The 55595-nt window shown below is 73.0% G+C and carries 58 protein-coding genes, 1 tRNA gene and 1 other RNA gene (2 of these 60 running past the window's edge); 23 read left to right on the forward strand and 37 right to left on the reverse strand.

Annotated elements, in window-relative coordinates; genetic code table 11:
• Together NMK34_RS22645 and NMK34_RS22650 are read right to left on the reverse strand one after the other, a co-directional pair.
• Positions 1-394, reverse strand: the 5' portion of a protein-coding gene (locus tag NMK34_RS22645; RefSeq protein ID WP_318335109.1) for a histone. It extends 305 nt beyond the left edge of the window; 394 of the gene's 699 nt are visible here — the first part of the coding sequence; the start codon lies at positions 392-394; its stop codon lies off the left edge, out of view.
• 77 nt (positions 395-471) lie between these two features.
• Positions 472-675 carry a hypothetical protein gene (locus NMK34_RS22650; protein WP_030273123.1) on the reverse strand — a complete coding sequence of 68 codons (204 nt, stop codon included), beginning with the start codon at positions 673-675 and terminating at the stop codon, positions 472-474.
• 182 nt (positions 676-857) lie between these two features.
• On the opposite strand from NMK34_RS22650, the gene NMK34_RS22655 reads away from it, so the two are divergent.
• On the forward strand, positions 858-2132 hold the full coding sequence (locus NMK34_RS22655; RefSeq protein ID WP_318335110.1) for a M48 family metallopeptidase: 1275 nt from the start codon (positions 858-860) through the stop codon (positions 2130-2132).
• Between the two features lie 233 nt (positions 2133-2365).
• Here the strand turns inward: NMK34_RS22655 and NMK34_RS22660 are convergent, their stop codons facing one another.
• The gene (locus NMK34_RS22660) at positions 2366-2692 is read right to left on the reverse strand and encodes a PadR family transcriptional regulator (RefSeq protein ID WP_318335111.1); all 327 of its coding nucleotides are present in this window, start codon (positions 2690-2692) and stop codon (positions 2366-2368) included.
• A 240-nt stretch (positions 2693-2932) separates the two neighbouring features.
• Here NMK34_RS22660 and NMK34_RS22665 point away from each other — a divergent pair, with 240 nt between their 5' ends.
• Both NMK34_RS22665 and NMK34_RS22670 read left to right on the forward strand, forming a co-directional pair.
• Positions 2933-3304, forward strand: a complete 372-nt coding sequence (locus NMK34_RS22665) for a hypothetical protein (RefSeq protein WP_013287772.1) — start codon at positions 2933-2935, stop codon at positions 3302-3304.
• The gene (locus NMK34_RS22670) at positions 3301-3786 is read left to right on the forward strand and encodes a roadblock/LC7 domain-containing protein (RefSeq protein ID WP_318335112.1); all 486 of its coding nucleotides are present in this window, start codon (positions 3301-3303) and stop codon (positions 3784-3786) included. Before NMK34_RS22665 ends, NMK34_RS22670 begins: the two co-directional genes overlap by 4 nt.
• A 133-nt stretch (positions 3787-3919) precedes the next feature.
• Here the strand turns inward: NMK34_RS22670 and NMK34_RS22675 are convergent, their stop codons facing one another.
• From NMK34_RS22675 to NMK34_RS22690, 4 genes are all read right to left on the reverse strand, one after another.
• The gene (locus NMK34_RS22675; RefSeq protein ID WP_318335113.1) at positions 3920-4876 is read right to left on the reverse strand and encodes a threonine/serine dehydratase; all 957 of its coding nucleotides are present in this window, start codon (positions 4874-4876) and stop codon (positions 3920-3922) included.
• 159 nt (positions 4877-5035) lie between these two features.
• Complete coding sequence (locus tag NMK34_RS22680) at positions 5036-5431, reverse strand: VOC family protein (protein ID WP_318335114.1); 396 nt, start codon at positions 5429-5431, stop codon at positions 5036-5038.
• A gap of 7 nt (positions 5432-5438) precedes the next feature.
• Positions 5439-5843, reverse strand: a complete 405-nt coding sequence (locus NMK34_RS22685; protein WP_318335115.1) for a DUF6331 family protein — start codon at positions 5841-5843, stop codon at positions 5439-5441.
• An 88-nt stretch (positions 5844-5931) separates the two neighbouring features.
• Positions 5932-6270, reverse strand: coding sequence for an immunity 51 family protein (locus NMK34_RS22690; RefSeq protein ID WP_318335116.1), 339 nt, complete (start codon positions 6268-6270; stop codon positions 5932-5934).
• 127 nt (positions 6271-6397) lie between these two features.
• On the opposite strand from NMK34_RS22690, the gene NMK34_RS22695 reads away from it, so the two are divergent.
• Positions 6398-6802, forward strand: coding sequence for an ADP-ribosylation/crystallin J1 (locus tag NMK34_RS22695; RefSeq protein WP_318335117.1), 405 nt, complete (start codon positions 6398-6400; stop codon positions 6800-6802).
• A gap of 142 nt (positions 6803-6944) precedes the next feature.
• Here the strand turns inward: NMK34_RS22695 and rnpB are convergent.
• An RNA gene (rnpB, locus tag NMK34_RS22700) (RNase P RNA component class A) lies at positions 6945-7353 on the reverse strand.
• 173 nt (positions 7354-7526) lie between these two features.
• Between rnpB and NMK34_RS22705 the strand changes: the two genes are divergently transcribed.
• Entirely contained in the window at positions 7527-8288 is a 762-nt protein-coding gene (locus NMK34_RS22705) for a sulfite exporter TauE/SafE family protein (protein ID WP_318335118.1), read from the forward strand.
• 24 nt (positions 8289-8312) lie between these two features.
• Here NMK34_RS22705 and NMK34_RS22710 read toward each other — a convergent pair whose 3' ends face one another.
• Positions 8313-9536 carry an MFS transporter gene (locus NMK34_RS22710; protein ID WP_318335119.1) on the reverse strand — a complete coding sequence of 408 codons (1224 nt, stop codon included), beginning with the start codon at positions 9534-9536 and terminating at the stop codon, positions 8313-8315.
• 56 nt (positions 9537-9592) lie between these two features.
• On the opposite strand from NMK34_RS22710, the gene NMK34_RS22715 reads away from it, so the two are divergent.
• Positions 9593-10060, forward strand: a complete 468-nt coding sequence (locus NMK34_RS22715) for a MarR family winged helix-turn-helix transcriptional regulator (RefSeq protein ID WP_318335120.1) — start codon at positions 9593-9595, stop codon at positions 10058-10060.
• Between the two features lie 55 nt (positions 10061-10115).
• Here the strand turns inward: NMK34_RS22715 and mctP are convergent, their stop codons facing one another.
• The 7 genes from mctP to NMK34_RS22750 all read right to left on the reverse strand — a co-directional run bounded on the left by mctP (position 10116) and on the right by NMK34_RS22750 (position 16783).
• A complete protein-coding gene (gene mctP / locus NMK34_RS22720; RefSeq protein WP_318335121.1) occupies positions 10116-11768 on the reverse strand; it encodes a monocarboxylate uptake permease MctP in 1653 nt (550 codons plus the stop codon).
• Positions 11768-12010 (reverse strand): DUF3311 domain-containing protein, encoded by a 243-nt coding sequence (locus NMK34_RS22725; RefSeq protein WP_216928447.1) that lies wholly within the window; start codon positions 12008-12010, stop codon positions 11768-11770. Before NMK34_RS22725 ends, mctP begins: the two co-directional genes overlap by 1 nt.
• Positions 12011-12136: 126 nt before the next feature.
• On the reverse strand, positions 12137-13291 hold the full coding sequence (locus tag NMK34_RS22730; RefSeq protein ID WP_318335122.1) for a bifunctional RNase H/acid phosphatase: 1155 nt from the start codon (positions 13289-13291) through the stop codon (positions 12137-12139).
• Positions 13292-13296: 5 nt separating this feature from the next.
• The gene (locus NMK34_RS22735; protein WP_318335123.1) at positions 13297-14034 is read right to left on the reverse strand and encodes a zinc ribbon domain-containing protein; all 738 of its coding nucleotides are present in this window, start codon (positions 14032-14034) and stop codon (positions 13297-13299) included.
• A complete protein-coding gene (locus NMK34_RS22740; protein WP_318336403.1) occupies positions 14024-14860 on the reverse strand; it encodes a Nif3-like dinuclear metal center hexameric protein in 837 nt (278 codons plus the stop codon). The genes NMK34_RS22735 and NMK34_RS22740 overlap by 11 nt, the downstream gene beginning before the upstream one ends.
• A gap of 115 nt (positions 14861-14975) precedes the next feature.
• Positions 14976-15557: a flavoprotein gene (locus tag NMK34_RS22745; RefSeq protein ID WP_282310753.1), complete on the reverse strand. Its 582-nt coding sequence runs from the start codon at positions 15555-15557 to the stop codon at positions 14976-14978.
• Positions 15554-16783 (reverse strand): helix-turn-helix domain-containing protein, encoded by a 1230-nt coding sequence (locus NMK34_RS22750; RefSeq protein ID WP_135241423.1) that lies wholly within the window; start codon positions 16781-16783, stop codon positions 15554-15556. Before NMK34_RS22750 ends, NMK34_RS22745 begins: the two co-directional genes overlap by 4 nt.
• Positions 16784-17034: 251 nt before the next feature.
• Here NMK34_RS22750 and NMK34_RS22755 point away from each other — a divergent pair, with 251 nt between their 5' ends.
• Entirely contained in the window at positions 17035-17706 is a 672-nt protein-coding gene (locus NMK34_RS22755) for a bifunctional DNA primase/polymerase (protein WP_318335124.1), read from the forward strand.
• A 627-nt stretch (positions 17707-18333) separates the two neighbouring features.
• Here NMK34_RS22755 and NMK34_RS22760 read toward each other — a convergent pair.
• The 5 genes from NMK34_RS22760 to NMK34_RS22780 are packed head-to-tail and all read right to left on the reverse strand — an operon-like array spanning position 18334 to position 24586.
• Positions 18334-19059, reverse strand: coding sequence for an FAD:protein FMN transferase (locus tag NMK34_RS22760; RefSeq protein ID WP_318335125.1), 726 nt, complete (start codon positions 19057-19059; stop codon positions 18334-18336).
• A gap of 50 nt (positions 19060-19109) precedes the next feature.
• Positions 19110-19706 carry an FMN-binding protein gene (locus tag NMK34_RS22765; RefSeq protein WP_318335126.1) on the reverse strand — a complete coding sequence of 199 codons (597 nt, stop codon included), beginning with the start codon at positions 19704-19706 and terminating at the stop codon, positions 19110-19112.
• A 13-nt stretch (positions 19707-19719) separates the two neighbouring features.
• Complete coding sequence (locus tag NMK34_RS22770; RefSeq protein ID WP_318335127.1) at positions 19720-21135, reverse strand: ferric reductase-like transmembrane domain-containing protein; 1416 nt, start codon at positions 21133-21135, stop codon at positions 19720-19722.
• Positions 21132-22505, reverse strand: a complete 1374-nt coding sequence (locus NMK34_RS22775) for a DUF1501 domain-containing protein (RefSeq protein ID WP_318336404.1) — start codon at positions 22503-22505, stop codon at positions 21132-21134. Before NMK34_RS22775 ends, NMK34_RS22770 begins: the two co-directional genes overlap by 4 nt.
• Before the next feature lie 14 nt (positions 22506-22519).
• Entirely contained in the window at positions 22520-24586 is a 2067-nt protein-coding gene (locus NMK34_RS22780; protein WP_318335128.1) for a DUF1800 family protein, read from the reverse strand.
• 448 nt (positions 24587-25034) lie between these two features.
• Here NMK34_RS22780 and NMK34_RS22785 point away from each other — a divergent pair, with 448 nt between their 5' ends.
• Entirely contained in the window at positions 25035-25292 is a 258-nt protein-coding gene (locus tag NMK34_RS22785) for a DUF3040 domain-containing protein (protein ID WP_318335129.1), read from the forward strand.
• A gap of 52 nt (positions 25293-25344) precedes the next feature.
• On the opposite strand, the gene NMK34_RS22790 is transcribed toward NMK34_RS22785, so the two are convergent.
• Positions 25345-26343 (reverse strand): SWIM zinc finger family protein, encoded by a 999-nt coding sequence (locus NMK34_RS22790; RefSeq protein ID WP_318335130.1) that lies wholly within the window; start codon positions 26341-26343, stop codon positions 25345-25347.
• The gene (locus NMK34_RS22795; RefSeq protein WP_318335131.1) at positions 26340-29654 is read right to left on the reverse strand and encodes a DEAD/DEAH box helicase; all 3315 of its coding nucleotides are present in this window, start codon (positions 29652-29654) and stop codon (positions 26340-26342) included. Before NMK34_RS22795 ends, NMK34_RS22790 begins: the two co-directional genes overlap by 4 nt.
• 85 nt (positions 29655-29739) lie before the next feature.
• Here NMK34_RS22795 and NMK34_RS22800 point away from each other — a divergent pair, with 85 nt between their 5' ends.
• Positions 29740-30600 carry a carbohydrate kinase family protein gene (locus NMK34_RS22800; RefSeq protein WP_114921085.1) on the forward strand — a complete coding sequence of 287 codons (861 nt, stop codon included), beginning with the start codon at positions 29740-29742 and terminating at the stop codon, positions 30598-30600.
• Positions 30601-30604: 4 nt separating this feature from the next.
• Here NMK34_RS22800 and NMK34_RS22805 read toward each other — a convergent pair whose 3' ends face one another.
• On the reverse strand, positions 30605-31126 hold the full coding sequence (locus NMK34_RS22805) for a DinB family protein (protein ID WP_114921086.1): 522 nt from the start codon (positions 31124-31126) through the stop codon (positions 30605-30607).
• Positions 31127-31211: 85 nt separating this feature from the next.
• On the opposite strand from NMK34_RS22805, the gene NMK34_RS22810 reads away from it, so the two are divergent.
• Positions 31212-31418, forward strand: coding sequence for a hypothetical protein (locus tag NMK34_RS22810; RefSeq protein WP_114921087.1), 207 nt, complete (start codon positions 31212-31214; stop codon positions 31416-31418).
• Between the two features lie 9 nt (positions 31419-31427).
• On the opposite strand, the gene NMK34_RS22815 is transcribed toward NMK34_RS22810, so the two are convergent.
• Together NMK34_RS22815 and NMK34_RS22820 are read right to left on the reverse strand one after the other, a co-directional pair.
• Positions 31428-32573, reverse strand: coding sequence for a polysaccharide pyruvyl transferase family protein (locus tag NMK34_RS22815; RefSeq protein WP_318335132.1), 1146 nt, complete (start codon positions 32571-32573; stop codon positions 31428-31430).
• A 74-nt stretch (positions 32574-32647) separates the two neighbouring features.
• The gene (locus tag NMK34_RS22820) at positions 32648-33226 is read right to left on the reverse strand and encodes a TetR/AcrR family transcriptional regulator (protein WP_318335133.1); all 579 of its coding nucleotides are present in this window, start codon (positions 33224-33226) and stop codon (positions 32648-32650) included.
• Positions 33227-33318: 92 nt separating this feature from the next.
• On the opposite strand from NMK34_RS22820, the gene NMK34_RS22825 reads away from it, so the two are divergent.
• Both NMK34_RS22825 and NMK34_RS22830 read left to right on the forward strand, forming a co-directional pair.
• Positions 33319-33894 (forward strand): dihydrofolate reductase family protein, encoded by a 576-nt coding sequence (locus NMK34_RS22825; RefSeq protein WP_013475646.1) that lies wholly within the window; start codon positions 33319-33321, stop codon positions 33892-33894.
• 41 nt (positions 33895-33935) lie between these two features.
• Positions 33936-34868 carry a phosphotransferase gene (locus NMK34_RS22830; protein ID WP_318335134.1) on the forward strand — a complete coding sequence of 311 codons (933 nt, stop codon included), beginning with the start codon at positions 33936-33938 and terminating at the stop codon, positions 34866-34868.
• A gap of 213 nt (positions 34869-35081) precedes the next feature.
• On the opposite strand, the gene NMK34_RS22835 is transcribed toward NMK34_RS22830, so the two are convergent.
• Positions 35082-36296 (reverse strand): ROK family transcriptional regulator, encoded by a 1215-nt coding sequence (locus tag NMK34_RS22835; RefSeq protein ID WP_318335135.1) that lies wholly within the window; start codon positions 36294-36296, stop codon positions 35082-35084.
• A gap of 172 nt (positions 36297-36468) precedes the next feature.
• Entirely contained in the window at positions 36469-37344 is an 876-nt protein-coding gene (locus tag NMK34_RS22840) for a universal stress protein (RefSeq protein WP_026268287.1), read from the reverse strand.
• Between the two features lie 106 nt (positions 37345-37450).
• Between NMK34_RS22840 and NMK34_RS22845 the strand changes: the two genes are divergently transcribed.
• A complete protein-coding gene (locus NMK34_RS22845) occupies positions 37451-37909 on the forward strand; it encodes a MarR family winged helix-turn-helix transcriptional regulator (RefSeq protein WP_013287809.1) in 459 nt (152 codons plus the stop codon).
• Positions 37910-37983: 74 nt separating this feature from the next.
• Positions 37984-39411, forward strand: a complete 1428-nt coding sequence (locus NMK34_RS22850) for an MFS transporter (protein WP_318335136.1) — start codon at positions 37984-37986, stop codon at positions 39409-39411.
• 1 nt (position 39412) lies between these two features.
• Here the strand turns inward: NMK34_RS22850 and NMK34_RS22855 are convergent, their stop codons facing one another.
• Positions 39413-40210 carry an alpha/beta fold hydrolase gene (locus NMK34_RS22855; protein WP_318335137.1) on the reverse strand — a complete coding sequence of 266 codons (798 nt, stop codon included), beginning with the start codon at positions 40208-40210 and terminating at the stop codon, positions 39413-39415.
• A gap of 52 nt (positions 40211-40262) precedes the next feature.
• Positions 40263-40847 (reverse strand): XRE family transcriptional regulator, encoded by a 585-nt coding sequence (locus NMK34_RS22860; RefSeq protein WP_318335138.1) that lies wholly within the window; start codon positions 40845-40847, stop codon positions 40263-40265.
• Positions 40848-40927: 80 nt separating this feature from the next.
• Here NMK34_RS22860 and NMK34_RS22865 point away from each other — a divergent pair, with 80 nt between their 5' ends.
• From NMK34_RS22865 to NMK34_RS22875, 3 genes are all read left to right on the forward strand, one after another.
• Entirely contained in the window at positions 40928-41884 is a 957-nt protein-coding gene (locus NMK34_RS22865; RefSeq protein ID WP_318335139.1) for an NAD(P)/FAD-dependent oxidoreductase, read from the forward strand.
• Positions 41885-41959: 75 nt separating this feature from the next.
• Positions 41960-43807 carry a glycoside hydrolase family 15 protein gene (locus NMK34_RS22870; protein ID WP_318335140.1) on the forward strand — a complete coding sequence of 616 codons (1848 nt, stop codon included), beginning with the start codon at positions 41960-41962 and terminating at the stop codon, positions 43805-43807.
• Positions 43808-44006: 199 nt separating this feature from the next.
• Positions 44007-45719: an ABC-F family ATP-binding cassette domain-containing protein gene (locus tag NMK34_RS22875; protein ID WP_318335141.1), complete on the forward strand. Its 1713-nt coding sequence runs from the start codon at positions 44007-44009 to the stop codon at positions 45717-45719.
• A 41-nt stretch (positions 45720-45760) separates the two neighbouring features.
• On the opposite strand, the gene NMK34_RS22880 is transcribed toward NMK34_RS22875, so the two are convergent.
• Both NMK34_RS22880 and NMK34_RS22885 read right to left on the reverse strand, forming a co-directional pair.
• On the reverse strand, positions 45761-46006 hold the full coding sequence (locus tag NMK34_RS22880) for a hypothetical protein (RefSeq protein WP_318335142.1): 246 nt from the start codon (positions 46004-46006) through the stop codon (positions 45761-45763).
• Positions 46003-46182, reverse strand: a complete 180-nt coding sequence (locus NMK34_RS22885) for a hypothetical protein (RefSeq protein ID WP_018787085.1) — start codon at positions 46180-46182, stop codon at positions 46003-46005. Before NMK34_RS22885 ends, NMK34_RS22880 begins: the two co-directional genes overlap by 4 nt.
• A gap of 632 nt (positions 46183-46814) precedes the next feature.
• Here NMK34_RS22885 and NMK34_RS22890 point away from each other — a divergent pair.
• The 5 genes from NMK34_RS22890 (at position 46815) to NMK34_RS22910 (ending at position 50428) form a co-directional block, all read left to right on the forward strand.
• Entirely contained in the window at positions 46815-47576 is a 762-nt protein-coding gene (locus NMK34_RS22890; protein WP_318336405.1) for an XRE family transcriptional regulator, read from the forward strand.
• Between the two features lie 164 nt (positions 47577-47740).
• Positions 47741-48271 (forward strand): hypothetical protein, encoded by a 531-nt coding sequence (locus NMK34_RS22895; RefSeq protein WP_318335143.1) that lies wholly within the window; start codon positions 47741-47743, stop codon positions 48269-48271.
• 63 nt (positions 48272-48334) lie between these two features.
• The gene (locus NMK34_RS22900; protein WP_318335144.1) at positions 48335-48790 is read left to right on the forward strand and encodes a hypothetical protein; all 456 of its coding nucleotides are present in this window, start codon (positions 48335-48337) and stop codon (positions 48788-48790) included.
• A gap of 95 nt (positions 48791-48885) precedes the next feature.
• Positions 48886-49659, forward strand: a complete 774-nt coding sequence (locus tag NMK34_RS22905; RefSeq protein ID WP_318335145.1) for a hypothetical protein — start codon at positions 48886-48888, stop codon at positions 49657-49659.
• A 139-nt stretch (positions 49660-49798) separates the two neighbouring features.
• Positions 49799-50428 (forward strand): hypothetical protein, encoded by a 630-nt coding sequence (locus NMK34_RS22910; RefSeq protein ID WP_318335146.1) that lies wholly within the window; start codon positions 49799-49801, stop codon positions 50426-50428.
• Positions 50429-50455: 27 nt separating this feature from the next.
• Here the strand turns inward: NMK34_RS22910 and NMK34_RS22915 are convergent.
• The 5 genes from NMK34_RS22915 to NMK34_RS22935 all read right to left on the reverse strand — a co-directional run bounded on the left by NMK34_RS22915 (position 50456) and on the right by NMK34_RS22935 (position 54606).
• A tRNA-Val gene (locus NMK34_RS22915) sits at positions 50456-50530 on the reverse strand.
• An 83-nt stretch (positions 50531-50613) separates the two neighbouring features.
• Positions 50614-51081 (reverse strand): peroxiredoxin, encoded by a 468-nt coding sequence (locus NMK34_RS22920; RefSeq protein WP_151501127.1) that lies wholly within the window; start codon positions 51079-51081, stop codon positions 50614-50616.
• Between the two features lie 80 nt (positions 51082-51161).
• Positions 51162-51596, reverse strand: coding sequence for a DUF3052 domain-containing protein (locus tag NMK34_RS22925; protein ID WP_013287823.1), 435 nt, complete (start codon positions 51594-51596; stop codon positions 51162-51164).
• Between the two features lie 110 nt (positions 51597-51706).
• Entirely contained in the window at positions 51707-54073 is a 2367-nt protein-coding gene (locus NMK34_RS22930; RefSeq protein ID WP_318335147.1) for a transketolase C-terminal domain-containing protein, read from the reverse strand.
• Between the two features lie 62 nt (positions 54074-54135).
• Complete coding sequence (locus tag NMK34_RS22935; protein ID WP_318335148.1) at positions 54136-54606, reverse strand: MarR family transcriptional regulator; 471 nt, start codon at positions 54604-54606, stop codon at positions 54136-54138.
• Positions 54607-54792: 186 nt separating this feature from the next.
• On the opposite strand from NMK34_RS22935, the gene NMK34_RS22940 reads away from it, so the two are divergent.
• Positions 54793-55595 carry the start of an alkaline phosphatase D family protein gene (locus tag NMK34_RS22940; protein WP_318335149.1) on the forward strand. The gene runs 841 nt beyond the window's last position, so only the first 803 of its 1644 coding nucleotides appear in the window; it begins with the start codon at positions 54793-54795; its stop codon lies beyond the right edge, outside the window.

A 55595-nucleotide genomic window follows, 5' to 3' on the forward strand; every position in this document is an offset into this window, starting at 1 on the left:
CGGTGGCGGTGGTCCGGGCCGTCGTGGTCTTCTTGGCCGCGGTGGTCTTCTTGGCCGCCGCCGTCTTCTTGACGGCTGTCGTCTTCTTCGCGGTGGTCTTCTTCGCCGGCGCGGTCGTGGCGGTGGCCCGGCCGGCCGGCGCCGTACGGGCCGCGGTCTTCTTCGCCGTCGTCCTGCTGGTGGTGGTCTTGGTGGCCGGCGCCTTGCGCGCCGCCGACACGACCTTCCTTGCGGCCGCCTTCTTGGCCGCCGCCTTCTTCGCCGGTGTCCGTCCGGCGCCGGCGCCCGAGGCGTTCGGCGACGCCTTGGTGACCGTCGTCGTCCTGCCCGCGGCGGTCCTCTTCGCGGTCGTCCGTTTCGCGGCCGGGCGGGTGGCCTGCTGTGCTTCGGCCATCTCGGTTCCCTTTCCTGGGGACGTGCTCTCGCCCTCGCGGAGCACGGATCACCTCGACGCGGGCCCTCCCGCGCCGTCTAGCGGCCCTCCCCGGCCCAACGGGCGTCCTCGGCGTCCCACGCGTCGTTACGCTCCCGCACTGTCTGCAGGGCGTTGTCCGCGTCGGCGGCTGAGGCGTACGGTCCGAGAACGTGCTTGGCGGGGCACACGTCGGCATCGGTCTCGACCCGGTGGTGTCGCGTGCACCAGTAGTAGTGCCCACCACTTCCGTCGTCGCTCATGCGATCACTGTGCACCGGGAACCGCCCGGCCGCCACCGGAACGGCACAAATAGTCACGGCCTTCTCCACATTAGACCTGGCCGGGACGGTTGTGGCGGGGAACGGCGGAAGACCCGGAGATGCCCGCACTCGTCCGAACGGCCGGTACCGGCGCCGGTGGGGAACGGACAGGATCGGCGCTCGTGATCACCACGACGACGGGCACGGGGGCCTGTCCGCGATGCGGCGCGACGCCGGTGTCGCTGGACGGGGCGTTGCCCTGGTGCGCCGGCTGCGACTGGAACCTCGACACCTACGACGCACGCCGCCAGCCGCCCGAGTTCGGCTGGTCCTGGGTCGACCGGCGGACCCACCGGCTCGCCGCGCGGCTCACCCGCCGGCAGTACGCCGCGCTGCTCGGCCGTTCGCTGGAGCCGACCGGGCAGGGGTTCACCGGCTTTCTGGTCACCGGCGTCTCGGTGCTGCTCCTGCTCGGCGTGGCCGGGATCGCGGTGGCCGGGGTGTGGTTGCTGTTCGCGTACCCCTTTCCGAACCTCGCGGTGGTCGGCGGCGTGGCGCTCATCGCGCTCGCGGTGGCGTTGCGGCCGCGTTTCGGCCGGCTCGACCGGAACCTGGACGTGCTCACCGAGCGGGAGGCGCCGGAGCTGCACGCCCTGGTCCGGGAGGTGGCCACGGCGGTGGGCGCGCCGATGCCGCACGTGATCGGCGTCGACGGCGCCATCAACGCGTACGCCACGGCGGTGGGGCTGCGCCGGCGGCGCGTACTCGGCCTCGGGCTGCCGCTGTGGGGCGCGCTGGACGGACCGGCGCGGGTCGCGCTGCTGGGCCACGAGCTGGGCCACTTCGTCAACGGCGACGTCCGCCGGGGGCCGGTGACCCAGCCGGCGCTGACCATGCTCGGCAACGCCGCCGACCTGTTCCGGCCCCGGGGTGGGTCCGACGGCGGCGGGCTGCTGGTGATGGTCGGCGAGTGGCTCGGGCACCTGGCGTCCTGGACGCTGTCGCGGCTGCTGTTCGCCGGGCACGTGGTGCTGGTCGCGACCGCGCTGCGGGAGAGCCAGCGGGCCGAGTACCTGGCCGACGAGATGGCCGCCCGCGCCGGCGGCACGGCGGGCGCGACCCGGCTGCTGGACACGACGCTGCGGACCGAGTCGGTGGCCACCGCCGTGCGCAACGCGGTACGCGGCGGCCACGGGCCGGACACCTGGCGGGTGGAGACGGGACGCGCGCTGGACGCCGCGGCGCAGCGGCTGTCGCTGGAACGGCAGCTCACCGTCCGGGAGGACGCCTCGCTGTTCGCCGCCCACCCGCCGACCGGTCTGCGGCACCGGATGCTCGGCGCGCGGCCCTGGCAGGACCCGGCGGTGACGCTCACCGAGGCGCGGGCCGCGCGGATCGACGCCGAGCTGGCCCGGCACTACGAGCGGGCCGGGCGGGCGCTGAGCTGGAACGCCTGACGCTCAGGCGGGTGCCGGGACGGGCTCCGGACCGGGTACGGCGGCGGGCGCCGGGCGGGCCGCCGCGATCGCGTACGCCAGGGCGTGCCGGCCAGGTGGAACATCGGCTCGACGAGCACCCGGTCGGTGATGACGCGTGGGCCACGCCCGTCACCGCCGCCGCGACCACGAGGACCGCGACGCAGGCCGGCGGCGCGAGCAGCAACACCCTGCGGTACGCCCCAGCCGCCGGGTCACCACGCCGGCGCCCCGGCCGGGTCCGCGCCGCCGGCACGATCGGAGGGTACGAGGGCACGCAGCTCGGCCAGCGCCAGCCGGGCCGACCGGATGCCCTCGCCGGTGAGGCGGTGGTAGCGGCGGACCGGGCGGCCGGCGGCGACCGGGTCGACGTCCTCCCAGTCGGCGGCGAGCCAGCCCGCTTCCTCGAGGCGTCGCAGCACCGGGTAGAGCGTCCCGCTGGGCAGGCCGGTGAGCCGCATCAGGTCGAGGCCGTAGCGCGGCGCCTCGGGCTCGGCGAGCAGCGCCGAGAGCACCTTCGCCACCGGGATCGTCAGTCGCACGGACCCACTCTATCGGAACTCTACATAGAGTGGATGCATCGTCGTAGCAGGACAAACGGTGATCGGCAATGGGACGGCGCGGTCCCTTCGGCGGGACCGGTGGCCGATCCGGCGGGGACCGCTCAGGTGGATCACCAGCGGCCCGGGTGCAGGCCGCGGCTCCATATGCGAGCCTCGACGGACCGAATCCGCTGCCCGCCCGCTCCGGCGGACAGCGGCCCGAGCTGGGGAGAGAAAAACGTGGGCAACCTTGACATCGCGCTGAAGAACGCGATGAACATCGACGGCGCGATCGGGGCCGCGCTCGTCGACTACACCAGTGGCATGACCCTCGGCGTCGCCGGGGGCACCGGCGAGATCGACCTGACCGTCGCCGCCGCCGGCAACACCGACGTCGTACGCGCCAAGCTGCGCACCATCGAGATGCTCAAGCTCGACGACGAGATCGAGGACATCCTGATCACGCTCGGCAGTCAGTACCACCTGATCCGCCCGCTGAGCAACCGCACCGGCAAGGGCCTGTTCCTCTACCTGATGGTGAGCAAGAGCCGGGCCAACCTCGCAATGGCCAGACACCAACTGCGCACGATCGAGGAGAGCCTGGAACTGTGAGCCGGGTGGACGACCTCCCCCGCCGTACGCGCCCTGAGACCGGCACCCTGCCGCCACCCCGGGCGCTTCCACAGTCGCTGGCCGGCAACCCGGCGCTGCCGTACCCGGCCATCGCCCAGGAACTCTCCGCCCTGCGGCTGCAGATCCCCGGCGTGCACGGATGCGTCCTCGGCGGCGTCGACGGCCTGCTCGTCACGCACAACCTGCAGAACGGCGCCGACCCGGACGACCTGGCCGCGCTGTCCGCCACCATGTACGGGCTCGGCCGCCAGGTCGGGTCGCGGCTCGGACAGGGCGACTTCCAGCAGTCCACGGTGCGCAACGCGGGCGGCTACCTCAGCGTGTACGCCATCAACGGGCAGGCGCTGCTCGCCGTGATCGGCACGGACAGCATCAACGTGGCGCGGCTGCACCTGCACGCCCCGACCACCGCGGGCCGGCTCGCCGAGCTCCTCGACGGCGTCAGCCCGGCCACGTCCTGACGTACGCCGGTCGTCCCGGTCCCACCCGTCCGGACCGGAGGCGGCCGGCGTACCCCCGGGTTCTGCCGTTCGTGTGGCGCCGCGGTTGCGGGGTGCGGTCGCGCGCTTGGCGCGGCGGTCGCGGGGCGGCGGGTCAGAGGCCGAAGCGGCCGGCCCACGAGGTCACGTCGGCGACTGTGGCGTTGCCGCCGCAGACCACCAGCCCGATCCGGGCATCGGCGCCCACCCGCTCGACCACCCGGCGGGCGGCGGGCAGCAGGCACCCGGCGGCAGGCTCGGCCCACACCTTGGCGTGCTCGGCCAGCTCCCGCGTGCCCCGTACCGCCTCGGCGTCGGAGACCACGAGGACGTCGCTGACCAGTGCGGTCACATGGTCGTAGGTGAGCTGCGAGACACTCGGCGCGCTGAGCGTGGTGACGATCGACGACAGCGGTACCTCGACCGGGCCGCCCTTCGCCAGCGCCTGCGACATCGCCTGCGCACCCTCGGTCTCCACGCCCCAGACGCGTACTCCCGGCCGGCGCGCCCGCAGCGCCGCCGCCACACCCGAGATCAGCGCGCCCCCGCCGATGCTGACCAGCACATCGGTCAGCTCACCGGCGTCGTCGGCCAGTTCCAGCCCGACGGTGCCCTGCCCGGCCAGCACGATCGGGTCGTCGAACGGGTGCAGCAGCGTCACGCCCTCGTCCCGCAGCCGGTTCATCAGCGCGAACGCGCCGGCCATGTCCTCGGTCAGCCGGACGTCCGCGCCGGCCGCACGGGCCACCTCGACCGCGCGGGCGGGTGCCGTGCGGGGCATCACCACCGTCGCCGCCACCCCGAGCGCCCCGGCCATCACCGCGACCGCGATGCCGTGGTTGCCGCCGCTGACCGCCACCACCCCGGCCGCCCGCTCCGCGTCGTCGAGCGCGAGCAGCTTCGCCGCCGCACCACGGGCCTTGAACGATCCGGTACGTTGCAGCAGCTCCAGCTTGGCGGTCACCGGTACGCCGAGCAGCTCGGTCAGTCCGGGGCTGGGCACGGTCGGGGTGTGCACGACGACGTCGGCGATCCGGTCGGCGGCCGCCTGGATGTCCGCAAGCTCGATCACCACCGCAGCGTGCCACACCAGCCCTCGCGCCCTCGCCGCCCGTGCCCGGGCACTCCGGCGCCCGCCCATGTCGATCTTGGAGTTGTGGCACCTCGCGAAGCGCGTGAAAGGGGCTTTCCGGGCGCCAGAACTCCAAGATCGATGGGGTGGGGACGGCCTTCACGAGCGCGTGGCGGCTACCTCGGCGTCGCTGCGGAGGATGCAGAACTCGTTGCCCTCCGGGTCCGCGAGCACCACCCAGCCGGTGCCGTCGCTCTCACGCCGGTCGGCCACCACTGCCGCGCCCAGCCCGGTCAGCCGGGCCAACTCCTCGTCGCGCGTGCCCTCGACCGGGCGCAGATCGAGGTGGACGCGGTTCTTGACCTGCTTGGCGTCCGGCACCTCGATGAACAGCAGGCGGTGCCGCCCGTCCCGCGACGAGATCATGCACTCCTCGTGGCCCGGCTCGTTCGGGTCGTCCGGATCCTCGCGGTAGTCGAGGACGGATGCCCACCAGCGGGACAGGGCGAAGGCGTCGGCACAGTCCACGGTGGTGTGGGACACGTAGGAGGTCATCACCGGATCATCGCAAGTCCTGATCGCCCCGGGTGCCCGGCCGCTCCCGGGGCCGGCCACCGGCTCGCCAGGTGTCGGCGCCGCTCACGGACGCATCGCCGGCAGCCAGTCCCGCGGCGAGCGCGGCCAGGAAGTCCAGCAACTCACGCCGCGCGGCCTCGTCATGCGTGCGGTGGTTCAGGAAGTCCGACGTGACGCAACGGGAGCGGTCCTCGACCACCTCGATCAGCTCGATGAGCTGAAGCCGGGCTTCGACCACCGCGGCCGAGCCCACCTGGTGGCACCAGTCCTCGATCAGGTCGGGGTCCGTGGAGACGGCATCGATCCCGCAGCACCCGACAACGCACTCGACCTCGCAGAAGGCGATGCACGTACGCAGGGGCGAGGGCACTTCGACCGACACGTCCGCCATCGCCTCTCCTCCCCTGAAACCGCCGACAGTGACGGGTGGACATCGGGTGGAGCGCTACGTCTCCCTCGTCAACCGCCGGCGTCAGCTGTCAGTCGTCGAACTCGAACCCGCGCGCTGCGGCGTCGTCGACCAGCCGTCGCATGCGTTCACCGTCGGTGGCGACCGCGTTCATCAAGGCCTCCAGTTCCTGCAGCGCGCCTCGATCGGTGCCGTAGGCGCAGAACATGCCGGCCTCGGGGTCATAGGCGAATCGGCCTTCGAGCGCCGGGGCCTCGGTGCGGAGGAGAACCTCCGCGACGCCTGCCCAGAAGTACCCGTTGGGCTCGTGACCGAGCTCCCCGATCACACCGTCGACTGGAGTGGTCCCGGCATCCAGCAGCAGCGAATACTGTCCGGGAGTGGTCTCGATCAGCCTGAGCAAGGTCATCTTCGAAGCCTGACAGTGGTCGGCGGTCGTGGCAAGATCAGGAAGTCTCCGTCACGCGTTCAGTTCCGCTCCTCCAGGCGGCGCGGTCATCTGCAAACCTCACACTCAACGGGCACGAGGTGCGGCGATGTTCGATCCGGCGGGACTGTCCGGCACCACGACCGACCACGACAGCGGGAGCGACGTGAGCAGCGACGTCACGACAGTGCTGTGGCGCCCCCTGGGACAGCAGGAACTCGGTCTCGTCCGCGAGGCAGGGGGTCACAGGTGGCCGCCACTCCCGCCGGAGCAAACTCACTTCTTCCCGATGCTCGACGAGGACTTCGCCATCAGGGCTGCCCAAGACTGGAACCTGTTCGGACCCGTGCGCTACGTGGCCCGCTTCCACGTCGAGACAGGTTTCCTGGGCCGTTACTCGACACGGTCCTTCGGCGGATCCGCCGCTCCGATGCTGTGGGTTGCAGCCGAGGAACTCGACGAGTTCAACGCGCACATCGTCGGTTCGATCGAGGTCATCCACGAATTCCGGTAGCGGGTGACCGGTTCAGACGGCACCTTCGCGCGGCGTCGTCCAGCCCAACCGGCCGCACGTCGCCGGGATCATCCGATGACCATCGACACCCGAACATAGAACCAGCTCAGAGCCTTGATCGGGTCTCTGAGCTGGTGGGCGACGGACGAGTCGACCTGTACGCCGGATTCTGTGCCCGGCACGCCCGTAGGCGCACCGGCGGCGGCCATCCATCTCGGCCTGCCGTTGCCGGCAGGCTCCAGCGGCCTACCCGCAGACATCGGGCGGGCAGCCCTCAAGCGTCTGCGCGGGCCGTCATCTTGCGGTGACGGCCCTTTCTTGGCCTTGCTCCGGGTGGGGTTTACCGAGCCACCCCGGTCACCCGGGGTGCTGGTGGGCTCTTACCCCACCGTTTCACCCTTACCGTCCCGTGACGGGCCGGCGGTCTGTTTTCTGTGGCACTGTCCCGCGGGTCACCCCGGGTTGCCGTTAGCAACCACCCTGCCCTGTGGAGTCCGGACGTTCCTCGGCGACGGGCCGGAGCCCGTCGACGCGACCGCCCGGTCGACTCGTCCGTCGCACCCTCATCCTAACGACGCACCCACCGCGCCCATTTCCACCCCGGCCACCAGGGCTCGCCCGCCATTTCGGGGAGGTGGCGGCATCAACCGGCCCGGGACACCGCCACTTCCCCGAACTGGCGCGATGCGCGCTCGCCCGCCCGACCGACTAGCCTCGGGGGACCATGGATCTCTCCGACGCCGCGCTCCTGCTCGCCGCCGGTCTCGCCGCGGGCACTGTAAACGCGGTGGCCGGTGGGGGCTCACTGATCACGTTCCCGGCGATGATCGCCACCGGCCTGCCGCCGGTGGCGGCGAACGTCTCGAACTCGGTGTCGGTCTTCCCGGGGTACGTGGCGAGCGTGGCGGGCAGCCGGGTGGACCTGCCGCGCGGGCGGGAGCTGTGGTCGCTGCTGCCCACCGCCGTGGTCGGCACGATCGCCGGGTGCGTACTGCTGCTGGCGACTCCGGCGCGCGCGTTCGAGCTGGTGGTGCCGTTCCTGGTGCTGGGTGCGACCGCCGTACTCGCGTTTCAGGGTCCGCTGCGCCGGCTGGTCGGCCATCCGGAACGGCTGGGCGCGCGCCGTCGTACCGTCACGGTACAGACCATGGTCGCGCTCGGCACTGTGTACGGAGGCTACTTCGGCGCGGCCCTCGGGGTGATGCTGGTGGCCGGGTTGGCGCTGGTGCTCGACGCGACGCTGGCCCGGGTGTCGGCGGTGAAGAACCTGCTCTCGGCCGTGGTGGGGCTGACCACGCTGGTGGTGTTCGCCCTGTTCGGTCCGGTGAACTGGGCGGCCGTCGCGGTGGTCGCGCCGGCCACCCTGTTCGGTGGGTACGCGGGGGCGCGGCTGGCCCGCCGGCTTCCGCAGGTGGTGTTGAAGACGATCATCGTGGTGTTCGGCACCGCCATCGGCTTCTACCTGCTGTGCCGCGCGCTGACCTGACCCCGCCCGGCAGGACCGGACCCGTCAGTAGGCCTCCCCCACCGGCTCCTCCGGGGCGTGCTCGGCGCGGCGGGCCGCCCGGTTCCAGATGACCCGTTCGCCGTAGCCGGCCGCCATCAGATGACCGAACGCGAGGTACGCGAGCACGCCGGCGGCGAGCACTCCGAAGCCGACCCAGAACGGCAGCGCGAGGCTGTGCTCGGCCAGCTTGCCGGAGATGATCGGCGCGGGCGCGGCGGCGCCCCAGCGGACCAGGTTGAACGCGCCGGTGGCGACGCGCCGGTCGGCGGAGCCGAGCCCGAGCGCCAGGTCGGTCAGGTTGGCGTTGGCGAGGCCCATGAACAGGCCGGCGATGACGAGGACGACGAGCGACATGGCGGTGCCGATGGAGGTGGCGAACAGGACCATGCAGACCAGCAGGCCGAGCAGGGCGACGCCGACTGTCTGTACCGCGCCGATGCGGTGGGCGAGCCGGTGCCCGATCAGCAGGATGCCGGCGGCCAGGCCGAGGCCCCAGCCGGTGAACGCCAGGCCCAGCGGGATGACGTCGAGGCGCAGGAACAGCGGCGTGTAGCCGAGCACGACGAAGAAGACGAAGTTGTACGCGGCGGTGACCACGCACAGCGTCACGAACGCGGGTCTGCGGTAGGTGGCGAAGATCTGGCCGAGGCGTACCGGCTGTTGCTTGTTCGCCGGTTCGCGCAGCTTGCGGGCGGCGACGCCGAGCGCCAGCACCATGAACACGCCGCAGACGAAGAACGGCAGCCGCCAGCTGACCTCGCCGAGCAGGCCGCCGATCAGCGGGCCGACCGCGAAGCCGAGCCCGAGGGCGGTCTCGAAGAGGCCGACCACCCATTCCCTGTCGTTCGCCAGGTTGACCAGGACCACCATGGCGGTGGCGAAGAACATCGCGTTGCCGAGGCCCCAGACGCCGCGCAGCACGGAGAGCTGCACGATGTCGTTGCTGAACGAGGCGAGGATCGCGGCCAGGCCGACGACGGAGACGCCGGTGACGAGCACCGGCTTGAACCCGAACCGCCCGCTGGCGAGCGTCGCCGGGATCATGCCGACGGCCATGACCGCGATGTACGCGGTGAAGAGCAGCTCGACCTGCCAGGCGGTGACGCCGATGGCCTCGCCGATGGCGGGCAGGATCGGGTCGACGACGGCGATGCCGGCGATGGCGAGGAACGCCACGAGGGTGGTGGCGTAGATGGCACTGCGGTTGGGCTCGGATCGGCGATCCACTCCGCAACCTCCCAGATAGCTGTATCGTACAGGCATTTTCCTTGTATCATACAGCTATGAGCGAGGACGTCCACGCCGCCGAGGTCACCCTCGGCCGGATCGAAACCGAGGTGGCGCTGCTGATGCGCCTGGGCGAGGCCACTCGCCGGGGCACCGGCACGATGGAGCACCGGCTGCTGGACCGCGCCGCGTACGTGATCCTGCGCCACCTGGACGCGGCCGGCCCGCAGAACGTCTCGGCGCTCGCCGCGCGGCTGAACCTGGACGGCTCGACCGTCACCCGGCAGGTCTCCGCGCTCCAGCGCGACGGGCTGATCTCCCGTACCCCCGACCCGGCCGACGGGCGCGGCACGGTGATCTCCGCGACCGCGGCCGGGCTCCAGCGGATGGCCGCCGTCCGGGCGGCCCGCACCCGGCTGTACGGCGACATCCTCGCCGCCTGGCCCGAGGCGGACCGGGAGACGCTGGCGGAGATGTTGCACCGCCTCAACGAGGCGCTCGACGCGCGCAACCGCCGCCGCTGAGGTGTTAGGAAGGGCCCCTTATTATGCAGAATGCGTTAATAAGGGGCCCTTCCTTTCACGCCACCGGTTCCCGTGCGGAGTCGCCGCGATCGGCGGAGGCGGTGACGCGCGGGTCGCCCTCGTCGGCGAAGTAGTCGTCCGGCGTGGTGCCGTCCGGTCCGTCAGCCACCTTCGCGGCGCGCAGCACCAGCGTGAGCAGCGCGGCCACCGCCAGGTTCACCAGCACCGCCACGATGCCCACGTAGATGGTCTTCGGCGTGTCGAAGCCGAACTTCTCCAGCGGGAACGCCGAACCGGCGAAGTGCTTCTTCCCGGTCGCCGGGTTGCCGATCTGGTAGAGCATCCACATGCCCAGGCCCATGCCGGCCGCCCAGCCGGCGATCAGCGCGCCCCTGTGGAACCAGCGGGTGTAGAGGCCCAGCGCCACCGCCGGCAGCGTCTGGAGGATGATCACGCCGCCGATGAGCTGGAGGTCGATGGAGAACTGCGGGTCGAGGAAGACGATGCAGGCCACCGCGCCGACCTTCACCACCAGCGAGGTGATCTTCGAGACGTTCGCCTCCTGCGCGGGGGTGGCGTCCCGCTTCAGGTACTCCTTGTAGATGTTGCGGGTGAACAGGTTCGCCGCCGCGATCGACATGATCGCCGCGGGGACCAGTGCGCCGATGCCGATGGCGGCGTACGCCACCCCGGCGAACCAGTCCGGGAACTGCTGATCGAACAGCAGCGGCACCACGGTGTTGCCGTCCGTCGTGCCCTCCTTCGCGCCGGGCAGCGGCTTCACGTTCGCCGCGATGGCCATGTAGCCGAGCAGCGCGATCAACCCCAGCAGCAGGCTGTACGCGGGCAGCGCGGACATGTTCCGCTTGATCACGTCGCGGTTCCGGCTGGCCAGCACGCCGGTGATGCTGTGCGGGTAGAGGAACAGCGCCAGCGCCGAACCGAACGCCAGCGTCACGTACTGGATCTGGTTGTTCTGGTTGAGCAGGATGCCGTCGCCGGGCGCGGGTGACGCCTGGAACTTCGCGTCGGCCGCGTCGAAGATGGCGCCCCACCCGCCGAGTTTGTACGGCAGCCAGATCACCGCGACCAGGATCACGATGTAGATCAGCGAGTCCTTGACGAACGCGATCAGCGCCGGGGCCCGCAGCCCGGACTGGTACGTGTACGCGGCCAGGATGGCGAACGCGATGATGATCGGCAGGTGCCGGGCCAGCGCGCTGTCGCCGGTGACGCCCATGGTCTTGAGCACCGCCTCGATGCCGACCAGTTGCAGCGCGATGTACGGCATGGTGGCGACGATTCCGGTGATCGCGACCAGCAGCGCCAGGATCGGCGAGCCGAACCGGTTGCGGACGAAGTCGGCGGGGGTGACGAACCCGTGCCGGTGCGAGACCGACCAGAGCCGGCACAGCACGAGGAACACCAGCGGGTAGATGACGATCGTGTACGGCACCGCGAAGAAGCCCGCCGCGCCGGCGCCGAAGATCAGCGCCGGGACCGCCACGAACGTGTACGCGGTGTAGAGGTCACCGCCGACCAGGAACCAGGTGATCCAGCCGCCGAAGCTGCGCCCGCCCAGCCCCCACTCGTCCAGGTGGGCCATGTCCGTCGGTCTGCGCCATCGGGCCGCCACGAAACCCATGGCGCTGACCAGCAGGAACAGCAGCGTGAAGACGATGATCTCGGTGAGGTGGTCCCGCCACATCAGTGGTCACCCCGCTTCTTGGTCATCTGGTAGACCAGCGTGGTGGTGCCGACGCCGAGCAGGATCCAGACCAGTTGCAGCCAGTAGAAGCGCGGGAAGCCGAACAGCCGGGGCGAGTCGGCGTTGAACAGTGCCGGGATCAGCGGCACCACGATCGGGATGAAGAGCAACCAGTTCCAGGGACTCTTGTCCTTCGCCCTGGATCGCGCCGTGTCGAGCGCCTCCGGTTCCGGTTCGGACATGTGACACCCTCCGGGCATTCGTAGCGGGCCATGTGACGGCCGGAGGCTACGACCCTGTGACGGGGGTCACGTCCGATCGGGTGATGTCGATGCGCCGAACGGCCGCCGGCATGCGCCGAGCGGCCGTCAGACGTCCGTGAGGTGCGAGGTGTCGTTCACCGAGCGGACCGCGACGCCGCCGTCCGGGTACAGGTCCAGCACCGAGATACCCGCCGTGTCCAGGTAGAGCCGGTGCAGGAACGCGTCGCCGGCGGCGAGCGCGTCGCGCAGCACCAGCTTGATCGGCGAGACGTGGGAGACCACCACGACCGTCTCCCCCGGGTACGCCGACCGCAGCCGGTCGACGGCCCGCCCGGTCCGCTCGGCCACAGTCACGAACGACTCGCCCCGCGGCGGGGCGACCCGGGTCGAGGCGAGCCAGGCGTCCAGTTCGGCCGCCCAGCCCTCGCGTACCTCGGCGAACGTGTGCCCCTCCCAGACCCCGAAGTCGCACTCGATCAGGTCGTCGTCGGTGCGTACCGGCGGGTTGCCGGCCTGCGCGGCGACCGCCTCGGCGGTGGCCGTACACCTCGACAGCGGGGAACTGACCACTGCCGCGACGGACGGGGCCAGCGCGGCCACCCGGGCGGCGGTGGCCCGGGCCTGGGCCCGGCCGCGCGCGGTGAGCGGCACGTCGCCCCGGCCGGAGTAGCGCTTCTGCACGGTGCGTTCGGTCTCGCCGTGCCGCACCAGGATCAGCCGGGTGGCCTCCTCGGTCGGGCGCGGCTCCCAGGAGGCGGGCGTGGTGGCCGGGTCGGTGCCGGTGGCCCGCACGACCGCCGCCTCCCGCGCCTCGGCCTTGACGGGGGCGGCCGTCGGCGCCGCGCCCGACGCGGCGGCGTCCATCGCCGCGTTGGCCAGGGCGTCGGCGTGCCGGTTGCGCTCCCGGGGCACCCAGGTGAACCGTACGGCGGCGAAACGGCTGACCAGCCCGGCCGCCTGGGCGGCGAGCGGACGCAGCCCGGGGTGCTTGATCTGCCAGCGGCCGCACATCTGCTCGACCACCAGCTTGGAGTCCATCCGCGCCTCGACCTCGGCCGCGCCCAGCTCGGCGGCGGCCTCCAGCCCGGCGATCAGGCCCCGGTACTCGGCCACGTTGTTCGTCGCCGTACCGATCGACTCGGACCGCTCGGCCAGCACCTCACCGGTCTCCGGATCCCGGACCACAGCGCCGTATCCGGCCGGACCGGGGTTGCCCCGGGAGCCGCCGTCGGCCTCGATCACGACCGCACGCACCGCCACGGCGGTTACAGGCCCGACTCGTTGGTCCGGACCATGATCCGCCGGCACTCCTCACAGCGCACCACGTCGTCCGGGTCGGCCTTGCGGATCCGGGCCAGGTCGGCACCGGACAGCTCCAGCCGGCAGCCGCCGCAGCGGCCACCGGTCAGCAGCGCGGCACCCAGGCCGGTGTCCTCGCGGATCTTGTCGTAGAGGCCGACCAGGTCCGACGGGAGGTCACCGGCGAGCGGCTGGCGGGAGGTGCGCTTGAACTCCTCCTCCTTGGCGATCTCCGCCAGGGTGTCGTCGCGGCGCTGCTCGGTCGCGGCGCGGCGCTCGCGGGCCTCGGCGAGCCGGCTCTCGATGCCGTCGAGCACGCCCTGCGCGGTCTCCCGCTGCTCCATCAGCTCCAGCTCGGCGTCCTCCAGATCGCTCTGCCGGCGGTTCAGCGAGACCAGCTCGTGCTGGATCGCCTCCAGCTCGCGGGCCGGGCCGCTGCCCGAGGCGAGCCGGGCCTCGTCCTTGCTCTTACGCGCCCGCACCTGGTCGACGTCCTTCTCGATCCGGGCGATGTCCCGATCCAGGTCGTCGACTGCCACCTGGGCGCGGACCCGCTCGTCCTCCAGCGCGGACAGCTCACGCGCCAGGGCCTCCAGCTCGGCACGCTCCGGCAGGGTGCGGCGGCGATGCGCGAGCTGGGCCAGCGCGGTGTCGATCGCCTGGAGGTCGAGCAGGCGGCGCTGCACCTTCGGGTCAGCCTTCACGTCGGGGCTCCTTGTCGTCCGGCCGGGGCGCGGCGGCGTGCACGGTCCACGGGTCGGTGTCCAGGTCGGACACCACGGTCTCGACGTCCAGCTCGGCGGCCAGGTAGGCGGCCAGGTCGTCCAGCCAGGGTCGCTCCGTCGCCCAGTGGGCGGCGTCCAGCAGCGCCGGGCCACCGGCGGCGAGGTGTTCCCCGGCCGGGTGGTGGCGCAGGTCCGCGGTGAGGAACGCGTCCACCCCGGCCGCGGTCGCCTCGGCGAGGAAGCCGTCCCCCGAGCCGCCGCTGACGGCGAGGGTACGAACCATACGCCCGGGATCCCCGGCGGCGCGAACTCCCCAGGCGGTGACCGGGAGCACGGCGGCGGCCAGCCGGGTCAGCTCGGCGAGCGTCATCGGGGCGGGCAGTTCACCGATGCGGCCGATGCCCCGGCCGGGCCCGGCGGCGGGCGAGCCGGGGCGGGGCGGGTGCAGCGGGCGCAGCCCGGTCAGCCCGAACCGGGCGGCGAGCGCGTCGGACACCCCCGGATCGGCCACGTCAGCGTTGGTGTGCGCCACGTGCAGCGCGACGTCCGCCTTGATCAACCGGTGCACGATCCGGCCCTTGTACGTGGTGGCGGCCACCGAGGAGACGCCGCGCAGCAGCAGCGGGTGGTGCGCGACGATCATGTCCGCGCCGGCGTCGAGCGCCTCGTCCACGGTCTCCGGGACCACGTCCACCACGCAGGCGACCCGGCGTACCGGGTGGTCGGGCTCGCCCAGCACCAGGCCGACCCGGTCCCACTCCTCGGCCCAGGTGGGCGGATAACGGCGGTCCAGCGCGGCCACCACGTCGGCGACGGTTGTCCTCACGGGCGGCCAGCTTACCGGCGTCCGCGCCGGTACACGCCGAGCGCCGCCGGGCGCGGCCCCCGGCATCCGCCGAGGGCCGCGCCCATCGCGCCTCTCAGCCGACCGGGGCGACCGGCCGGTCCGCGCCGCGCAGGGCGGCCAGGCCGGCGTCCCAGGGGAAGGCGTCCGCGCGCCGGTCCCCCGTTCCGGGAGGATGCAGGCGTACGACGTGGTCGCCGAACACCACCCGGACGCCCCACTGCCCGAGCCGGTCGAGGCTGGCCCGGAACGCCGGGTGCGCGGCCATCGCCTCGTTCGTGTACGGGACGGCGGCGATCGGCACCCCCATCCCCTGCGCCTCGACCAGCAGCCCGAGCGCCAGGGTGTCGGTGATGCCGACCGCCCACTTGTTGATCGTGTTGACGGTGGCCGGGCACACCAGCATCGCGTCGGCCGGGGGCAGCACGTCCGGGTCACCCGGGTTCTTGTAGTGCGTACGCACCGGGTGGCCGGTCTGCCGGGCCAGCTCCGTCCGGTCGACGAACTTCGCGCCGTCCGGTGTGGTGACCACGCAGACCGTCCAGTCCTCCCGCTGGGCGAGGTCGACCAGCCGGCCGACGTGACGGGCCAGCGGCGAACCGCAGGCGATGACGTAGAGCACCCGCCGGTGCCCGTTGGCGGTCTCCGGACCGCTCATACTCCGACTCCCATGTGCTCAGCCAACTCCGCGATCGGCGGAGGCGGCGCACCACGTGTGCGACGGAGAATCTCGGACATCAATTCGTGCGCTATCGGCCGGCACCGGATCTCCGACGGCGCGAGCCGGTCACCGCGCAGCAGCATGTCTCCGGCGTTGGCGACGTCACCGATCTGGGAGTAGCCCCGGGCCAGATCGAGCAGGTGGTGCGCGCGCCGCTCCGGCAGCAGCGCGTTGAACGCGGGCTCGGCCAGCCGCATGTGGGTCTCCACCGCCCGGCCGCCGTCACCCAGTTCGACCGCCGCCGCCGCGCGGTGCAGCTCCAGGTTGGTCGGGCCGAACGAGGTCCAGTAGTGGTTGTGGTCGCCGCCGAGCATGGTGGCCGCCTCGCCGGCGCCCGCGAGCAGGTCGTCCACTGTCGCCGAGTCACCGATCCGGGCGGCGGCCATCGCGCCCTGGAGCAGCAGCATCCCGTACACCGAGAGCCGTTCCGGCCGGACGTCGTTGTCGCCGCCGGGCGCGAGCCGGCCCGCGATGCGGACGTTCAGCTCCAGCGCCGGGCGGGGGCGGCCCATCGCGACGAGCGCGTTGCAGACGCGCGTGGTGGCGATGCCGGCCAGCAGCGGGTCGTCGGCGCGCTGGGCCACCGCCATCGACCGGTCGGCGGCGAGCCAGGCGAGGTCGCACTCGCCGAGCTTGCGCAGCACCGAGGAGGCGATCTGGTAGACCTGCCCGAGCAGGTGGGCAGCCTCGCGTACCTGGTCGCCGGCGGCGTAGCCGGCGTCCGCCGCCTGGGCGTCGCGCAGCAGCTTCGGCAGCGCGCGGGTGAGCATGCCGTAGCGGCCGTACTGGTAGGTGAGCCAGGCGTGGTTCACGGCCTTGCGCATGTCGGCCAGCGGCGGGGGGTAGGGCGCCGCGTCGAAGTAGGCGCTCATCGAGTCGTACCGCTCCAGGGCGGTACGGATCTCCTCCACCTCGACCTGGTCGATGCAGTTGAGCGCGTCGGTACGCCGTTCCGGATCCTTGCCGTGCAGCAACTGCACGTCGATCTGAAGGATGTCGGCGATCTCGTAGAGCACGGAGAACTTGTCCAGCCGGCGGACGCCGCGCTCCACCTTGTCCACCCAGCTCTTGGACTTGCCGAGCCGGTCGGCGAAGACCTGCTGGGACATCTTGCGGCGGCTCCGCCAGTACGCCACCCGCCGGCCTATGGGCAGTTCGTCCATTCCCGCTCCCTCCCCCTCACGGCGCCGGCCGGTCCCCCCACGTCCCTCAGGCTCGCGCCGATCGCACAGGTTGTGCGTCCACCGTCCAGCCAGTTCTCGTAGTTTTCGTGCAAGTTGCACCGACCGTTAGTCACCTCAACGAGCGTGGGTTACGGCAGTGACGGCTTTCGACGTGTGGCTTGTGGACGGTTCGGTCTTGTGGATGGTTCGGTCTTGTGGACGGTTCGGCGGGACCAGAGGGGACGACAGACATGTGGAGGAACGTCCGACCGCGCGTCGCTCACCTCTCGCCGCTGGAACGGGTCCGGCTGCGCCGCGTCGCGGTGCGGTACGCGCTGCACGGCTGGCCGGTCACCCCCGGCGCCTGCCTGGCGAACAGTCGCTTCGTGTGCGGCCGGGCCGGCTGTCCCACAGTGGGCTGCCACCCGGCACTGGAGGACTGGGAGCACGCCGCCAGCGCCGACCCGGCCCGGGTGGCCACCTGGTGGCGCAGCCGCCCGCACGGCATCCTGCTGCCCACCGGCCGCGCCTTCGACGTCCTGGAGGTCGCCGCCCACCTCGGCCGGCAGGTCCTGGACGCGGTCGCCACCCATCCCGCCGGGTTCGGCGTACGCGGGCCCGCGCTGGTCACCCCGACCGGCCGCTGGATGTTCCTGGTCCGCCCCGGCGACCCGCTGCGGCCCGAGTTGGAGCACTGCTTCCACGTGGTACGCCACGGACCCGGCTCGTGGATCCCGGCGCCGCCGACCCGGCTGCCCGAGGGGACGGTGCGCTGGGTGGTCGCCCCGGAGCAGGCCCGGTGGCAGCTACCCGACTCGTACCTGGTGCAGAACGCGCTGATCGCCGCGTTACGCGCGGCCGGGGTGACGCTCGGCGCCGACCTGTTCCCCGGCCATCTCCCGCTGCCCCGCCGCGGCCGCTGACCTCCGAGCACCCGGCCGGTGCTGCCGCAACGCGTGCTCCGACACCGAGCGTTCTCCCTGGTCACAGCGGGTCCGGTGACCCGGACGGGTGGCCGACAGCGACCTCCCCGGCACCGGGCTCGTTGTTCCTGGCGAGGGCGCGTCCGCGCCAGAGCGGGGGTTTGACCATGTCCAGGGACGACGCTGCCCGCCACACCGGCGGTACCGAGCCGGCGCGGCCCCGCCGCCGCCTGCACCCGTGGGCCTTCACCCGACCGCTGGGCGTGCGCCCCGGCCGTCCTCGCCCCACCGGCTCCCGCCCCGCCATCCTCCACCGCCCCCTCCGCTGACCCACCCATCCCTGCTTCCCTCCCCTCCCCCACCCCGCTACCGCCGTTGATCAAGGAGTTTGCGTCCGCCCAGCACCCTCTGGAGGACACAAACTCCTTGATCACCGCACCGAGGGCGGCCGAGCGCGGGCCGGACGCGGGCCGGGCCGGCGCCGGAGCGCAGCCGGGGCACCGACCGCGCCTGGGCCGACGCACCGTTGATCATGAAGTTGGCGGTGCGACACGCCGGGCGGCGGTGCCGCCAACTTCATGATCGACGGTGCAGGGGCGGACGGAGGGCGGCCGGGCGGCGGGCAGGTCAGGGCAGGGTGGGCAGGGTGCGGGAGTGGTGCTGGTGAGCGTCGTCCGTCACCACGGCGTGCTGCCAGGGGGACGGTAGGCGGTCCAGCCAGGCCAGGCCCGGCTCGCCCATCGCCACAGCCGCTGTCGCATACGCGTCGGCCACACCCAGGTCGGGGCCCACCACCGTCACCGAGCGCAAACCCGCCGCCGGTACGCCCCGGCGCGGATCCAGCACGTGGTGGCCGCGCTCGTATACGCCCGAGGTGGCGACCGCCAGGTCGGTGCCGGTCAGCACCAGACAGATCGCCGCGGCGTCCCACGGATGCCGCACCCCGACCCGCCACGGCTCGCCTGTCGCGTCGTGGCCGCGTACCCGCACGTCGCCGCCCGCGTTCACACAGTGGTTCGGTGCGCCGGCGGCGACCAGCCGGTCCGAGGCGACCTGCGCCGCCCAGCCCTTCACGTAACCGGACGGATCGAGACGCCCGTTCGTGTACGCGTCGAAGAACCCGTCGGTGGCGGTCCACAGGTCGGCGCAGGCAGCCAGCACGGCCCGCAGGTCGGCGGAGGCGTCGGCGGCCCGCAGTTCGCCCCGGTCCAGCCGGCACACCTCGCTGTCGTCCCGGTACGTGCTGAACCGCGCGTCCACCTCGCGCAGCCAGCCGAACGTCTCCCCGGCCAGTTCGTGCAGGGTGTCCAAGGGCAGGTCGTCGGCCAGGTCGAGGCTGATCGCCGTACCCATGATGTGTTCCACCCGGCGCAGGCCGGGACGAACGACGGAGGCCGGGACGGTCACGCCTTGTCCAGCGCGGCCTGCAACGACTGCTTGTACGCGGTGCTGGTGTAGGTGGCCCCGGACACCGTGCTCAGGTTGGCGCTCTGCCGGGCCACCACCTCGCCGGAGGTGCCGCTGTAGCGGGCCTGCACGTCGTCGCTGCGCTGCCCGGACTGCCCGCCCAGCGGCAGTCCGATCGCCGTGGCGTCGACGATCCGGCTGCCGCTGAGCGTGATCCGGACCTGGAGCGAGCCGTACTCGTAGGTGACCGACGGCCCGGTCACCGTGCGGGTGGTGACCTTCGGCGCGCTGGTGGTGGTCCGCGGCGCGGCGGGTGCGGTGCTGGTGCGGGTGCCGCCCCGGCTGGCCGCGCTGCGGTCGGCGGACGGCTTCGGGGTGGGCTTCGACGAGGCGCGCGGCGACGGGGTGACATCGCCCGGCGCGGAGCCGGTGGGCGACGGCGGTTCGGGCGCGGCCGAGCCGCCGGGGGCGACCGGTGCGAGCGCGGCCGGTACGTCCGCTCCGGCCTGCCCGGCGCCCGGCGCGCCCTTGAGCACCACCAGCGCGGTGGTGCCGGCGGCCAGGCCGGTGATCGCGAGCAGCGCGCGACGCATGGCGGTGCCTCTCCTACAGCTCGAACGCGGTCAGGTGGATCTGGCGGCGGGGCACGCCCGCCGCCCGCAGCGCGGCGACCGCCTCGTCGACCAGGCCGCCGGGGCCGCACAGGTAGACGTCGCGGCGGGTCAGGTCGGGCACGAGGCGACGCAGGCCCTCGGGGTTCATCACCTGGCGGGGGCCGGGGTCGTCACGGCGGCCGACGACGTACCAGACGGAGGTCTGCCGGGCCTGCGCGAGCCAGTCCAGCTCCTGGTGCAGCAGCACGTCGGCCGGGGTACGCGCCCGGTAGATCAGCGCCGCGCCGGGCGGCAGTTCCTCCAGCATCGCCCGCAGCGGCGCGATGCCGCTGCCCCCGGCGATGAGCAGCGCCCGTTCCCGGGTGCGGTGCGCGGCGGTGAACGTACCGGAGGGGCCCTGTGCCCAGACCCGGGTGCCGGGCGTGAGATCCCGCAGCTCGGCGGTGTAGCCGCCGACGACCTTCACGGTGATCCGCAGCCAGCGGTCGTTGGCGGCGGCGGAGACGGAGAACGGGTGCGACTGCCACCAGCAGCCGGGATTGAGGAAGCGCCAGCGGAAGAACTGCCCGCCGAGCAGGTCGATCTGGTTGAGCCGCTGCCCGGTCAGGTAGACCGAGACGGTGTCCGGGCTCTCCGCCACCACGTCGGCGACGCGGAGCCGGTGCCGCAGGTTGAACACCAGCGGTGCGAGCACCCGGCCCCACACCAGCGCGGCCACGACCAGCAGGTACGCGGCGATCCAGCCGGTACGCACCGGGCCGGGTTCGTAGAGCTGCGCGCCGTTGCTGAACTGGTGCGCGTACCCGAGCAGCAGCGTGAGGTAGCTGGCGGCGTGCAGCAGGTGCCACAGCTCGTACGGCAGGCGGCGCCGCACCGCGCGTACCGCGGTGAACGCGACAGTGACCAGGATGCCCGCGGCGAGGAACGCGGAGACCATGTCCTCGTAGTCGGTCAGCAGCGCGCCGACCTCGCCGAGCACCGTCTTGCGTTCCTGGCGGGCGTAGCCGACCACCAGCAGCGACATGTGCGCGAGCACCGCCACCAGCAGCGTCGCGCCGAGATCCCGGTGCAGCCGGGAGATCCGCTCGCCGCCGAGCGCGCGTTCCAGCACGCCGAGCCGGCTCATCATCAGCACCTGGACCAGCAGCAGGTAACCGGCGATCAGCCCGGTGATCCGGCCGCCTGCGGTGAGCAGGTCGGCGGTGTCGGCGAGCGATCCGGACGGGGTGTCCAGCCACCACGGTCCGACCGCGGCGACCAGGCCCAGCCAGAAGACCACCGCCAGCGCACGCCGGCCGCCCGGTCCGCGGCGCGGACGACCCGGGGGTACGGGGGCAGCCGGACGGCCGCCGTACGGGGCGGGATGCCCGGTACGGCGGCCGGCGGCGCGGATGTCCTGGTACGTCACGCGTAGATCTTGACCGGGGTGAACTTCTGCCGGGGGAAGACCTTGTCCACCTGGGCGGTGGTCAGGCCGAAGCGGCCCTGCGCGACCGAACCGTAGACGTTGAACATGTTGTTGTATTCCGGCACGTCGCCGCTGTCCAGCTTGTCCAGTCCGTTCCAGGTGCCGAGCAGCGAACCGGCGAGCTTGCGGCCGGACAGCACGGTGACCACGCCGCCGTGCCCGTGGTCGGTGCCGCCGCCGTTCGAGCCGACCCGCCGGCCGAACTCGCTGGACACCATGATGGTCACGTCCGCCGCCCGGTCGCCCAGGTCGGTGAAGAAGGCGGCCATCGCGTTCGCCAGTTCGTTGAGCCGCCGCCAGAGCTGGCCGCCCTCGCGGGTGCCCTGGTTCTCGTGGGTGTCGTAGCCGCCCATGCCGACCGTGGCCACCCGCACGTTCGCGCCGCCCTTGATGAGCTGGGCGAGCTGCTTGAACGCGTTCCCGACGCCCTGGTACTCGACGCCCTCGGCGGCGGCGTACGGCTTGGCGGCGAGCTTCTGGGCGGTGGCGAGCGCGCCCATGCCCTCGATGACCGCCTCCTCCACCGGGTGGTTGATGCCGGTGAACAGGCCGCGGATCGCCTTCTCGGTGGCCGCCCGGAACTTGTCGTCGCCGTTGAGCCGCAGGTCGCCGACGCTGTTGAGGGAGATCGCGCCGTTCACGCCGACGAGCGAGCGGGGCAGCGTGCTGCCGATGCCGACGCTGCGGAACGCCGTGCCCTTGCCGAGCGAGTCGACCAGGCTGTCCAGCCAGCCCCGGCCGCCGGTCTCGCCGGGCAGGCCGCCCAGGTTGCAGGCGTCGGCGGCCTGGAAGTGGCTGCGGGACAGCCGCGGGTCGGACACGGCCGGCACGAAGCCGAGCTGCCCGGCCTTGAGCCACTTCTCCAGCGGCGCGAACGCGCTGGTCAGCTTGAAGCCGCGGGCCAGCGCCAGCGAGTCGTCACCGAGCAGCAGGTCGGGGCGCGCCTTGGCGAGCACCGGGTCGTCGGCCGGTGCGACAAGGCTCAGCCCGTCCAGCCCGCCGTAGAGGAAGACGTGGATCAGCGTGCCGGTCTTGGTCGCGGCGAACGACGCCGAGGTGGTGACGAACTGCGCCGTCGCGAGCGCGGTCGCGGTCGCGGCGGCGCCGGCGACGAAGGTACGCCGGGTGACGCCCCGGCCGTCCTGCTGCGCCTCCTCGATCTCCTCCAGCCGGCGGTACCGGTCGGTCTCGGCCGCGTTCTCGGCCGCGACGATGTCCGCCTCCGCGCGCAGCAGCGCCTCGGCCGGGTTGTCGGCCAGCCGCCGCAGGTCGGGGCATTCGGGGTGCAGGGGGTACGGGTTCACGGTCATCTCCATCGAATGCCTCACCGGAGGTGGTGCTGGGGGGACGCGAGGATCGTCCGCGCGACAGCGGCGATGGCCCCGTTGAAGGTGGCGTCGACCTTGGCGTTCTCGGCCACACCGGCGACGGCGAGCACGAGCTTCTTCTCCTTGGCGCTGAGCTTCTGCTGCACCAGCCGCTGGGCCAGCGCGTCCACGTACGCCCCGGCGGTGGCCGGCGGCTTCGCGACCAGCTTCTCCGGCTTGACGAAGGTGAACTGCTTGCGCCAGCCGCCGATCAGGTCACCGGCCTCGTTCCAGCCGTCGATCATCGTCCCGGCCGAGGTCCAGGCCAGGTAGACGTCGGCGTAGCCGTCCGGAGTGGGCTTGCCCATCGGGTACTGGCCCAGTTCGCGCATCTTGTCCTGGATCTGCCGCAGGCCCTGCGCGAACGGGGTGCGCCGGTTGTCGCCGGTGAAGCCGGGGGCCGCGTCCGGCGAGACGCCGAGCACCCGGTACGTGGCGACCAGGTACTCCATCGGGCGGCGTACCTTCTGGCCGATCGCCGCCCAGAACTCCGAGGAGCTGAACAGCGTCGCCAGCACCGGCCGGATCTGCCCCTTGTTCGTGGTGTACGCCTTCGCGAGCCGGTCCACCACGGACTTCGGCGGGGTGTCGGAGACGAACCGGGTGGCGAGGTTCTGTGCCACGTACCGCGCGGTCGACGGGTGCATCGCGATGTAGCGGATGTACGAGTCGATGACCTTGTCGGCGGCCACCGGGTCGTCCGAGTTGTTGGCGTGGCTGAACCCGAGGATCTTCACCTTGCCGAGGTAGTGCCGCTCGGCGAAGAACTTGTACTTGCCGTCGGCGACACCGCGTCCGGTCTGGAGCAGCGCGGCCTGACGGACGTCCTTCTCGGTGTAGCCGCCGTCGACGCCGACCGAGTACAGCTCCAGGTTCTCCCGGGCCAGGTTCTCGTTCACCGCGTCCTTGCGCGAGTCGACCTGGTTCAGGTAGAGCAGCAGCGCCGGGTGCTTGTTCGCGGCGACGAGCATCTCCGGGTAGCTGCCCAGCGCGTGCTTGCGGATGACGTCCCGGTCGAACGCGTTGCGGTAGTTCTCCCCGCCGTCGAAGTCGGCGGCGACGTGCAGGAAGTCGTTCCAGAAGTCGACCATCACCTCGAACAGCTGCCGGTCCGACCAGATCTGCCGGGCGATGGTGGCGTCCACCGTCTCCCGGGCCGGGTCGACGCCCTTCTCGTTGAGCTGCTCGCGCTGGTCGCGCAGCTGGGTCGGGCTGAGCTTGAGCGACTGCAGCTCAGCCAGCTTCAGCTCGGCCTTCGTCGGGGCGATCTTCTCCGGTTCGAGCTGCTGGCGCAGCCAGTCGTCGATGCCGAGCCGCTTGATGTCGGCCATCACCTTCGGGGTGGCGGCGAACGTGGTACGGGTGGCGAGGTGCCGGATCGGATCCTTGGCGAGGACCGTCTTCACCGTCACCTTCGTCGCCTCGGCGGCGGCGGCCGGGCTGCCGTAGAGCCGGCCACCGGACGGCGCGTTGCGCTTGAGCGCCTCGCCGGCCCGGGAGCCCATGTAGCTCTCGTTCTGCTCGGTGTAGGTCCGTACCGTGCTCGGCTGCTGGCCGCTGGGCCGGGCGGCGTTGCCGTCGGTGGTCACCGTACCGGTGGCGTCACCGGCCGGGGCGTCACTGAACAGGCCGCGCACCTGCGGGGACATGGCCAGGGCGGCGCCACCGGCGACCACCACGGCACCGCCGAGGGTGGCCAGCGCCCGGCGCCGGCCCCGCTTCGGGGCCTCGTCGCCGTCGTCGTCCAGGTCGGGCAGTCCACCGCCGGGCGGCGGGCCGTACCCGCCGGCGGGCTGGGCGTAGCCGCCGGGCTGGGGGTAGCCGGCGGGCTGGGGGTAGCCGGCGGGGGCCGGCGCGGCGGAGGCGAAGCCGTTCGGCCCGACCCACTGCGGGCCCGGGGCGGGGTGAGCGCCGGGGTGCGGCGCGGCGTGCGGGTCGCGGTACCCGTCCGGATGGGGGTGCTGGTATCCGTCCCAGCCGCGGTCGTCCCGGGGTCGACGCGGTGGCACGTTCAGGTCGGCCATGTACCTATCCCGTTTTCTTCGAGCGCCGGCATGCCTGCCACCCGAGGGGGGTCGGGTGGCGCAGGGGCGGCGACGGTTGCCGGAGAAGTTGCCTACGGGAAAGTAGCCATGCCGTCCCGGCCGCTCAAGGCGCGCCGAACGCGCTCGTGAGCGCACTTAAGACGGTGCTCAGGCCCGCTGCGGAGCACCCGGCCCGGCGGTGGGGCCACGGCGACCTCCGGAGCAGGGCCGACCCGGGCGCGCACCGACCGGATGCGAGGTTCCGTACCCCGGCGGCGCCGCCGGGCGCGTTCATCGCCTCACCGAAACTTAAGGTACGGATAAGCCTGCGCTGAGAACCTCGTTCCGCCTGTCCGGTCCGGTGAAACAGCAGCAGCGGCGGCGCGTGACCGGCCTCCGATCCGGGTATGCCGCCGAACCGCTGAAGCCGTGAGGGGAAGGCACCGCCATGCTCAGCCAAGAGGATCAGCGCAGGTTCGAACAGATCACCCGCCAGCTGCGGGAGAGTGATCCACGATTCTTCGCCCGGTTGGACAGCCGGATCAAGGGCCGCCGAAGCCGGTACATGATGCTGTTGACGATCGTGCTGTGGGCGTCGCTGCCGGCGATGACAGTGCTCGTCGGACGGCTCGCCGGGGCGATCTGCGCGGTGGTGCTCGTCGCCAACGCCGCAGTGATGTGGCGCTTCCGCCGCCGCCTCCTTTAGGGCGCAAGGAAGGGCCCCTTATTAACGCCTCCGGTAGAGGAAGGGCCCCTTATTAACGCTCGCCTGCGGCTTCGCCGCGGCCGAACTCCCCGGGGGGCGCGGCTTCGCCGCGGCTGAACTCCCGGTACGCCCGGCGCAGCCGCTCGGCCAGGCCCGGCCCGCCGATCCCGGCACCGGGTGAACCGAGCTGGCGCAGCAGCAGCTCCGGGCCGGTGGCGAGCGTGGGCGGACGGTCCGGCAGCGCCACCGGAGACAGCCAGAACCGGTCCGGTTCGGCGTCCGCCTCGACCGGCGGCAACCCGGCCAGGGCCCGCGCCGCGCCGACCACCGGCACACCGGTGCTCCCGGCCGACTCCAGCTCCGCACCGGGCACCGGCTCCGCGCCCGCACCGCCGGCTCCGCCCGCACCGCCGGCTCCGCCCGCACCGCCGGCTCCGCCCAAGCTGCCGGCGTCGGCGCCGCGCAGCGTACGCAGCCGGTCCAGCAGCTCGGTACGGGACCGGCCACGCCAGTGCAGCAGGTGGAACGGGTCCGCGTCGAACGCCTCGGCGAGCAGGTAGAACGTGGCCGCCAGGTGTTTGCACGGCACCGCGAAATCCGGGCAGCCGCAGCGCTGGTCCAGCTCGCCGATCTCGGCCGGGAACAGCGGCGCGCCCGCCTCGGCGAACAGTTCCTCCAGCTCGGCGGGCAGGTCACCGGCGAGCAGCCGGGCGCTGAAGAACGCCTGCCCGGCCAGCTCCGATTCCAGTCGCCGCCACACCTTCGACGGGTACGTGGCGAGCCCGATCCGCACCGGGTACGGCCGTGGCCGGGAGCCCTGCACCTCGGCGGTGACCTCGCCCGGCGACACGTCCAGCCGGAGCACCTGGCCCCGGCGCGCGTACGCCCGGCCGCGGGTGAGCCGGGAGCCGAGCGCGAACGACTCCAGCACCTCCACGAAGCGCCGGGACCACCAGGACTGACCGATAGCGCCCCTGGTGCTGCGCGCCCGCAGGCCGCCCTCGACGCGTACCGGCGGCCCGTAGTCCTCGAACCGGTTGAACGGGCTCACTCGACCACCGCCCCGGACTCCAGCCGGAACAGGTCGCGCAGCGTGTCGGTGGACAGCTCGGTGACCCACTGCTCGCCGCTGCCCACCACCGACCGGGCCAGGCTGCGCTTGTCGGCGATCATCGCGGCCACCTTCTCCTCGACGGTGCCGGCGCAGACGAACTTGCGTACCTGCACGCGGCGGCGCTGTCCGATGCGGAACGCCCGGTCGGTGGCCTGGTCCTCGACGGCCGGGTTCCACCACCGGTCCACGTGCACCACGTGGTTGGCGGCGGTCAGGGTGAGCCCGGTGCCGCCGGCCTTGAGCGACAGGACGAACAGCGGCGGACCCTGCGGCGTCTGGAAACGGGTCACCATGGCGTCCCGTTCGGCCTTGCCGACGCCGCCGTGCAACAGCAGCACCTCCCGGCCGGTACGCGCCGACAGGTGCCCGCGCAGCATGCCGCCGAACTCGGCGTACTGGGTGAACAGCAGCGCCTTCTCCTCCGCCGCGAGCACCTCGTCGACGATCTCGTCGAGGCGTTCCAGCTTGCCGGACCGGCCGTCCAGCGCGGAACCGTCGTGCAGCAGCTGGGCGGGGTGGTTGCAGACCTGCTTGAGCCGGGTCATGGTGGCCAGCACCAGTCCCCGGCGCTCGATCCCGTCGCTGGACTCGATCTTCGCCATCATGTCGTCGACCACAGCCTGGTAGAGGGCGGCCTGCTCGGCGGTGAGGTTGCAGACCACCTCCATCTCCAGCTTCTCCGGCAGGTCGGTGATGATCGTCGGGTCGGTCTTGAGGCGGCGCAGCACGAACGGGCCGGTGATCCGGCGCAGCCGCTCGGCCACCTCGGCGTCGCCGTGCCGCTCGATCGGTTCGGCGAAGCGCTTGCGGAACGTCGCGGCCGGGCCGAGCAGCCCAGGATTCGCGAACTGCATGATCGACCAGAGGTCGGCGAGCCGGTTCTCCACCGGCGTACCGGTGACCGCGACCCGGTGCCGCGCGGGCAGCGACCGGACCGCCTCGGCCTGGCGGGTCGCGGCGTTCTTGATCGCCTGCGCCTCGTCCACCACCACCCGGTGCCAGTCGACGCCTGCCAGCTCGAACGCGTCCCGGGCGGCCACCGAGTACGTGGTGAGCACCAGGTCCGCCCCGTCCACCGCGGAGGCGAAGCCCTCGCCGCGGGTGCGCTCGGCGCCGTGGTGCACGTGGACGCGCAGCCCGGGCGCGAACTTCGCCGCCTCGCGCTGCCAGTTGCCGACGAGCGACATCGGACAGACCAGCAGCGTGGGCCCGGCCTCGGGCGGGTCGCCGGCGAGCAGCGCGAGCAGTTGCACGGTCTTGCCGAGGCCCATGTCGTCGGCGAGGATCCCGCCGAGGCCGAGCGACTGGAGGAACGCCAGCCAGGCGAGCCCGCGCCGCTGGTACGGCCGCAGCGTCCCGGTGAAGCCCGGCGGCGGGTCGGCCGGGGTGAGCCGCCGTTCCGCCTCACCGGCGAGCAGTTCGCCGAGCGCGCCGTCGGCGACCACGTCCAGCACCGGCAGTTCACCGGCGCTGTCGTCACCGGACAGGCCCATCCGGAGCAGGTCGGCAACCGTCAGCTCGCCGGAGGACCGCAGCAGTTTCAGCCCGGCCTCCAGCCGCTGCGGGTCCAGCTCGACCCACCGGCCGCGCAGCCGGACCAGCGGCGACTTCAGGTCGGCCAGCGACGCCAGTTCCTCGGCGGTGAGCGGCTCGTCGCCGAGCGCCAGCTCCCAGCGGTAGTCGACGAGCGCGTCCAGCCCCAGCTTCCCGGCGGTGGTGGCGACAGCACCCGGCGCGGTACGGCTGCGTGCCCGCAACCGCGCCCCCAGCCGCGACGAGGAACGCCGCCACCACGACGGCAGCAGCACCCCGAACCCGGCAGCGTGCAGCACCGGCGCGCCCTCGCGCAGGAACCGGTGCGCGCCCTCGGCGTCGAGCTCCATGCCCTCGGGCGCGGCGGTACGCAGCGCGGCGTCCACCTCGGGCCACAGCCGGCTGGCCCGGCCCAGCTCGGCGAGAAGCGTCTCCTGCGGCTCCACGCCCCGGGCGGCGAGCGCCGGCGCGTGCCGCTGCCAGATGTGCGCGGCGTCCACCACGAGCCCCGGCTCGTCGGCCGGGTGCAGGCCGAACTCGACCCGCCAGACGGCGTCCTCGATCAGTTCGGCGACCGGGTCGACGGCCGGCTCGACGAGACGGAACGTGGCCCGTACCGCGCCGCCGGCGGCGTCGCGCTGCCAGGCGTCCAGTTCGTCGCGCAGCGTCGCCAGCGCGTCCGGCTCGGCCGGGAAGGCGCGCTCCGGGCCGGTGAGCGCGGCCAGCCAGCGCGGCACCGCGCCGACCGGGCGCATCCCCCGGTGCAGCCGGTGGCCGGCCAGCGCCACCCGGGCGGCGGCGTCGACGAGCCCGTCCAGCGCCTCCGTGACCAGTTCACCGGCCCCGATGTCGTCGGCCCGCCCGGCCCACACGTCCTCCGCCAGCCCGCTTCGCGGGGCACTCCCGTCCGGCGAGCGCCCGGCACCGCCGCCCGTCCGGGCATCAGCCGGCCCCGAGACGACTGCCGCGCCGCCGATGGCCACCGCGACGGCAGCCCGCGCAGCCGAAGCCTCGGGTCGCCACTCGCGGGCGGCGCGGGCCGCCGGGGGCAACGCCGTCGCCAGGTCGCGCGCCCAGCCCGCGTCGGTGCCGGTGAGCAGCGGCCGCCAGAGCGCCCACCCCGTCGCCACGTCGTCCGCCCGCACGGCCCGCAGCCGCCGGCCGGCCTCCGAAACGCCCGAAACCGCCGGTGACCGCCGCGCCGAGGTCCGTCCGCCGGTCCTGGCCGGCCCTCCGCCGGGTCCACCACCACCGGGGTACGCCTCGAGCACGACCGGCAGCAGCCGGCCGCGTACGACCAGGTCGGCGGCGAAGCCGGCCAGCTCGCACAGGTGCCGCAGGCTCGCCCCGACCGGGCCCGGCATCGGGGCGCGCAGCAGCGCGTACGCGTCGTCCGGGGCGTACCCCAGGGCGGGAGCGCGCCATCCGGCGCGGGTGACCGGGCCGCGGACCGGTTCCCCGACGGTGGCCCGGACCAGTTCCGGCGAGTCCAGCGGCGAGCCGGCCCGGGTCGGCAGGTCCAGCCGGACGGAGATCGGCTCGCCGGGCGGGCCGTCGAGCGCGGCGGCGAGCGCGGCGTGGTCGGCGGCGAACGGGTGCGGGCGTTCGCGCGGTACGCGGCCGGGGCGGCGGGGCGCGCGGGCCGGGAGCGTGCTGTCCTCGGCCCACAGGGCGAGCCCGGCGCCGGGCAGCCACAACCCGTGGATGACCAGCACTGCTCCCCCTCGACGACGCCCCGGGGCCGGAAGACGGCGCCCGGGGAGTCAGGATAGGCCGCCGGGCGCCGCTATCGTCGGCGCCATGGTCGACCTTCTCGTGATCGGCGGGCTCGGCGTGGACATCCGCGTCCAGGTGTCCGCGCTGCCGCCGCCCGTCGCCGACTCGCTGCTGGTGCCGCCGATCGACCTGCGGATCGGCAACACCGGCTCCGGGGTCGCGCTGGCCGCGCACGCGCTCGGCCTGCGGGTGGCGCTCGTCGACGTGCTCGGTGCCGACGCGGCCGGGGACGTGGTGCGGGCGGCGCTGGCGCGTACCTCGATCCGGACCACGCTCGCGGACGCGCCGGCCGGTACCCGCCGCTCGGTGAACCTGGTCGACCCGGCGGGGCGGCGAATGTCGCTGCACGACCCGCGTCCGTGGTCGGGGCCGGCGCCGTTCGGCGAGGCGGAGCTGGCCGCTCTCGTCGCCGAGGCGACCCACGTCCACCTGTCGATCATGGACTGGGCCCGGGACGCACTTCCGGTGCTGCGCGCCGCCACGTCGGTCTCCACCGACCTGCACGACTGGGACGGCGAGAACGACTACCACCGCCCGTTCGCCCGGATCGCGGACCTGGTCTTCGTCAGCGACACGCGGCTCGGCGAGCGGGCCGCCAAGGAGGCGGCGGAGCTGGCGCCGCGCACGGTGCTGGTCACCGGCGGGGCGGCGGGCGCGACGCTGCACACGCCCGGCGTGCCACCGACGCACGTGCCCGCCGCCACCCCGCCCGGACCGGTGGTGGACACCAACGGTGCCGGGGACGCGTTCGCGGCCGGGGTGATCGCCGCCCGGCTGCGTGGCGCGGGCGTCCTCGACGCGGCCAGGTACGCCGCCCGGGTGGCGGCCGCCGCCTGCACCCACGACGGGATGGAGTATCCGGACGGGCTGCTGCCCCGCGAGTGACCCGTCAGATCGCGCCGGTCTCGCCGTCGGTCAGCTCGCGCAGGATGTCGGCGTGCCCGGCGTGCCGGGCGGTCTCCTCGATCAGGTGCACCAGCACCCAGCGCAGCGACACCTCGCCGAGCTGCGGGTGCGGCACCACGTGGTCGAGGTCGAACCGGGCGGCGACCCGGCGGGACTCGTCGCACGCCGCCTCGTACGCGGCGACGAGCGACTCGACGGTGTCGCCGGCGCCCAGCGTGAAGCTGGCGTCGGCGTCGGCCTGGGAGGTGACGTAGACGTCGCCCGGCTCGGGGTCGAACAGGCAGCGGAACCAGTTCCCCTCGACCACCGTCAGGTGCTTGAGCAGCCCGGCCAGGGTGGTCAGCGAGGGCACCAGGCGCCGGGCGGCGTCGGCGTCGGTCAGGCCGCGCGTCTTGCGCAGCACGGTGCCCCGGTGGAAGTCGAGGAACGCGTCGAGGATCGCCCGTTCGCCGCCCGTGCGGGCGAGGACCGGACCGAGTGTCGGATCGATCGTCGGGTGCGCCATCCCCGGACCCTAGTACGCGGTGTGCTAGCCCCGCTGCCCCGCGTGATCCCCTGCGCGGGCGGGCCGGCCGGGGCAGGATGGGCGCATGGCTTCCACGGTGCAGATCCCCCTGGTGGGCGGCGCGGCCGACGGCGAGACCGTCACCGTCGAGCTGGACGTCAACGGCCGCCCGCCGCTGACCCACCACCACCTCGGGCCGCAGGGGCTCGCGGAGGCGCAGATCTACGAGCTGGAGTCGAGCGACCAGCCGGGCCGCGAGTGGGTCTACGCCTGGCGCGGCCCGGCGGTCTGACGGCCCGGCTCACAGCGCGTGCGTCAGCGTGCGGGCCCGGATGCTGTCCAGCACGCTGCGGGTCACCTGCGAGGTGCCGCGCGCCTGCTCGCACACCTCCGCGACCCGGCGCGCGGTCGCGTCGGCCCGGGCCTCCCGCTCGTCCCACAGCCGGTCCACCTCGGCCAGCAACGGGCCCTCCACCTCGCGTTCCACGCCGCGCAGCGCCGGCACACCGAGGCGCTGGGCCAGGTCGAAGACCTTTCCGGCGTACGGCAGCGGCAGGAACGACGTGCCCATCATGGCCGCGAAGATCAGGAAGTGCAGGCGCATGCCGACCGCGAGGTCGAAGTGGCGCATCAGGCCGAGGATCTGCGCCGGACGGTAGTCGCCGTGCAGGATCCGGCCCCGATCGGCGGCGGTCATGTGCGACAGCACGCCGTGGGAGTGCCGGATGTCGTCGCGTTCCATCGGCACGAACAGCACGTACGCGTCGATCCGGTGCACCAGGAAGTCACCGATCTGGGCGAGCAGGCGGTGGTAGCCGTCCACGTCGAGCCGTTCGGCGGCCCGGCCCGGCTCGCGCACGCTCAGCCCGACCAGCCGGGAGCCGGCCGGTACGCCCTCCTCACGCAGCCACTGCTGGGGGAACTCCTCCGGTTCGAGCAGGAACGCCGGGTCGGCGGTGACGGTGATCGGGTTGACCAGGCCGGCCTCCTCCAGCACCATCCGGGACTCCTGGTCGCGGACTGTCACCTCGACGGCCTGCGCCAGCGTCTCGCGCACCATGCCGCTGTCCAGCGTGTCGGTGAGCGGGCCGGCCCCTACCGCGTACGTGATCAGCGGCAGCCCGCGCTCCTGGGCGACCCGGACCACCCGCAGGTAGCGCCGGGCCTCCTTGTCGTAGAGGATCCCGCCGCCGCCGAGGATGAGCAGGTCGAGCTGGTTGAGCACCGGGGACGAGTCGACCCGGCTGACGCCCTCCCACGGCACCGCCTCGACCTCGGGGTGGGCCAGCGCGGTGTGCGCCGGGTTGCGGGAGAAGACGATGATCCGGGCGTGGGGCTCGTGGCGGCGCAGATCGTCCAGCAGACCCGTGAGGATCGCCTCGTCGCCGAGGTTGCGACCGCCGTAGGAGCCGAGCACGCCGATGGTCAGTCCGGTGCGTTCCCTCATCCGTTGCTCCTTCCCAGGGGCGTCCGCGCCAGCGTTCCCGCTGGCCGCCCCGGGTTAACGCACGGCGAGGAGGCTCAACCGGTGGCGTCGCCGACCAGACGGGAGACGAGGTCCGAGACCACCTGATCGGTGTCGAACCCGGCGTCGATCGAGGTGGTGAGCAGGTCGAGCAGGAGCCCGTCGACCGCGTAGTGCAGCAGCGCCACCTCGTACGCCGCGCCCGGTAGTGCGGCGGCGGTGTGGTGGGCGACGTCGTCGGCGTACCCCCGGCGCAGCACGCCGCCGAGCGCGGCCCGCAGCTCCGGGCGGCGGGCGGCCTCCAGCCGCAGTTCGAACAGCGCCCGGGTGAGGCCCGGCTCGCGGGTGGTGCGGGCGACGATGTCGCGCAGGTAGTCGGTCATCAGCGCGAGCGACGGCTCGCGGCGGCCGAGGTCGGCCAGCACGGCCGGGTCGGGCGCGATCCGGTCGAAGATGCGTTCGGCCAGGCCGGCGAGCAGCGCCGCGCGGGACGGGAAGTAGTTCGAGGTGGTGCCGGTGGGCACGCCCGCCTCGGCGTCGACCGCCCGGTGGGTCAGCCCGCGCGCGCCCGCGTCGGCGAGCACCCGCAGGCCGGCGTCGGCGAGCAGGGTACGGCGTTCCGGATTCCTGGCCACGCGAACACACTAGCAATAACCACGACAGGTGTTGTACATTCATCGCCGAACCACGACAGCCGTCGTGGATCACCTCGGACATCGGAGCCGGTTTGCGCAAGCTCGTCTACTTCGTCGCCAGCACCCTCGACGGCTTCATCGCCGCACCCGACGGGTCGTTCGACTTCCTCCCGCTCACACCCGACCTGGCGCCCCACCTGGTGGCCGAGTGGCCCCAGACGCTGCCCACGTTCGCCCACGCCCAGCTCGGCATCGACTCCCCGCCGAACGGCCGCTTCGACACCGTGCTGATGGGCCGCGGCAGCTACGAGCCGGGTCTGCAGCTCGGCGTGACAAGCCCGTACGCCCACCTCGAGCAGTACGTGTTCAGCCGCTCCCTGCCCCCTGCCGACTACCCGGACGTGCACGTCGTCGACGGCGACCCGGCCGCCCTCGTCCGGGAGCTGAAGACCCGGCCCGGACGCGACATCTGGCTCTGCGGCGGCGGGCAGCTCGCCGGTCAGCTCCTCGACGAGATCGACGAGCTGGTGGTCAAGCTCAACCCGGTGGTCGTCGGCAGCGGCATCAAGCTCGTCGACAGCGGCTTCGATCCGCGCCGGCTCACGCTCACCTCGGCGCGGCCGTTCGACGCCGGCGTGGTCGTCCTGCACTACACGCGCAACGGTTAACCCGGTTGCCCCGGACGGCGGGCGGCACGCACCGTGGAGCGGTGACGAAGACCCGGCTGCACTGGCACGAACTGCCCGCACACGTCCGCGACGGCGTCGAGGCCGTCCTCGGCGACCGGGTGGTGGCGGCGCGGTCCCAGCCGGGCGGCTTCTCCCCCGGCACCGCCGACCGCGTCCGTACCGCAGGCGGTGGCCGGGCCTTCGTCAAGGCGGTCAGCCCGGCACAGAACGACCGCAGTCCCGGCCTACACCGCGCCGAGGCCCGCATCGCCACCGCCCTGCCGCCGGACACGCCCGCGCCCCGGCTGCTCGGCAGCTACGACGACGGCGACTGGATCGCGCTCGTCTTCACCGACGTGGAGGGCCGGCACCCGGTCACGCCGTGGCGGGCCGGCGAGCTGGCCGCCGTGCTGTCCACGCTGGAGACGATGGCCGGCGCGCTCACCCCGGCGCCGGCCGCCGCGCCCACCCCCACCGCCGCCGAGCGGCTCGCTCACGACTTCGGCGGCTGGCGGCGCCTCGCCGTCGACCCGCCGGCCGACCTCGACCCGTGGGTCCGGTCCCACCTGCCCGAACTGTGCGCCGCCGCCGACCGAGGGCTGGCCGCGCTCGCCGGCGACACGCTCTGCCACGTCGACGTCCGCGCCGACAACCTGCTGCTCGGCCCGGACGGATCGGTCACCGTCGTCGACTGGCCCTGGGCCTGCCGGGGACCGGCCTGGTTGGACACGCTGCTCACCGTCGTCAACGTGCAGGTGTACGGCGGACATGACCCGGACGCGCTGCTGGCCGCCCGGACACTGACCGCCGATGTCGACCCGGCCGACCTGACGGGTGTGCTGGCCGGATTCACCGGTTTCTTCCTCGACGGCGCCCGCCGGCCCCCACCGCCCGGCATCCCGACGGTACGGGCGTTCCAGCGCCTCCAGGGCGAGTCCCTGCTCCCCTGGCTGACCCACCGCCTCAAGACCTGACCCACCGTCGCCCCGCCCTCACCCAGCCCGTCCTGCTCGGCCCCGCCCGGCCCGGCTCGGCCCGGCCCGGCCCGGCCCGGCTCGGCCCGGCTCGGCTCGGCGATCTTGCGGTTTCGGCCCCTGACATGCCCCCTTTGCGCGCTTTGTCAGGGCCGGAAGTGCAAGATCAACGCACTCAGGAGGGCTGGACGCGCAGCGGTGCGCAGCGCGGGCTCACCCGGCAGTGGGGACGCCGAGGGGGTCGGCGAACAAGGGGGAGAAGCCCAGTTCGGCGGCGCCGATCAACGTGGCGTCGTAGCCGAGTGCGGACACGCGCAGGCGGGCCTTGTCGCGGGAGATGGGCAGTACGTTGGCGGCGATCCGGCTGCGGACATGGGCGGCCGAGGCGGGGAAGACCTCCTGGAGCGTGCCTCCGAAGATCACCACGCCCGGGTTGAACAGGTTGATCACGTTCGCCACGCCGATGCCCAGCCAGTCACCGATGTGCCGCAGCGCCTCCTGCGCTGCCGGTTCCCCCTGAGCGGCGGCGGCGACCACCGCGCGTACCGCCTCGCGCCCCTTCTCCCGCGCCGGGCGACCCGCGACGTCGAGCAGCGCCCGCTCACCGACCTCGGCCTCCAGGCACCCGCGCGAGCCGCAGCCGCACGGCCGCCCCTGGTACGGGTTCACGAGCATGTGCCCGACCTCGGAGGCATACCCGCCGTCGCCGTCGAGCAGCTCCCCGCCCACGATGATCCCGCCGCCGACACCCACGTCCCCGTGCAGGTAGACGAGGTTCTGCACGCCGACGCCGGCCCCGCGCTGATGCTCGGCCAGCGCCCCGAGGTGCGCCTCGTTGCCGACCAGGACGGGCAGGCCCAGGTCCAGCCGCCGGGCCAGCTCGGCGCCGAACGCCTGGTCCACCCACCCCATGTCCGGTCCGAAGCGGACCATCCCGTCCCCCGGCCGGATCATGCCGCAGTAGGAGGCACCGACGCCCACGCACACCGACCCGGGTGGCGCGGCGTGGTGCAGGGCCCGCCCGAAGTCGGCGAGCACCGAGACCACGGAGTCGAGGTCGGCCCCGGCCCGTGGCCGTTCCGCCTCCAGCCGCGCCGCCAGCACACCGCCGAGCCCGACGCGGGCGGCCACGAGCCGGTCCACGGCGATGTCGAAGGCGAGGACGTGGACGGTGTCGGAGGCGGGACGCACCACACGCGAGGGACGCCCGGCCCGGCCGCTGCCACCCGCCGCCACCTCCCGGACCAGGCCGGCCGCCGCCAGTTCCGCGGTGAGCGCCATTACCGTGCTGCGGTTGACGCCCATCCAGTCGGCCAGTTCGACGCGGGTGACCGGGCCGGTCAGATGGACGCGCCGCAGCAGCGCGCCGAGGTTGAGCCGGCGGCTGTCCCCCTGCGCGTGCCGGTCTGCTGCCAGACCTTTCAGCATCGACCACTCCGTCGGATGGCGACTGGCTCTCCGAGACCGAGGATAGTTGGCACACATCGACAGCAGCCAGCGCGGAACCGGACTGCCGAAGCACGAGTGGAAGTCACGGGTGTCCTCCGGGCCGGGAGACACCCGTGACGTTCCAGTCGGCGAGGATGACCGCGCCGGAGGACTACTCGGTTTCGCGGACCGGGCTCTGCGGCACCACCATGACCGGCCGGTGGGCGCGGTGCAGCGTGGCCATCGCGACGCTGCCGAGCAGGATCTTGCGGACCGCCGTGCGGCCACGCGAGCCGACCACGACCAGGCTCGCCTTGCGCTCGGTGGCCACGGTGGAGAGCGCGTCGGCGACCGCGCGGCCGGGAGCACCGCCGGCGGCGCGAACGCGCACGGTGGTCACCGGCTGCCCGTCGACGGTGTCCGGCGTGTCCCCTTCGTCGCCGTCGACGGCGGCCAGGATGATCTCCCGCTCGGGGAAGAGGCGGCGGGCGGCGGCGAACGCGGCCTCGGATCCGGCCGAGGCGTCCCAGCCGACCACCACCGGCCCGGCGGCGAGCGCGTCGTACTCGTCGGTCAGCAGCGGGTGCGGCACGACCAGTACGGGACGCGGGCTGTAGTGCACGGCCATGTCGGAGACGCTGCCGAGCACCGCGCGGGCGCCGCCGAGGCCCCGCGAGCCGAGCAGCAGCACGTCGGCCTGCTTCTCGTCGGCCAGCTCGGCGAGCCGGAGTCCTTCACCGCCGTAGCTGCGGCACACGAGCGGCTCGGCGTCCCAGCCGGCGGCCCGGCCCAGCATCACGCCGACCGCTGTCATCCGGTCGGCCTCCCGGCCGCCCTCGCGCTCGATCGCCTCGACGAACACGTTGATGTTGCGGGTGCCGGTCCAGAGCCGCTTGCGCAGTTCCTCGCTGGCGAACGGAGGCGTCCACAGATGCCCGATCCACGCGTGCGCGCCGGGGAACAGCAACGCGCCCACCTCGATGGCGGCGCTGGCGGCCGGGGATCCGTCGTAACCCACCACCACTTGCCTGCCGTGCTCGTCGCTCACCGCACCCAACCTCTCTCACCGACGACATCTCTCACAAGATCGTATCCGGGCCAGGACCGCGTCCGAGCCGGATCATCCGCCACGGAATCATCGGTACGCTGGGCGGATGAGCACCCCGGACCTGTCGTACCTCCTCGACCACACCAGCCACGTGTTGCGTACCCGGGTGGCGGCGGCGCTCGCCGAGATCGGGCTGACCGCACGGATGCACTGCGTGCTCGCGCACGCGCTGCCCGAGGAGCGTACGCAGATCCAGCTCGCCGAGATGGGCGACATGGACAAGACGACGATGGTGGTGACGGTGGACGCGCTGGAGCAGGCCGGGCTGGCCGAGCGGCGTCCGTCGCGTACGGACCGGCGGGCGCGGATCATCGCGGTCACCGAGGAGGGCGCCCGGGTCGCGGCGCGCAGCCAGGAGATCGTCGACCGGGTGCACGCCGAGGCGCTGGCGAGCCTGCCCGACGACGAGCGGAAGGTCTTCCTGCGCGCGCTGGAACGCCTGACCGCCGGCCACCTGGCCACGCCGGTGCAGAGCCCGAAGCCGGCCCGCCGGGCCCGCCAATAGTCCCTCAATAGATTGTCTGTAACGGAACTATCCGTTACGGTCTCTCCTGTCGCACCTCTCGACAGGAGGACCCCATGTCCGCTCCCCGCTCCCGGCGGCTCGCCCTCGGCGTGCTCGCCACCGGCGCCCTGATGACCATCCTCGACGGCAGCATCGTCACCGTGGCGATGCCGGCCATCCAGCGCGACCTGAGCTTCTCCCCGGCCGGCCTGAGCTGGGTGGTGAACGCGTACCTGATCGCGTTCGGCAGCCTGCTCCTGCTCGCCGGCCGGCTCGGCGACCTGATCGGGCGCCGGACGATGTTCCTCGGCGGCACCGCGCTGTTCACCGCCGCCTCCGTGCTGGCCGGGGTGGCGGCGAACAGCGCCACGCTCGTCGCGGCCCGCTTCCTCCAGGGCGTCGGCAGCGCGGCGGCCACGGCGGTGAGCCTCGGCATCCTGGTCACGCTCTTCCCCGACGCCGCCGGGCGGGCGCGGGCCTTCGCCGTGTTCGCGTTCACCGGCGCCGCCGGCGCGGCCATCGGCCAGGTCGCCGGCGGCCTGCTCACCGACGCGCTGGGCTGGCACTGGATCTTCCTGATCAACCTGCCGATCGGCCTGGCCACGATCGCGCTCGCGGTCCGCACGCTGCCGGCGGACCGGGGTCTGGGCCTGGCCGCCGGAGCCGACGTGGCGGGCGCACTGCTGGTCACCGCCGGGCTGGTGCTCGGCATCTACACGGTGGTCACGATCGAGCGGTACGGCACGACGTCGGCGCACACGCTCGGCCTGGGCGCGCTCGCCGCCGCGCTGGTCGCCGGGTTCGTGGTCCGGCAGGCCACCGCGCGCCGCCCGCTCATGCCGCTGCGGCTGCTGCGCTCGCGCGGCGTCGCCGTGGCGAACGTGGTGCAGGTCCTCACCGTGGCCGCGACCTTCGCGTTCCAGGTCCTCGTCACGCTCTACCTCCAGCAGGTGCTCGGCTACGACGCCACCCGCACCGGGCTGGCGCTGCTCCCGGCCGCGGTCGTCATCGGCGCGGTGTCGCTCGGCGTCTCGGCCCGGCTCAACGCCCGCTTCGGCGAGCGGGCCGTGCTGATCGCCGGGCTCGTGCTGCTCGCCGCCATGTTCGCGCTGCTGGCCCGGGTGCCGGTGGACGGCCGCTACCTGCCCGACGTGCTCCCGGTGATGCTGCTCGCCGGCGGATTCGGGCTGGTGCTGCCGGCGCTCACCGCGCTCGGCATGTCCGCCGCCCGCGCCGAGGACGCCGGTCTCGCCTCCGGGCTGTTCAACACCACCCAGCAGCTCGGCATGGCGTTCGGCGTCGCGGTGCTGTCCACGCTGGCCGCCGCCCGCACCGCGGACCGGGTCGCGCTCGGCGACGACCGGGCCGCCGCCCTGACCAGCGGCTTCCACGCGGCGTTCGCGGTCGGCGCCGGGCTCGTGGTGGTCGCCGTCGTGCTCGCGTACGCGCTGCTGCGCCCGCGCACGGCGGCGCGCGCCGACGCCCCGGCGCTCGTGGGGTGAGTCAGCCGGGGGCGCGCGCCGGATGGGTGAGGAACGGCAGCACCGCCGCCGGCAGCGCGGGTGAGGCCACCACGTCGTAGTGGGTGAGCCCGGGCAGCACCGCGAGCCGGGACGCGGGCCGGGCGGCACCGTCGCCGCCCGCGTCCCGGTGGCCGCCGCCGAGCAGGCCGAAGAACTCCGCCGCGTGGCTCACCGGGATCTCGTCCGCGTCGGCGAAGACCAGTAGCACCGGCATCGGCAGCGCGGCCACCTCGGCGGACCAGTCGTAGTCACGCCGCAGCAGGTCCCCGCTGCGGGCCCAGAGCAGCGGCCAGTCCTGCGGGCGGGGCGCGACCCGCGCGTACCGCTCGTAGGGCGGGGTGCCGCGCATGCGTTCGGCAGCGCGCTCGTCGTGGGCGGACATCGCGGCGAGCGTCTCCGGGTACCAGCCGCGCCGCCGCAACGGCGTGGAGACGAGCACCAGGCGGCGGACCAGGGCGGGGTGCTGGATCGCGGTACGCAGGGCCACCCCGCCGCCGAGCGAGTAGCCGAGCACGTCGGCGTTCGGCAGGCCGAGGTGACGCAGCAGCCCGGCGACGTCGTCGGCCATCGACTCGTACCGAAGCGGCCGGTCCAGACCGCCGGTGCGGCCGTGGCCGCGCAGGTCGACGGCGATCAGCCGGCGGCCCGCGGCGAGCGCCTGCCGGACCGGCGCGAACGTCTCCGTCGACCCGTATCCGCCGTGCAGCAGGACCAGCGGCTTGCCGGTGCCGTGCTCCTCGTACCAGATCCGCAGCCCGCCGACGTCCGCATAGGTCACCCGCCGATCGTCGCGCCCCCGGCGCCGTGGCGGGCGCGTTCGCGGCCGCCGTTCAGCGGGACGTGCGGGGGCGGGCGCGCAGGTGGGCGCGTTCGCCCTGGCTGCCGAAGAGGCTGAGGAACTCCACCCCCTCGCTGTCGGCGCGGCCGAACCAGTGCGGGACGCGGGTGTCGAACTCGGCCGCCTCACCGGGTTCGAGCACCAGGTCGTGCTCGCCGAGCACGAGCCGCAGCCGCCCGTTGAGCACGTAGACCCACTCGTACCCCTCGTGGGTCTTCGGTTCGGGCTCGGACCGCCCACCGGCCGGGATGATCAGCTTGTACGCCTGGATGCCGCCGGCGCGGCGGGTGAGCGGCAGCATGGTCATCCCGAACGCGGCGACCGGCCGCAGGTGGACGCGGGGGTCGCCGGTGGGTGGGGCGCCGACCAGCTCGTCGAGCGTCACGCCGTGCGCGCGGGCCAGCGGGAGCAGCAGTTCCAGCGTGGGTTTGCGGCCGCCGGACTCCAGCCGGGACAGCGTGCTCACCGAGATGCCGGTGGCGGCGGAGAGGTCGGTGAGTGTGGTCTCCCGCTCGCGGCGCAGCGCGCGCAGCCTTGGGCCGACCGCGTCGAGGGCCTGGTCGAGGTCGTCGTCCATGCCCACCAGTTTGCCACATCAGCAACAGAGTTTGCAGTTCTGCCCGACCTCGCCGCAACCTGGTCGCGGAGGTGGTCACGATGACCGAGAACTACGAGGTACTGGTGATCGGCGGCGGCGCGGCCGGGCTGAACGGCGCGCTCATGCTGGCCCGGGCACGCCGGTCGGTGCTGGTGGTGGACGGGGGCGAGCCCCGCAACGCGCCCGCCGACGGCGTGCACGCCCTGCTGGGGCACGACGGCGTGCCGCCCGCCGAGCTGCTGGCGCGCGGCCGGGACGAGGTGCGCCGCTACGGCGGGCACCTGACCGAGGGCCGGGCCGAGACGGTGGACCGCGACGGCGACGGGTTCGCGGTGGCGCTCGCCGACGGCCGCCGGGTGCGCGCCGGGCACGTGCTGGTCACCACCGGCCTGGTCGACGAGCTGCCCGAGGTGCCCGGCCTGCGCGAGCGCTGGGGGCGGGACGTGGTGCACTGCCCGTACTGCCACGGCTGGGAGGTGCGCGAACGGCCGATCGGGGTGATCGGCAGCGGCCCGATGTCGGTGCACCAGACGCTGCTGTTCCGGCAGTGGAGCGACGACGTGGTCTACCTGCGGCACACCGCGCCGCCGCTCACCGACGAGCAGGCCGAGCAGCTCGCCGCGCGCGGCGTGCCGGTGGTCGAGGGCGAGATCGCGGCCGTCGAGACCGCCGGGGACCGGCTGACCGGGGTACGCCTGCGCGACGGCCGCACCGTCGACCGCGAGGTGCTCACCGTCGCGCCCCGGATGGTGGCGCGCGCCGGGTTCCTGGCCGGGCTGGGCCTGCGCCCGCAGCCGCACCCCAGCGGGATGGGCGAGTACCTGCCGGCCGACGAGTCGGGGCGTACCGACGTGCCCGGGGTGTGGGTCGCGGGCAACGTGACGAACCTGTCGGCGCAGGTCGGCGCCGCCGCGGCGGCGGGCGCCTGGACCGCGGCGATGATCAACGCGGACCTGGTGCAGGCGGAGACCCGGCGGGCGGTCGAGGCGCACCGTGGCGCGCGGGCGGGTGGGTGACCACGAATCACCCCTAACCTGACAATTCTTCCCTTAGGTTGAGTCGGAGAGGGCAGTCGGAACCTGGGGGGCGATGTGAAGGGCTATCCGGCGATCGAGGATCACGGGCTCATCGGCGACCTGCAGACCGCCGCGCTGGTGACCTGTGACGGGACGATCGACTGGTTCTGCGCGCCGCGCTTCGACTCGCCGAGCATCTTCGCCGCGCTGCTGGACAAGGAGAAGGGCGGCTTCTTCCAGATCGCCCCGCACGAGGTCCGGTACGTCACCAAGCAGCTCTACCTGCCCGGCACACCGATCCTGATCACCCGGTTCATCAGCGCGGACGGCGTCGCCGAGGTGATGGACTTCATGCCGGTCACCGGCGAGCGGGTCACCGACTCGCACCGCCTGGTCCGCATGGTCAACATGGTGCGCGGCAGCATGCGCTTCCGGGTGGAGTGCCGGCCTCGGTTCGACTACGCCCGCGAGCGCCACGAGGTGGAGCGGCACCGCAACGGCTACCTGTTCCGCAGCCCGTCCGCGACGCTCACCTTCAACCCGATCGACCCGGTACGGCAGCTCTGGGCCCAGACCGGCGAGATCCGCATGGAGGACGGCGACCTGATCGCCTACGGCACGCTTAAGGAGGGCGACACCGGCGGGGTGATCCTGGAGACGGGCAGCGACGAACCCCGGATCATCCCGCCGGAAGAGGTCCAGGGCATGTTCGAGTGGACCCGGGACTACTGGCGGCGCTGGGTCGAACGCTCCCGCTACACCGGGCGCTGGCGGGAGATGGTCGAGCGCTCGGCCATCACGCTCAAGCTCATGACGTACGCGCCGACCGGCGCGATGATCGCCGCGCCGACCGCCGCGCTGCCCGAGCTGGTCGGCGGCTCCCGCAACTGGGACTACCGCTACACCTGGGTACGTGACACCTCGTTCTCGGTGCACGCACTGCTCGGTCTCGGGTTCACCGAGGAGGTCAGCCGGTACATGGACTGGCTGGACGAGCGCATCCGCGAAGCCGGCGACCACCAGGACCCGCTGAAGATCATGTACCGGGTGGACGGCTCCTCGGACCTGCACGAGGAGGTGCTCGACCACCTGGAGGGATACCGGGGCTCCCGCCCGGTACGGATCGGCAACGGCGCCGCCGACCAGCTTCAGCTCGACATCCACGGCGAGGCGCTGTACGCCATGCACCTCGCCGACGAGCAGGGCATCCGGGTGTCGCACCAGGTGTGGAAGAGCACCGTGCGCCTGGTCGACTGGCTCTGCCACAACTGGGACAAGCGCGACGCCGGGATCTGGGAGAGCCGGCACCACCCCCGCAACTACACGTTCGGCCGGGTGATGTCCTGGGTGGCACTGGACCGGGCCATCCGGCTGGCCACCCGCACCGGCCGGCCCGGGGACATGAGCTGCTGGACCGAGCAGCGCAACCGGATCTACAACCAGGTCATGGCCCGCGGGTTCCACCGGGAACGCGGCAGCTTCGTGCAGGCGTACGACGAGAACGTGCTCGACGCCGCCCTGCTCTACATGCCGGCGGTCGGCTTCGTCACGCCCAGCGACCCGCTGTGGCTGTCCACGCTGGAGTCGATCGAGCGGGATCTCGTCTCGGACAGCCTGGTCCACCGGTACGACCCGGTGCACTCCCCCGACGGGCTGCCCGGCCACGAGGGCACGTTCAACATGTGCACCTTCTGGTACGTCGAGGCGCTGGCCCGCTCCGGCCGGCTGGACGACGCCCGGCTCACCCTCGAGAAGATGTTCACCTTCAGCAACCACCTCGGCCTCTACGCCGAGGAGATCGCCTCCACCGGTGAGCAGATCGGCAACTATCCGCAGGCGTTCAGCCACCTCGCGCTGATCAACTCGGCGCTGACGGTGAACGACCTGCTCGACGCCGAGGCCGACGCCCGCCTCCGCCGATAAGCCCGGCGAACCCGGCCCGGCTCCGGGTAGCCTTGACCGCATGAGGTTCCACGCCGCCGTCATGAAGCCCTGGTCCCTCCGCTGACGGCGGCAGGGTGACCGGCTTCTTCTGACGTACCAGCTCTGCTCCGCCGTCCTGGCGTTCCCGCCGGGCGGTGTCCTCGCGCTGCCCGGCTCCACGACGAGCCGAGAGCGGACTGTGAACAACCTCGACCACATTCCTTCGTCCCCATCCACCTCAGGCGGTTCGCTGCCCGCCGGGCACCGGGCGCACGTCCGGGCCGACGGCGTCCGCGTCGTCCGCGGCGGCCGGGTCGTGCTGTCCGACGTCGGCGTGACCGTCTCCGCCGGATCCCGCCTGGCGGTCGTCGGCGAGAACGGCCGCGGCAAGACCACACTGCTCCACGTGCTGGCCGGCATCCTGGTGCCCGACCAGGGCACCGTGGAGCGGCTGGGCACGATCGGCGTCGCCCGGCAGAACCTGGAGGCGCGCCACGGCGAGACGGTGGGCACGCTCGTCCACGGGGCGATCCGGGAGTCCGAACGCGCGCTGCGGGCACTGGACGGCGCCGCCGGCGCGCTGGCCGACGGCCGGGCGGGCGCGGATGACGCGTACGCGGCAGCGCTCGACGCGGCGACCCGGCTGGACGCCTGGGACGCGCAGCGGCGCGTCGACGTGGCGCTGGCCGGTCTCGACGCCTGCCCGGACCGGGACCGCCCGCTGGCGACGCTGTCGGTCGGCCAGCGCTACCGGGTCCGGCTGGCGTGCCTGCTGGGGGCCCGGGTCGACCTGCTGATGCTGGACGAGCCGACCAACCACCTCGACGCGGCCAGCCTGGCCTTCCTCACCGCTCGGCTGCGCGAGCACCCGGGCGGTCTGGTGCTGGTGACCCATGACCGCGCCCTGCTGCGGGACGTGGCCACGGAGTTCCTGGACCTCGACCCCAGCGCGGACGGCCGCCCGCGCCGCTACGCCGGGGACTACGCCGCATGGCAGGACGGGCGTCGCCGCGACTTCGCGCACTGGGTACGCGACCACGAGGCGCAGCAGGCCGAGCACCAGCGGCTGGCCGACGCGGTACGGGAGGCACAGGGCCGGCTCAGCACCGGCTGGCGTCCGGAGAAGGGCCACGGCAAGCACCAGCGCCAGTCCCGCGCCCCCGGCCTGGTCCAGGCGCTGCGACGCCGGCAGGAGGCGCTCGACGAGCACCGGATCACCGTCCCGGAGCCACCGCAGCCACTGCGCTGGCCACCAATGGACACCCGGGCCGGACTGCCGATCCTGCGGTGCCTCGACGTGACGGTCGCCGGGCGTCTGCGTACCCGGGTCACGCTCACGCTCGACGGCGGGGACCGCCTGCTGGTGACCGGGCCCAACGGCGCGGGCAAGTCGACGCTGCTCTCCGTGCTGGCCGGCGACCTCGTGCCGTCGACCGGGGAGGTCCGCCACCCGTCCGGCGCGCGGGTGGCGTACCTCGGTCAGGAGGTGCCGGACTGGCCTCCCCTGATGCTCGCCCACGACCTGTACGAACAGCACGTGGGCCGGTTGCGCTCCACCGGGCGTCTCGGCTCCGGCACCCCTCTGCCGCTGGGCGCGACGAACCTGCTCGACGCCGAGGCCCGGCGTACCCCGGTCGGCCGGATGTCGCACGGACAGCAACGGCGGCTGAACCTGGCGCTGCGCCTGGCCGAGCGTCCCGACCTGCTGATCCTCGACGAACCCACGAACCACCTGTCCGCGCCGCTGGTCGACGACCTCACCGCGACCCTGCTGACGACGCCGGCGGCGGTGGTCGTCGCCACCCACGACCGGCAGATGCTCCACGACCTGGCGGCCTGGCCCACGCTGCCGCTCACCGCCGGCGACGCCAGGCCCTCCGGTCACACAGGGTCACGCCTGGCGGAAGGTTGATGCCTTCGAGCCGATATGACTGAGAGGCATAAATATGCCTCTCAGTCATATCGCTCGTGCGGACCGGCTTCCCGGGTCCACCCGACGAAGCGGCGGTGCAGTGCGCCGGCCGGCGCCCACGGCATGTCCTCCGAGGCCTGCACGAGGTAGGCGCCGAGGTACAGGGCCAGCGACACCGGCGCGCCGGCGTACTCCGCCCGCAGCTCCCGCCTCCGCGTCGGGCACGGCCAGGGCAGGTCGCAGCCGCCGCAGTTCCAGATCGGCATGACCGGGCCGTGGGTGGTCACCGCGCGCCCTCCAGGAAACGCGCGGTGACCGCCCGCGCCTGCCGGCTGGTCGCCCATTCCACCTGCCAGCAGGGGTACGGCGTGAGCCGCGCCCACCACGCCCGGCACCCGGCACACATGCCGTCGAGTCCCCGGACGTGAACCGCGAGGATCGTCTCCTCCGGCCCGCCGATCACTCGTCACTCCCCTGCGGCCAGTGACCACGGTGATCGGAACCCGATGCCGCGAACGACAGGGCAGGTCGGCGCCGCACCGGCAGACCCGTCTCCACCGCCGCCAGCACCAGACCGGCCGATGCCGCCGCGCGAACGTCAGCGCGGCGGTGGACAGATACGCGTCGTACGAGACGCGGCGCTCCCGCGAGGCGCCGCCGTCCGGGGGCCGTGGCGCGCCTCGCGCCTGGTCCAGCAAACGGCGTCGGGCGATCTCCTGCTCCAGTGCCTGGAGGCGCTCGCCGAAGCCGGAGACCGCCGACGACGGAAGGTACCGACCGACGAGCCGCCGCAGGAGCAATGGAATCCCGTCCCGGGACAGTGCGGTCCTGAGCCCAACGACGTCCTCGCCGCGAGCCGCCTCAGCAGCGGCGATATGTCGCCTCTCTGTCACCTCTCGGTTCACCGCGTGGATCTGATCGCTCCGGCTCATCGACGATTCGTCGCCAGTGCTCGGCATCTCCACCTCCGCCAGGGAAAACATGTGCCCTCTCAGCGCTGCCGGTCCACAGTGACGTCTGGGCGTCACTGATCGCGACGACACAAGAGCCGACAATCCGACTCCATAGGTGACGACATTTAGGCGACATAGCATTATCGTGGCGGGCATGACCGCCCCCAACACGGTTCTGCGCGGCGTCCGTACCGGAATGCGCATGAGCCAGGACGACTTCGCCCGCGCACTCCAAGCCGCCGGCCACCGCGTCGGCGAACCCAACGACGCCAACAAGCGACTCGTCCAGCGATGGGAGTCCGGTGCGATCGCCGCTCCGCGCCCCGTCTACGCTCGCGCGCTGGAGGTCGTCACCGGTCTGCCCATCTCACTGCTCGGCTTCGCCGCGGTGCCCGGTGGACACGTGGCCGACGACAGACACGGTGGCCACGACCTGACCTCAACCGTATCGAGCCTGGCCACGCCGACGCCGACACCCAAGCCCGCCACGGCCCACAGGTCGTACGAGGGCGTGTGGCTCAGCCGCTACCAGTACTACTCCAGCGGACGGGAGGAGTCCTTCGCCGGGCAGCACTTCGTCGTCCTGCTCCAGCACGGCGACAGGCTGACGGCGCGCAGCCTGCCCGGATCGGCTTCCTCATCTCTGTCGCTGGACCTGACCGTGGACGGTGCCGTCATCACCGGCACGTGGGTGGAGCAGACCGACCCGGCCGGCTACTACCGGGGCGCCCGCTATCACGGGGCGATCCAGCTTCTGGCCGAGCCGACGGGCCGGCGGATGGCCGGGAAGTGGGTCGGATTCGGCAAGGACATGGACGTGAACACCGGCCCGTGGGAGCTCGTCTTCCGCGACGCGTCGACCTCCAAGGCGACGCTGGACCGGTACAACACGTCAGCGACGTAGAGAGGCCGCACCATCGCCTCGGCCGACGGACATGAACGGCGCTCGTGTCGACTACTCTGCAGCGGAATGCGGCACGGCAGGGTGTCCGTATCCAGGCGAGGCGCACATCGTGCTCGCGACGACAACAGGAGAACGCTGTGACAGTCCGCGCCACGGGCCGGCCGTTGACCCGACTGGAAGCCGCCCAGGCGCAGGCAGAGCACGTGCTCGGTGCCCGGAAGGCCAAGCGGATCGCGATGTTCGGCAACGGCACGCTGTATGTCAAGGCCGGCACGATGGCGCAGGTCATGTCCTGGCTCATCGACTTCGTGGTGTACCTGTTCGCTGTCGCGGTAGGTGTCGTCGCCCTGTCCGTGTTGGACCGTGCGGTGACCCTCTCCGGCGGTGCCCTCGCCGGGGCGGTGCTCGCGTTGTTCGTACTGGTGCCGGTTCTCTACGGCCTCTGCTACGGCGACGGCCGCGCGCTCGGCGCGGTCCTCACCGGCACACAGCTCGTGCGGGTCAGGGACGGCAGCCGGATCGGCGTCAAGGCGTGCTGGGCCATGCTGGTCCGGACGCTGTTCATGCCGGTCCTGTCCGTCGTGCTGGTGGTGCTCGCGTTCAGTACCGGTTCCGCGGATGCGCCCGGTTCGCTCGTGCGGGCCAGCATCGACCCGGACGCCACCCGGCGTCTCCACGCCGCAGGCATCCACTGACCCCGCGCTACACATCATCGCGACGGTCGACGCTGCCCTCGTACATCGCCTAGCCTCTCCGGCGTGGAGCACCTGCGCGACCTCGCCATCCGGCTGGCGATGGACGAACCGGTCGGCGAGGACCTGCCGATGGCGGCTGCTCACGCTCTGACCCGGGGCGTCGACTCGCCGGGTCTGCGTGAGCTTGCCGGCCTGTCGAAGGGCCAGTCGCGAGAGGCAGTCGATCTGTTCCGGCAGGCGATGGACGAGCTCGGTTCGCCGGTGCCGGACGAGCGCGGCGCTCGGCTGCACCTCATGCGTCAGGCAGCGGCGAGCATCGTCGCGGGAGAGGGTGACGCCGAGAACCTGGCGCACGAGATCTACTGCCAGGCGGCCGCATCCCGGTTGCCGGAGCTGCGACCCGTGGCCGATCGCTTCTTCGAGCTGTACGTCGGATGGGGCGCGGCCTTCGACCAGACGGAGGAGGCGACTGCGGCCACGAAGGCGGCCCAGTCGTTCCTGTACGACCATCCAGCCTGAGCGGCTCCCGCGAGTCTCGTCTGCAGCAGCGACCGGCACGGGCAAACGCCGGACGTGATGAGCCATATGCTGCACCCGAGCGGAAGCGGGGATTCGTGGGGATCGTTGATCGGGTTCGCGGCGGATCCTTCGTCGCCGGCGTACTGGTGGTACTGGGCCTTGCCGGCTGCGTCACACGAGCCGACCCGCCGCCGCCCCCAAAGCCCTCCGTGAATCCCGCACCGTCGGCATCGCCCGCCGAGCAGGAGGCGCTGATGGCGACGATTCGCCAGTTGGTCGAGCGGGCCGACCTCGGCGACGACATCCGGGAGCGCACGATCGAGGTCGGCGAACCCTATGAACCCTGCGACCTGCTCATTGCCGACCCCGACCGGTCGAACGGGGGCGGGTTGGAATTCGATCAGGTGTGGGGCGCGGGCCTGGAGGTCAATCCCGTAGGGATCTTCGTCGACGTCCAGCCCCCGAGAACCCTGTTGAACGTCACGGTGATCGGTCTGCGCGATGCCCCGGCGGCCGCTGCGGCCGCCCGTACGGCGCGCACCGCACGTTGCCCCAGTAAGGATTTCCCACTCAACATCGGGATGGCCACCGCCCGGTGGGGCGCACGCACGATGACCATCGGATCGACGAGCGCGCGGCTGACCACGGCGACGGTGAGCCGGGTGAACCCGGAAAGCGCGGAAGCAATGCCGTTCCTGCCGGGCAACGCGCGGCTGATCTTCGCGCACGGCTCGCTGCTCGTCAGTGTCGAGGCGCTCACGTTCTGGCCGCCCAAGCTGAGTACCGCCTCCGAGGTCACCGCAATCGCTCAGGAGAAGGCGACGTCCCTGGCAACGGCGATCGTCAGGACCGTCCCCGCGCCAGGCTAGGAGGAGCCGCCCTGCTGCCACGGCACCCGCTACCCGAACCGATGTCGGCGTTCGATGGCAGGCACTCCACCCGACCGGGGAAGTCGTCGGATGCGGCGGACCTACCCTGATCGTGCCTGCGACTCTAGGATCGTCGTCCATGCCCGACAGGATGTGGTCGCTGGCCGATTTCCGCTTCGACGAAACCATCGAGGCCGCCGAGGTGCACCTCGACAGCGGGACAGAGTTGAAGCTGATGGCACGGGACGAGGCGATCGCCTTCGCACACGAACGGGGTGCCAATCTCGTGGCATGGTGCCCGCCGTCCGACGAAGCGGCCCCCTCCTGCGTAGTGACGAAGGTGACCCTCCCCCTGCGTTGGGAGCGGGCGCCGATCGATGAGCCGGCGATCGATGAGCGGCTGTGGTTTGAGACTACCTGCGGGCGTGACGTCCTGGTCGGTAACGGCCACACGTTCGCTGGACGGATGGCAGCGTGGTGTCCCCACGAGAGCGTGGGCTACAACGTCTCGCGCGCCCAGATGGGGGCCATGTCGGAGGAGGCCCGCTACTTCGTCGCGGGTTTCCTGGCCGGCAGCGAGCCCCGATACCCGCTGGACGCTGACGGCGGGACTGAGGAAGCCGACCTGAACGCGTGGCGGGCAGCCCTCTCCCGATTCCGGCGCACGGGATCGTGGCACGGCCGCTGGGGCACGTGCCGGGTGTGCGGATGTGTCCTGCTGCCGGACGCCGCTGGCGACCGATGCCACCAGCACTTGGTCGCTGGCTGAGCCCCTCGTAGGGCCCGCCCTGGCTGTTGGTGGGCGCGGCAGGTTTCGAACCTGCGACCCCTCGCTTGTAAGGCGAGTGCTCTCCCACTGAGCTACGCGCCCGGAACGCCCGTACGGCGGGCCGGAGCGGCCAGCTTACCTGCCCGCCTCCGGCCCCGCGCAACGACGTGCCTGGGGTGTGGGACTCAGGCGGCGACGGCCTCGGCCAGCGCCTTGCGCCAGCCCTGCTGGTCGCGCGCCTCGCCGGGCATGTTCATCTCGGCGAACCGGACCACGCCGGCCTTGTCGATGACGAAGGTGCCCCGGTTGGCGATGCCCGCGACGTCGTTGAAGACGCCGTACGCCTGCGCCACCGCGCCGTGCGGCCAGAAGTCGGCCAGCAGCGGGAACTGGTAGCCCTCCCGGTCGGCCCAGATCTTGTGGGCGTACACGGAGTCGACGCTGACGGTCAGCACCTGGACGTCGTCGTTGACGTACTCGTTGAGGTTGTCCCGCACCTCGCACAGCTCGCCCTGGCAGATGCCGGTGAAGGCGAGCGGGTAGAAGACCAGCAGCACGGTCTTGCGACCGCGGAGGTCGGAGAGCCGGACCTCCTGGTTGTTCTGGTCCTTGAGCAGGAAGTCGGGCGCCTCGGCGCCAACCTCGATGGGCATGCGTGCTCCCTCGGGATCGGGTCTGGAGATGATCAGCCTGCCACACCCGGCGACCTCGGTCGCCGGGTGTGCGGCGCGCCCTACTTCTTGCTCTTGGAGCCGCGACGCATGACGAGGCGGGCCCCGCTCCAGTCGCGGCCGGCGTTGATGGTGGAGGTCTGCTGGAGCCCGGCGGTCTGCGCGCTCTCCGCGACCTCGCTCGGCTCGACGTGACCGTCGCGGCCGGCCTTCGGGGTCAGGAGCCAGACCACGCCGTTGTCCGCGAGCGGCCCGAGGGCGTCGACGAGGAGCTCGAACAGGTCACCGTCGCCGTCGCGGTGCCAGACCAGAACCGCGTCGACCACCTCGTCGGTGTCCTCGTCGACGAGTTCCCCACAGCGGTCGGTCAGGGCGTCCCGGAGATCGGTGTCGACGTCGTCGTCGTAGCCCATCTCCATGACGACCATGCCCGGCTCGATACCGAACCGGTCCGCCAGGCTGCGTACCCCGTCGGCCTGGCCAGCGGTCGCGCTCACTGTCGAGTGCCTCCTCATCTATCCCTGCTCGTGGCGTCGGGTGACACCGTCGGGCTCAGTCCACACAGTTGCGGCTCGCCGCGCAAGTGGCGCACCGGGTGGAACGGAATTTACCGTGCCAGCAGCGTACGGGCACCCTGGGTGATGGCTTCGGCGGAGACCAGTACCTGACGGGCAGCCGGACCTAATGGTACAAACGAGTCAAGTGCGGCTACGCGGCGCGCGGCACCCACGTACCCGGTGTCGACGAGCGCGGACAGCACGCCCTCGCCCACCCCGCCGGTTCGCCGCGTCTCGTCCACCACCAGCACCCGGCCGGTCGCCGAGGACTCCCTGATGATGTCGGCCACCGGCAGCGGGGCCAGCCAGCGCAGGTCCACCACCCGGCTGCCCACGCCCTCCTCGGCGAGCGTGGCGGCGGCGCGCAGCGACATCCGCACTCCGTTACCGAACGTGATGATGGTGAGGTCCTCGGCGGAGCCGATCCCGTAGACGCGGGCCCGCCCGATCGGCACGTGCCGGTCCGCCCAGGTGCCCGGCTCGGCGTACTCGGCGGCCCACTCGTCGTCACCGTCCGTGTACAGGTCGCGCACGTGGTAGAGCGCGATCGGCTCCACGAACACGCAGACGCTGCCGTCCACCCGGGCCGCCGCCAGGCAGGTCCGCAGCATCGGCGCGGCGTCGTCCGGCCGGGCCGGCACGGCCACCACAAGCCCCGGTACGTCCCGCAGCGCCCCCAGCGAGTCGTCGTCACGGTCGTGGCCGCCGAGTCCGTCCGGGCTCGCCAGGCCGGGCACCCGCACCACCATCGGGTTGCGGAACGCGCCCCGCGACAGGAACCGCATGGTGGCCGCCTCGCTGCGGAGCTGGTCCTCGGCGCCGTGCAGCAGCGTCAGGTGGCGGATCTCGGGCACCGGCAGCAGACCGGCCAGCCCGGCGCCCAGCCCGAGCCCGAGGATCGAGGTCGCGTCCGGCAGCGTGTCGAACACGCGCGCCGCCCCGAACCGGTCCCGCAACCCCTCGGTCACGCCGTACACCCCGCCCCGGGCGGCCACGTCGTGGCCGAACACCGCCGTCCCGGGGTGGTCGAGCATGCCGTCGGCGAGCGCGGCGTTGATGCTCTGCGCCAGCGTGAGCGGGCCGGTCAGCTCCGGCGGCTTGCCGCCGAACGCCTCCGCCCGCGCTCCGGCGCCCGGCCCGGCCGCGTGTGCCGCCGCCTCGGCGACCGCGCGGGACACCCGCACCGGCCGGCGTGGGGCCAGTTCCCGCACGATCTCGACCGGGGAGGCGAGCTTCGGCTCGTCCAGCACCTCCTCGGCGACGCGGCGCAACTGCCAGCCCCGCTCGTCGTAGCGGGCGAGTAGTTCCTCGCCACCGGCGTACCCGGAGGTCACCAGCAGCCGCGCGGTGGCCAGCAGCGGGTCGCGGGCCGCGTCACCGTCACAGTGCGCCATCAGGCGGACCGCGCTCAGGTGCAGCACGGCGGGCCGGCGCTGCCGGCGTACCCACTCCGCCGCCTCCGCCGCGACCCGGTAGGTCGCGGTCACGTCCGTGCCGTCGGCGGCGAAGTACCTGATGCCGGGCCGGGCCCGCAGCGTGGCGGCCACCCAGCCCTCGGCGGAGGTGCCGCTGTCCGCGCAGACGAACAGCACCGGGATGCGCAGGCCGGTGTGGTCGTACCAGCCGGTCGTGTTCAGCGCGGCGGTGGCCGTGGCGTGGTCGGCCGCGGCGTCGTCGAAGGCGCAGACCACCACGGCGTCGGCGGGCCACTGCGCCGCCTCGGCTTCGCCGTCGGACGCCCGCGCGCCGCGGCGCAGCCGCTCCAGCGCCAACCCGAGGCCGACGGCGCGCGGCAGGTGCGCGCCGGCGGTCGAGGTGGTCGGCACGACCGCCAGGTCGGCGCGGCCGAAGACCTTCGCCCGCCCGCCGGCCGCGGGTTCCTCGGCGGAGGCGACGATGCCGCGCAGCACGTCGCGCGCCGCCGCCGCGAACGCGTCGTCGGGCGCGGGCTGCGGCAGATCGGGTACGACGACAGTCGCGTCCCCGTCCGCGTCCACGGCGATCCCGGCACCCGCGGGAAGGCTGGCCGCCTCCGTCTCCCCCGGTTCCGGTTCCGGTTCCGGGGATGGGGCGGGGAAGGCGCCGACGGCCTGGGCGGCGCGCAGGCAGTAGAACGCGCCGGAGCGGGCGTGCAGCAGCGCGGGGTCGGTCGGCCGCAGCGCGGCTGCCACCGCGGCGTCGCCCTCGTGACCGGCCGACTCGATCGTGTGGTACCCCTCACCGAAGCCGGACAGCCACCGGCCGGCCAGGTCGAGCAGCCGGCTGGTCAGCTGCGCGTCGAACAGGGCCAGCGCCTGCGCCCCGGTCAACGCACCGCCGTCGGGCAGCGGTTCGCCCAGGTCGCGCCGCTGGTCGGGCGCCCCGAGCGCGGCCAGTTCGGCTCGGAGCCGGTCGTCGAGATCGTGCGGGGTGGTCACGCGGACAGCATTACCGACTCGGGCCCGCCTCGCCCACTCGGACACGTTCCGCCCGGCGTGGCTCAGACCTGCCCACACTCCTGCGGGCAGCCTCCGTCGGAGACCTTGAGCACCAGGTCCCGCAGTGTGGCCAGTTCTTCGGTGCTCAGGGCGTCGAGGAGTCGGGAGTCCGACATCACCTGGCGGACCCGGTCGCGTACCTGCCGCCCCCGCCCGGTCACCACGAGCGCCTTCTGCCGCCGGTCGGCCGGGTCGGTACGCCGTTCCACCAGCCCGGCCTGCTCCAGCTTGTCGGCCAGTCCGGTGACGTTCGACCTGTCGCAGCCGAGCTGCTCGGCGAGGTCGCGGGCCGGGAGCGGGCGGTCCGGGTCCAGCTCGTGCAGCGCCCGGGCGACCGCCGGGGTGAGGCCCAGTGCCGCGATCCCCTCGTGCTGGTGGTGCCGCATCGTGGCGGCGACGTGCAGGATCCGGCGCACGGTCTCCCCGGCCAGGCCGGCCCGGTCACGGGCGGTGGGAACGGTGGAGTGCGCCATCCGTTCATGTTATGGCGCAGTCGATCTTCGATCATCGGAACGGTCAGGCACCTCGTGCAACCGATTGCCGATCATGAAGCGCTGTTCGGCGGAAATTCCCGCCCGGTCGTCCGCGCGTCACCTCCTGTCCATCGACGTCCGTGAGGCTTCCCGGAGTCGACGAACCGGACTCCGGGGAGGAAGAACGTGGCTCTGTCCCGACGTACCATCCTGCTCAGCGGCGCGGCGCTCGGCGCCGCCGGCGCGGCAGCCGGCCTGCCGGTCGCGGCCGCCGCGTCGCCCGGCCCGCTGCGCCGCGACCCGTTCACGCTCGGCGTGGCCTCCGGCGACCCCGACCACGAGGGCTTCGTGCTCTGGACCCGGCTGGCGCCGGAGCCGCTGGCCGAGGACGGCCTGGGCGGCATGCCGTCGCGGACCGTGCCGGTGGCCTGGGAGGTGGCCGCCGACGAGCGCTTCCGGCACGTGGTGCGCCGCGGCGTGGCCCTGGCCCGGCCGGAGTCGGCGCACAGCGTGCACGTCGAACTGGGCGGCCTGCTGCCCGGACGGGAGTACTTCTACCGGTTCCGGGCGGAGCGCTGGCTGTCCCCGGCCGGGCGCACCCGCACCGCGCCGGCACCGTGGCTGATGCCGTCCGCCCTGGCGATGGCCTTCGCCTCCTGCTCGCAGTACGAGCACGGCTACTTCACCGCGTACCGGCGGCTGGCCGAGACCGAGCCGGAGCTGATCCTGCACCTCGGCGACTACCAGTACGAGTACGCGCCGGACACCTACAACGTCCCCGGGGGCAACCCGCGCGACCACGAGGGCCCGGAGACCCGCACGCTGGCGAACTACCGGCAGCGGCACGCCCAGTACAAGACCGACACCGACCTCCAGGCGGCGCACGCCGTCGCGCCCTGGGTGGTGGTCTTCGACGACCACGAGGTGGAGAACAACTGGGCCGACGAGGTGCCCGAGGCGCCGGATCCGGACTTCCCCGCCCGGCGGGC

The organism is Micromonospora sp. BRA006-A (assembly GCF_033433935.1).
GTDB lineage: Bacteria > Actinomycetota > Actinomycetes > Mycobacteriales > Micromonosporaceae > Micromonospora > Micromonospora aurantiaca.

Excerpts from the sequence above, each read along its gene's own strand:
- NMK34_RS22650 (WP_030273123.1), bottom strand. The coding sequence starts at position 675 with ATGAGCGACGACGGAAGTGGTGGGCACTACTACTGGTGCACGCGACAC.
- NMK34_RS22680 (WP_318335114.1), bottom strand. The coding sequence starts at position 5,431 with ATGACCTCCTACGTGTCCCACACCACCGTGGACTGTGCCGACGCCTTC.
- NMK34_RS22685 (WP_318335115.1), bottom strand. The coding sequence starts at position 5,843 with ATGGCGGACGTGTCGGTCGAAGTGCCCTCGCCCCTGCGTACGTGCATC.
- NMK34_RS22690 (WP_318335116.1), bottom strand. The coding sequence starts at position 6,270 with ATGACCTTGCTCAGGCTGATCGAGACCACTCCCGGACAGTATTCGCTG.
- NMK34_RS22695 (WP_318335117.1), top strand. The coding sequence starts at position 6,398 with ATGTTCGATCCGGCGGGACTGTCCGGCACCACGACCGACCACGACAGC.
- NMK34_RS22705 (WP_318335118.1), top strand. The coding sequence starts at position 7,527 with ATGGATCTCTCCGACGCCGCGCTCCTGCTCGCCGCCGGTCTCGCCGCG.
- NMK34_RS22715 (WP_318335120.1), top strand. The coding sequence starts at position 9,593 with ATGAGCGAGGACGTCCACGCCGCCGAGGTCACCCTCGGCCGGATCGAA.
- mctP (WP_318335121.1), bottom strand. The coding sequence starts at position 11,768 with ATGTGGCGGGACCACCTCACCGAGATCATCGTCTTCACGCTGCTGTTC.
- NMK34_RS22725 (WP_216928447.1), bottom strand. The coding sequence starts at position 12,010 with ATGTCCGAACCGGAACCGGAGGCGCTCGACACGGCGCGATCCAGGGCG.
- NMK34_RS22745 (WP_282310753.1), bottom strand. The coding sequence starts at position 15,557 with ATGAGCGGTCCGGAGACCGCCAACGGGCACCGGCGGGTGCTCTACGTC.
- NMK34_RS22750 (WP_135241423.1), bottom strand. The coding sequence starts at position 16,783 with ATGGACGAACTGCCCATAGGCCGGCGGGTGGCGTACTGGCGGAGCCGC.
- NMK34_RS22755 (WP_318335124.1), top strand. The coding sequence starts at position 17,035 with ATGTGGAGGAACGTCCGACCGCGCGTCGCTCACCTCTCGCCGCTGGAA.
- NMK34_RS22760 (WP_318335125.1), bottom strand. The coding sequence starts at position 19,059 with ATGGGTACGGCGATCAGCCTCGACCTGGCCGACGACCTGCCCTTGGAC.
- NMK34_RS22765 (WP_318335126.1), bottom strand. The coding sequence starts at position 19,706 with ATGCGTCGCGCGCTGCTCGCGATCACCGGCCTGGCCGCCGGCACCACC.
- NMK34_RS22775 (WP_318336404.1), bottom strand. The coding sequence starts at position 22,505 with ATGACCGTGAACCCGTACCCCCTGCACCCCGAATGCCCCGACCTGCGG.
- NMK34_RS22780 (WP_318335128.1), bottom strand. The coding sequence starts at position 24,586 with ATGGCCGACCTGAACGTGCCACCGCGTCGACCCCGGGACGACCGCGGC.
- NMK34_RS22785 (WP_318335129.1), top strand. The coding sequence starts at position 25,035 with ATGCTCAGCCAAGAGGATCAGCGCAGGTTCGAACAGATCACCCGCCAG.
- NMK34_RS22800 (WP_114921085.1), top strand. The coding sequence starts at position 29,740 with ATGGTCGACCTTCTCGTGATCGGCGGGCTCGGCGTGGACATCCGCGTC.
- NMK34_RS22805 (WP_114921086.1), bottom strand. The coding sequence starts at position 31,126 with ATGGCGCACCCGACGATCGATCCGACACTCGGTCCGGTCCTCGCCCGC.
- NMK34_RS22810 (WP_114921087.1), top strand. The coding sequence starts at position 31,212 with ATGGCTTCCACGGTGCAGATCCCCCTGGTGGGCGGCGCGGCCGACGGC.
- NMK34_RS22815 (WP_318335132.1), bottom strand. The coding sequence starts at position 32,573 with ATGAGGGAACGCACCGGACTGACCATCGGCGTGCTCGGCTCCTACGGC.
- NMK34_RS22835 (WP_318335135.1), bottom strand. The coding sequence starts at position 36,296 with ATGCTGAAAGGTCTGGCAGCAGACCGGCACGCGCAGGGGGACAGCCGC.
- NMK34_RS22845 (WP_013287809.1), top strand. The coding sequence starts at position 37,451 with ATGAGCACCCCGGACCTGTCGTACCTCCTCGACCACACCAGCCACGTG.
- NMK34_RS22850 (WP_318335136.1), top strand. The coding sequence starts at position 37,984 with ATGTCCGCTCCCCGCTCCCGGCGGCTCGCCCTCGGCGTGCTCGCCACC.
- NMK34_RS22860 (WP_318335138.1), bottom strand. The coding sequence starts at position 40,847 with ATGGACGACGACCTCGACCAGGCCCTCGACGCGGTCGGCCCAAGGCTG.
- NMK34_RS22865 (WP_318335139.1), top strand. The coding sequence starts at position 40,928 with ATGACCGAGAACTACGAGGTACTGGTGATCGGCGGCGGCGCGGCCGGG.
- NMK34_RS22910 (WP_318335146.1), top strand. The coding sequence starts at position 49,799 with ATGCCCGACAGGATGTGGTCGCTGGCCGATTTCCGCTTCGACGAAACC.
- NMK34_RS22920 (WP_151501127.1), bottom strand. The coding sequence starts at position 51,081 with ATGCCCATCGAGGTTGGCGCCGAGGCGCCCGACTTCCTGCTCAAGGAC.
- NMK34_RS22935 (WP_318335148.1), bottom strand. The coding sequence starts at position 54,606 with ATGGCGCACTCCACCGTTCCCACCGCCCGTGACCGGGCCGGCCTGGCC.